This window comes from Nostoc sp., from assembly GCF_036916975.1.
GTDB lineage: Bacteria > Cyanobacteriota > Cyanobacteriia > Cyanobacteriales > Nostocaceae > Nostoc.
The window spans coordinates 1-57671 of sequence record NZ_JBALFF010000029.1 but is presented as its reverse complement, the minus strand read 5'-3'; the positions used below and the strand labels follow the sequence as shown (position 1 = coordinate 57671).

Here is a 57671-nt window from a genome sequence, read left to right as displayed (position 1 = left end):
CCTAAGGGGATAACGCATTGCCAAATAGATTGCAATAAAATATATTCGGATTAAACCTTTTATATCTTTTAGAGTAGAACTTAGGTCTTCTGACCACAATATAGAAAATATAACTATTGCTAATAGAAAGAACTGTAAGGGACTTTTGCTAATTACATAAATAAAGCCTTTCCAGTATAAAATTAAAAAATAAAATAATATTAAATATGAAACTATATTGAACAAACTATCTACCTTATCGCCTCCAAGAGTAGACATAGAAACTTCTTGTGCAGGGTGTATTGTTAAAGCTCCTACAGCAATCAGTAATAGCAAAATAGTTAATATTTTTTCTGTTAATTTTACATTCATTGTTAATATTTAATTTTAGTAATATCCTAAATATATCACTATTTTTTTATCGTTGAGTAATTCAATCTTTTCTTTACTTCCTCTTTAAAAATATCCAATGCGGTTGCTTTATAGACTTTTTTTTGTGTAAAGTTATCTGCCTCTATATTCCTCACAATAAACGGTGGATGTTTTAAGGCAAATTCCATCGCTTGCATCGACATATTAATGAACGAAAATTCTTGGTTGGAAGTGAAATGAGTCGCATCGACACCAACACCAACATTAGAGATTAAATTGACGTTGGGAATAATGCTTAAGCTACCTTGTATCCAGCAAGCAAATGTCCATTGATAATCCCAGGTTATACCTGTCGGATTATTATAAACAGACTTAAATATTCGTTGCCAATAACTTATTGCTTTTTGGTCTACAAGAATGTCATGTAAAAGGTTTTCTGCTTGTACCTCTTTCCAGAGTTTGATCGTCAAATCATAATGTTGCCAAGCACGTCTCCAACTTGCCCAACCCCAGCAGTGGTTGTAGCGAGAAAAATAGTAACTGTAATTTGTGCGTTTTCGTCCAAATTGAAGATTTTGAGCAGAGATTGTGGCAACTCTGGTATCATTTCTATATTTTTCTAGCAGTTCTTCACTAAATCGGAAAAATGTTGGGTGAGGGATACAATCATCTTCTAAAATAATTGTCTCTTCAACATTATTAAATACCCAATCTAAGCCACTAGATACTCGTTTTGCACAACCTAAGTTGATATCGGAATAATTTTTGATAACTTCGCAGTTCCAATCAACTCTTTCAATAATTGCCCGAGTTGCTTCACACTTTTCTGCTTCATCTTGGCGGTCAGTGCGCGGCCCATCTGCAATTACAAAAAGTTTTGTTGGCTTGGCTTGGCGAATAGCTTCAAAAACTTTCTCTGTTGTCTGTGGACGCTTGAAAATAATAAAAGTTACTGGGGTTTCCATCTTTAATTAACTTGGCTAATGAACTTAATATGTAAAGGTTAGGTAAAAACGATCAATATTTATAAAATGGAAGAAGCGATCGCACCTGAATCTGAAATATTTTTTGTGTTCTTGAATCAAATGCATTGCACACAAAAGTAGCAGCAGCTTGAGAGATTATTGTTGAGATTGCAGCCCCAAGTCCTGCATATTTAGGAATAAGGAATAAATTGAGAACAATATTTAATATAGCCCCAAATAAAGTTTTACCTAAAGAAACATGGTTCAAACCTTCAGCAATAAACCAAGGTGTTGTTGCAAGACCCATAAATACAAATAAAGAAGTCCAAATATGAACTGCTAGTATTGTTCCTGCTTCTGCATATCCACTTCCGAACATCACCGTAATTATCTTGTCAGATAGGAATGTCATTGGCAGAGCAATTCCAAAAGATATACATGTCATTAGACTGAGTAATTGTCTTATTCGCTGATAATAAAGACTTTCTGATTTTTCCTTAGCTGCATAAATTGCAGGAGCAACAGAAGAAACAATAGCCCCCGGAATAAAATACCAAATTTCAGAAACTCGGACAGCAGCAGAATAAATCCCAACCTCAGTATTTCCAATCATTTGGCCTAACATTACCTGATCTATTTTCATAAAAATCATGATAGCGAACCCCGAAAAAATTAAAGGTAAACTCTCTTTCATAAGAGTTTTAGCAGCAGAAAAACTCCAACGCCATAACCACAACGAAGACCCTTTGACTTGGTAAACAATCAGCAAGCCAATTGCACTCATCACAAATTCTGCTAATGTTACCCAAGCAAAAGCTAACAATGGTGCTTTTGTTAAAATTAGTGCGATTTTGATAATACTATTTAGCAGAAACGCTATATTTTTAGCGATCACAGTGTATTTTGACTGCACTTGTGATTGAAACCATAGTTCAATAGTATCAGCCGCCCTAAAAATTCCTGCCATTGCTAAAATTGCAACTAGCCATATCTTCAGTGTTTCATGCTCACCTAAGAAAAACATAGTGCCAACTGTCAATAAGACAGAAGCAATTCCACCCAGCAACTTTAGCCAAAAAGTGGTTCCTAAAATTTCTTCTTTGTTTGATGATTGACGGACAATATGACGAACTACTACGTCGTCTAGTCCTAGAGTGAAAATTGGGCTAAATAAGCTAACAAAAGCTAAAGCATAGTTAAACAGACCATACTGTTGTACTCCTAAGTAACGTGCTATCCATACTCCTATGACCAAGCTTGCACCCATACGGAGAATACGGTCAGCAAACAACCAACCTGTATTGGCAATAATTGCACGCAGCCCAGAACGAGATTTAAATTTTGATAAGTTTTGAAATTTTAATTTACTTAACATTATTTTTATAAATTAATCATGTAACATTATCTATTAATACAAACATCAAGCGTTTTTTGTTTATTAAATTCCAAAACTTCATAGATTTATTTAGGGTTAAAATTCTTTATTATCTACCATGTTTTTAGTTTTTCAGCCATCATATTTTTCAGAAAATAGCTAAATAATAAAATGATGCCCTTTGTTTTCCAAAAAAAAGTATGTTCAAATAAAATAATTATTTTTAAATATAAAATAAAATCTTTATATTTTGGAAATGGTATGGTTTTTAACTCATTGAGAGACGTAAAAGCTAATAATAACGGGAAACTAAAATTATTTTTTTGCATAATGTAATTAAATAGGGAATTGCGTTTCCAGAATCTCTTGTATTCATAGCTGTTGTCTATGTTTAAAAATTTTTTGTTATGATACTGATTATTTGAATGTATTCTATACATCACTAAAGGTTTAGACATATAAAACTTTTTAGCCCCTACCAAAGAAGCTCCCCATACTAGGCAGTCATCAGCCCTTACACGCCAATCTTCTATATTGGGAATAGGTAAAAATTTTCTAATTATTTCTCTACGCATTGATAATGTTGAAGTTATAGAGCCAATCCATTCACCACTATATAAAGTTCTGATTACTGAATAACCCAAATCTAAATCAACTGTATCAGCTTGAAATGTTTCTTCTACTACTCCAATCTTTTTATACGCACAAAATATAAAATCACATTCACTATGACTCTTATAAAAATTTAGGGCGGTTTCTAAATATTGGGATTCATAAATATCATCTGCGTCTAAAAAAAATATAATGTCTCCAGTTGCAGCTAAGAACCCTTGGTTAAAGGATGATAACTGTCCTTGATTTTTTTGTTTTAGGATAAATTTAACATTATCTAAATGAGTAAAATTGGCGATAACTTCAGCAGAATTATCTGTGGATGCGTCATCAACAATAATAATTTCATCAAATTTAACTGTTTGATTTAAAGCACTATAAATTGCTTCTGATACAAATTCAGCATAATTGTAATTATTAATTAAACAAGATGTTTTAAGGTTATTTTTATCCATATCAAAAAGATAAGGTAGATAGTTTTGACAATGTAGTAGTCTGTCAAGTCAACAATGCTTAAGTAAACCAAGTTTTAGAATCTCTCTCCCTGTGTCGTGCTACAACGGGGGGAACTCCCCTCCGAGTGACGCTCCTACGGCGGGAAAACCGCTTACAGCATTTCACAACAACGCACTGGCTTCTCTGTGCCTGGAGCGGTAGCCTGCGGCAAGCGGCTTTGCGTCTACGTTATTTAATCCAAGCATTGTTAGCTTGACACAGTACTATAATTACCAATACGCTGGATATTTTGAGGGATTTGTAGGAATATCTTCAGGGCTACACCTCACCCAATATTCATTATAAAGAGACTGAAAAAATGGAATTTTATCCCAACGGTTGCCTTTAATTCCAAAAAGAATTTGAGTTGCTCCTCCAAGATGCACAGCCTGTTTACCCAGAGATTTAACGTAAGCAGCTAATGGAAGTCCATAAGCACCGCATCCTATAATAGCTATGTCAAAATCTTCATCTTTAATCTTGTTACACATCCACTCATAAGCATCGAACCAAGTATTAAACTGGGTTTGAGTTCCAGCCAGAGACTGAACTGCTTTTAAGGTAATTAATTCAAATTCAGGTAGAATGTTTTGGTTTTGAAAAAGTAACTTTCTATGGTTGTTATATTGTGATGAAATAGTTTCTGCAAAAGGATGAATGACTAAAACCTTTTTTCCTTCAAGATTTTTGCTCCAAGGCTCATTGTGATAATAAGGTTCAAGTGTATTTAATTCAACCAAAGAAGCTTTTTGGCAAGAATTTCTGATAATTTCCGGCTCTCCAATTTGGAACCATACTCCTAAAACATCTATAGATTTTGACGATTGTAAAAAAAATTGACTAAATTGATCTAGATATTTTTCATCTACTGGAAAAAACCCAGAATCATTAGACATTGACTCAAATATAAATCCCTTGTAAGCTCCTTTTAGATATTCATGTACACAATAAGCTTCTGTGCTACCAAAGCGACTAATCATAAAAGGTTTACTATCTTTAATAAGATTGGTTACTAATTCATTACTTTGTTGAGAAGATAAAATTTGCTGATATATGTCATAGTTTTGTACCTGATTTTTAAATATTATTGCATTTGTGTAAAGAGAGCCTTTCCATTTAGCTAATGGAGTCTTTGTTTTTACGAATTGCTTGTGATTTTTGCTTAACACCATTAATTTAGTCCTGCCGTTAAAAAACTTGCTTTAAATGCTTGTAGTAAGGGTTGTTTTCGCAATTTATAGGGTACCTTAACGCTCTTTGGAAAATTTTGTTAAGCTACTAGATACTAAATCTTGTTCAATTTGTCGTTTTTTGTTGTAATAAAAATAATTATTAGTTTCATTTTTAGTATTCACGCCATTGATGACTATCCCTAACACCTTCTGACCAGACTGAGTTAAAAACTCTTTAGCTGAATTCGCACTGTTAAGGTCAACCACTCCAGGACGAACGACTAATAAGATCCCATCAGTGAGAGTACTTAAAACAGCAGCATCTGCTATTCCTGACAAAGGAGGTGTATCAAAAATAACAAAATCGTAATCTCTTCCAAAGTTACTAATTAATGTTGCCATGCGTTGAGAATCTAGCATTGCTACTGGATTAGGAGGCAAAATTCCAGAAGTAAGAACCTCAAGATTAGGCATCACTTCTTGCACTGTTGTATCTAAAGATGCTTCTCCAATAATTACATTACTTAATCCAATTGCATTTTTTAGCCCCCAGATATGATGCTGTATGGGATTACGCATATCTGCATCCACCAACAAGACCCGCCGTCCTGCCTGAGCCATAGTCACAGCTAAATTTGCAGATACGTCAGACTTCCCTTCTTTAGCAACGGAACTTGTGATTACAATGCTTTTTAGCGGTTTATCAGAACGGAGAAACTTCAAGTTCACTTGTAGTACTTGGTATGCGTTCCCAAGAGGGAAGTAAGGAATATCTCTGCCAATGACTTTGGGAATAGCTCTATCGAGTCCTGCTATAGAAGAATGATCTTTACCATTTCTACTTTGTGTCGGTATCACTCCTAAAACACTGTATTTCAGGACTTCTTTGGCTTCTTTGACGGTCTTTACCGAGCGGTCTATTAAGTCTAAACCAAAGGCAACAATGATACCTAAGAAAATACCAACTCCTGCTCCACCAACAATAAAGAGGATTTTGCGTGGACCTTCCGCTTTATCGGGGGTTAAAGCATAGGAAATGACACGAGCATTAGGAATCTTTTGGTTCTGTGCAATATCAATTTCTTGACGTTTCTTTAAAAGTGTTTCGTAAGTCGTTTGAGCTGCTTGCAACTTCCGTTCTAACTCTCGTTGACTCTGTTCTAGCTTTGGCAAATTATTTGCTCGTTTGATATAGGCATCTTGCTGTTGCAAAAGTGTGGCAATTTGTCTTTCTAGACCGACGCGTTCTGCTTGAGCACGAGTAATATCTGCTATTAGGCTTTGCCGTAGTTGTCCAACCTGTAAACTTCCCTCTGTTATCTGCTCTGTACCAGCGACTTGTCCCGTCCGCTCTTTTAGTAAGCTCTTAAGAGCTACGATTTTTTCTTGTAAGTTAGTAATTGTAGGGTGTTCAGATGAAAAACGGGTACGCTCTAGTGCCAGTTGGCTTTCTGTTTCTTGGAGTTGGGCAAGCACTTTCTGAACTCCAGGTGCTTGACTCAATTCAGATGCGATTACACCTTGCTGTGAATCTATCTTAGCTTCACTGCGTAACTGTTCTAAACGACCTTTGACATCCTCTAATTGAGCTAAAGCTTGAGAAATTTGGTTTCCTAATTTGGAAATCGTATCAACTGCTGCACTTGCTTCTTGTTGCAAGACAACAACTTTATTGTTTTCTTTAAATAGCCGCAGTTTTGATTCGGCTCTTCTGACGATTTCCTCAGCTTTGGGTACTTCCGTTACAAGAATCTCTTTGGCTGTAAGCGCTTCATTCTGATTAGCTTTAATATTTAGCTCGATATAACTGTCGATAACTTTATTGACGATTTTGGCAGCCAGTTCAGGATTGCTGCCTTTATAAGAAATTTGTACAACATCAGTGCCTTTGATTCCTTCTATTTTTAGTTGTTTTGCCAAGTCGGGAATCAAGAGCAGTTTGCCTTTGCTATCTTTGAGGTTGAGGGAATTAATTGTTTTCTCCATCACTGGATTTGATCCAATAACTCTCACCTGAGTTTCCAGAGGATTATCGTTCACATTCAAAGCTTCCAAGCGTCCTATGTCTTCCGATAACCCTGTGAGTGAGGAAGAACGATTTGTTTTAATCATCAAACTTCCTTCTGCCCTGTATGAGGGTTTTAGTGAAAATGCATATAAGCATCCAAGGGTAACAGCTATGCCACAAATTCCGACAAGAGGTAGCCAACGCCGTTGAATAACTTCTAAGTATTTCTGAATATTTACTTCTTCAATGTGTGGTAAAGGTTCTCTGGTCATAATATATACAAATTTTATAAAGAAGTTGATTTACTTACAGGAGATATTTCTCAGTTTTTACCGACACTAGCACTGTAGTCTAATTTATTATGGTAATATCTGCGTTGATTGTCTGCTAATTGATAAACAAGTGTAGACGTTAATGATTTAGTTAATTAATAGTCAACTTTTTTGAACGGCAAAACCTTTCTCTATCTCCTAGTTTGCTGAATATATTCGACTAAAATGCACCAGTTTTATCCTCCAGATGTATATTAGGGCGAACACACGGCATTTTTTAAACTCTTGCTGGATAAGGATATTGAGCAAAAAATTGCCTAAATAATGAAATATCAAAACCCTTGCTATTAAACGATTATTATACTTTAGATACGTTGCCTTTGACATGTATCAATATAGTCTTATCAGTGATATTTTACCTGATATTGCTTGATATTATCCTGATAAAAAACAGGAAAACTAAAAGGTTTTTCCTACTTGGGTGACTTCTGATTTGTTTTGGTTAACTTAGCATTGTGTTACTAGTAATGGAAGTCTTAATTAATCATCTATTAATCAACATCATATTATGTAAGAACACTGAATTGGAGAACTTTACAAAATATTTATACAATTGCTACTATATTCGCTACCTTTTTGCTGATTCTGAAAAGACAAAAGAAATTAATTGGTTAAGTAAGGATAAGGAATAAAACAACTGTGCCAGCCTACCAGCAACGAACCAGTTACTTGTAACATATCGGTTGTATTATGCGTGTAACTGGATGGTAACACTTATAAGAGATAAACGCCTAGTAACTAAGTTTGCACAATGAAACCGAACTATGTCAAGAAAGATAAACTAGGTAAAATTGTTTTCATTCCTGGTTTATACCAAGAAGAAAGTTTGAGGTTGACCGACTAAATTAATACGGCTAAAAAAATATGATTTAGCACAATTGCAGCAGAAAGAAGAGAACAGACAAGTTTCAAATTCCGACATCGTTAGACTATAGATACATCAACTCCATCCTTTTAGGCAGAAGTCTACATCCGACTAAATAAAGTTCACTATATTTTTAATGAAGTTTAGCTAAACTTTTTGCTAACTGTGTTAGCCTGAAGTATTAAAACTAGTCCGTTATTTTTTTGCTTCTGTATCTAGTTAATTTTTATTATTAAACTTACATTAAATGTAAAGACATTGAATTATGAAATTATCTTCTATCGCCTTAGTCGTTGTGATTAGTGGACTTGCTCTCCCCCAGAGTGCCTATGCTAACCAAGAAAATGTTCCCATCACAACAGGCAATTACAATCAGGCTGGAGTTTTATTGACGGAACCAGCCACGATTAATACTACATGGAATAATTTTACCGGACAGACCAATAATCCCAAACAAACTTCTGAACCAATTTCGCGCGAGCAGGAGGGAGGATGCCAAAAGATTAACCCGCTTGAGTTCATCAATAACCCAGACGCTTTCTTTAAGCAATGTCAAAAGCCAACAAATAGCCAAACTTCTCAAAGTACTGAGCCAATTGAGTATCTTAAGGTTCCTAAACTCGATTCTGGTATTAGTGTGACAGTTACTAAGTTTTGATATAGAACTTTTCTAGCAAGAGATAACTAATTATTGATAGGTCATTTATATAGATAATTTACGCTGCTCAGAAAAGCAGGTAAGACACTTAATTTCGGGTTATTTGCCAATGAAGATGAATGCTTTTCTTAACCAATATCTACTAAAGTGATGGTTGAATAGTTAGGTTAAAACTTCAACATATAGCGATTCTCGGCCTTTGTGGGGTATAAGAACCCCACCCCTAAACGTAAGTCTTTTCGTTTCAATAGGATAATTACTTGCGATCGCGGCGTGGGTGTTGCTGTCTTGCCAAGTATTATCCTTGATGTTAATGTGACCAATATTACTACTTTTGGTCAAAAAAATGTCGCCAAGAGTAATTGCATTGATAATACTGCACCTAATGCAGATGTCTGCGTGCAGAATGACACAAGGGCAATTATCATGGATACTTGCCTCTTTGCCCTCCTAAATCCCTAGTTAGGGACTTCCAGAGAATAAATTACCCAATTTATTCAGATGATATTTTTATTTTCCCCCAGCTAATAGCTCCCTGCTCCCCTGCCTACACAACGATTGATTATTTTTTTCATGGTTACTATTCTACGTAATCGGCTTGATATGATTGGATTATTTAGTAAAAAACTAGAGGTGAAAAATAGGCATTTTATGTTTAATAAGTTGGGATCTCATTAAAATAAAATTGAAATATAACCAGAATAGCACAAATTAAAATAAATCATTTTTTTATGTTTTAATAATCTTAAATTATGACTGATGTAGAAAATTATTATTTTTAAGTTGTTTATTGAAAAAAATACTTTGTAGGGTAATTTTTATTATTCTCAAGTTTATTGCAAAAATAAATTAATAATAATCAGGTTTACAGATATGCAAATATCAATAATAAATCAGTGTAATAGGTTCAAAAAACATAGTGATGATCGTTGAGGCAATTGATTTGTCACTACTGATGATGTTATTATTAGGGGGTGGGTTGATTTTGGGTTTATTATCTCCAATAATTGACTTGTAATGTATCATAGACCAGAATTCTTCAGTATTGCCAATTGATTGATTAGCAGTGTGAAATGGCTATGGGTCTGAATATCTAGACTTGATCCCAATAAATTGATGAGGTTACAGAGGAGCAAATAACCATGAGCAACTTAACATCTCCACCTACCGAAGTTCAAAAAACGAAGAAAAAAAGTTTAGCCGCAGATAAAAAACCTCGAGCTACAGATGATATTGTGCGTAGTTATCTGCAAGAAATCGGGCGTGTAGATTTGTTGACTCGTGAACAAGAGGTTATTTTTGCCGAACAAGTGCAGCAGATGATGAATTTACTAGCTGCTAAAGAAGAATTGGCTGTGAAATTAAAACACGAACCGACGCTGCAAGAATGGGCAGATCAAGTGGAGTTAAGTGTTGAGGTGGTAGAGCAACAGCTAAATTTAGGACATCTAGCCAAGCAGAAAATGATTCAGGCTAATCTCCGGTTAGTGGTAGCTGTGGCGAAAAAATACCAGCACCGTAACCTGGAATTTATGGATTTGATTCAAGAAGGTACTTTAGGTTTAGAACGAGGGGTGGATAAATTTGATCCTGCTCTTGGTTATAAGTTTTCTACCTACGCTTACTGGTGGATTCGTCAAGGAATCACAAGAGCGATCGCTCAACAAGGACGGACGATTCGTTTACCGATCCACGTTTTTGAGAAACTGAACAAAATTAAACGGGTGCAGCGAGAATTATCTCAACAGTTAGGTCGCGTTCCTACTACTGCTGAAATTGCTAATGCGTTATCTTTGACACCTAGCCAAGTTCGAGAGTGCTTGTTCTTGGCCCGTCAACCCTTCTCTTTAGAGGCGCGAGTTGGTGAACAACAAGATACAGAATTGCAGGACATACTAGAGGATGATGGGCCTTCTCCAGAAGACTATGCTGTTGAAGAATCTTTGCACCAAGACTTACAAGACTTGTTGGCAAAGCTTTCTCCCCAGCAGCGAGAAATATTAACCTTGCGCTTTGGTCTGACTGATGGATATGAACTTTCTTTAGCACAGATTGGCGATCGCATGGGTATTAGTCGAGAACGGGTACGTCAGATAGAGCAAAAAGCTCTCAGCCTTCTACGACGGCAAAAAGAACAAGTACGTAGTTATCTAGCTAGCTGAGATTATTTTTTCAGAATAATGTAGAGCATTTCAACTCAGAAATTCACCATTATGACTGGATAAAAGTCAGTCATTTTGGCGGAAAATAAACCTAAGTAATCGTTTCAAAGTTTTGATATGAGTACATCAAAGACAGTGCAACAATTGCAAGCACAGTGGGTGACTTCTGAAAACTTTCGGCGTTATGGACAGGTGATTTTTGCGAGTCTTGATGGCAAAGCTTTCGATGTGGAAGATGCCCAGTTAAACCTGCAAAACGGGATTCCCCGATTTTATATTATGCGGTTGGAGAAGAGAGGGCGAAAGTTTCACAAAATTACTCGCCATCTGCAATGTACTCAATGTCTGGGTTGTTTGTCAGGGAAGGATTGGTTAATTGCAGTTTGTCCTCCTAATAATGATGTGAATCAACCAGCGTTAGAAGAAATTGCTGCTTTCCGCATTCCAGGAAATTGTTTTATCAAGCTACATGAGGGTACTTGGCACGCTGGCCCCTATTTTGATCATGAAGCTGTGGATTTTTATAATTTGGAATTAGCTGATACAAATGTGGTGGATCATTTCACCCATGATTTTCTCAAGAGTCATCAATTAGAGGTTGAGATGGTTTAGGCTGCATCGCTCAATCCCAAAGAAGGAACCAAAATTCGTCCGTTGTAACCCGCTTGCTTGTATTGTTCAAGGACCTTAGTTGCAATACGTTTGCTCTGTCCCGATCTAACCAAAGCTACACTTGCCCCTCCAAAGCCAGCACCCGTTAGTCTTGCACCAAACACCCCTTCAGTTTTCTGCAAAATCTCTACCAACGTATCTAAGGCTGGTACTGAAACTTCGTAATCATCTCGCAAGCTGGCGTGGGAAGCGTTCATTAATTCACCAAAGCGCTCAGATGTTACTCCCTGCAATACTTCTAAGACGCGGTTATTTTCTGTAACTACATGACGGGCGCGACGGCGTAGAGGTTCGGGTAATGTTTCTGTTAGATTAACATCAGTAATATCTCGTAATGCTTTCACTTTGAGCGATCGCGCCGCCTCCTCACACTCAGCCCGACGCTGGTTATAACCGCTACCTGCAAGTGTGCGCGGTACACCGCTATCAATAACCAAAATCTCCGCTTTTTCAGGCAAAGGCATCACCCGGCGTTCTAAAGTGCGAGTATCTAAAAACAAGATATGTTCAGTATCAGCCAAGCTAGAAGCCATTTGATCCATGATGCCGCATTGCACGCCAGCATATTGAATTTCTGCTTGCTGGGCGAATTGGGCAATTTCAACATCATCAATGGGAAGGTTCAGAAGTTGGCGTAATGCCCGGAGGGTTGCCACTTCCAAAGCTGCGCTGCTAGATAAACCCGAACCCATAGGAACCGATGATTTGACATATACGCAAAGTAATGGTATTGTATACCCTGCTTTTTGCAAAAGCTCAATACAGCCAAAAATATAACTGGCAAATCCAGAGGGCTGATGATTGATATCTGAAATACTCACTTGCTCGTTGAGATTTTCCGAGTAAAAGTGATGCTGGCGTTGGCGTAGCCCGCCGTAGGCATCGCTACTAAAACCTAGCTGTACCGTCGTACTTTGAGGAATCGCAGTTGGAAGAACGAAGCCATCGTTATAGTCGGTATGTTCGCCTAATAAATTTACTCTTCCTGGCGCACTGGCTTCACTTTCAGGTGGTTTACCGAATACTTGTTGAAAATCCATAATTTTTAATTATATAAAGGTACAGGGCGCAATCTTCCTTCTACCTCAACATTAGGAAAATTTGGATCAAAAGTCAGATTTTCCAACTTTCCATCTTTGAGAATCACAAAAGTATCTTCAATTTTTGCCCCAGTTAAACTAGGATTCCAAGCGACAGCAACACCTTCTGTCAAAGTATCACTAGTAGTTGGATTTGCTACGATTTCTCGCGCTAAATATCCAGTGGTTCCTCCCTGGTGATGTTCACGGATGGCATTGGAAAATCCATGCTGTTGATAAGCCTGAGCTAGCGCGTGATAAACTGTGTCCAGAGTAGTTCCAGGTTGGCACAAATTTAAAACTACTGCTTCTATTTCGCGCACATGGGAATGCAATTGGGCTTTTTCGTTTGAAAGCGCACCAAAACAAACAAATCGAGTCAGATTTGCATACAAACCGTAACCTCTAGCGCAAAACACCAGCATCGCTTGCCGTCCAATTTGTTCTGCTGTGGCTGTAGCATGACGATATAGCGGTAAACGCCTATCACCCGCTACCAGTGTCAGCGCCGGATGCAAGCCTTTCGCCCATAATGCCTCTGCACCCGCACCCGCTAACTGATATTCTGTCCAAGTTGGTTTGGCAATTTTGAGTACCTCTGTCATTGCAACACTAGCTTTTTGCCCAACTTGGCGATATCGCTCTAATTCACTTGACATCATTACCCGTTTATGCTGTTTGAGTGATGGGGGTAAGGGTTGTTCTAAATTGGAGATGGGGCGATCGCTAATTACTTTTTTGCCACTAGTTGCATCACGAACAAAAGACTCACGGGCAGCACCATCAGCCCAAGGGTTGACATGCACCTTAAAATTAGCAGGCAGTTCTTCATCTTTAAGACGCTGCGCTTCAATTTCATCCGTCAATACCCAAGCATCTTCAGTAGTTACGAATACTTCTGCTACGCCAGTTTCAGCAGTAAGCAGCACGGTGTTAGAAGCGCCAGCTGTCGCCCAGGCAAACCAGTCTGTACCGCGCAAACGCACGCCTTGCACTTCGGTTTCACGCAAGGTTTGCCTGATTAGCTCTAGTTTTTTGGAGACTTCTTCGTTCATAGGAAAAACACGGATAGATACAGATGATTATCAAACTTATCTACGTCGGTCTGCGTCTGTCTGAGGTTGGTATTCCAAATGGTACAATTAATCTATGTCTAATTTTCTAACCAGTTCTCTAATTGTAAGTTAGGAATATTAGTAAAATCTTTGATGTTATTAGTCACGAGAATATCATTGCGAGAACGAACAACAGCAGCAATTAACGCATCTAATTCTCCAGTTGATTTACTAATTTTTTTGAGTTCGCTTTGAATCTTGCCAAATTCAATCGCTGCTTCTAAGTCAAATGGTTCTATGGGTAATAGATCAGTAAACTGCTACAAACTTTCCAGGTTATTAGACATATTTTGAGAATAAAACGCCTTTATCTTTGGTTACAAATTTTGATAGATAGATATCCTCTGACCTTAGCTATCTCCCCCTCTATAGCGTCAGATGAGAGGGGGATGTCTGTATATCGAAAGCACTTGATACTGGTTGTTAGCAGGTTGCTACACTTATTTTATTTTTGAAAAAATGATAACAGGGTGAGAAATGCAAGTATCTACGTCATCCCTCGCCTCGTCTCATCATTGCTTCCTGACACCGATCAAAGCATTTGTATACCCCCACTCACGGGTAAATATGCCCCGGTAATAAATTTTGCTTCTTCCGATGCTAACAGCAGAATGCCTCCGGCAATATCCTCTGGCAGTCCATTTCGCTTTAATGGCACCCTTTGAGCCGAAGCGTCTTTATATTCTTGAGGTAATCCGGCTGTGGCATTGGTCAGGGTTAATCCAGGCGCTACAACATTGGCACGAATGCCGTGGGGGCCAAGTTCCAGTGCTAGACTTTTGATGAAGGCATCTAATCCAGATTTGGCGGTGCTGAGGGCGATAAATCCCTCACCTGGATAGCGAGATAACCCAGTGCTGACGGCAATGATGCAGCCTCGCTTGTGTTCGATCATGGAGGGAACAACTGCTTTGCAGGGGAAGAAAGCGGCTTTCAGTTCTGCGACCAATTTTGCTTCAAAGTCTTCCCACTGGTGATCCACAAAAGGAGCCATTGAAAAATTCGTGACGGCATTGATCACCAACGTATCAATGGCACCCAGATTATCTGAAATCTGTTGCACCATTGCATTGACTTGTTGCTAATCGCGGACATCGCCTTTGACTGCCACTGCCCGACCGCCATCGGATGTAATCGATTCAACTATGTCCTGTGCTGCTGCTTCATTAGAATAGTAATTTACGCCAACCGCAGCGCCGTGTTGTCCTAGTAGCTTGGCAGTTGCCGCACCGATGCCGCTACTTGCGCCCGTAATTAGAACGACGCGATCGCGTAGCAACTTAATAGTATTTGAGGCTTGTTTAGGTAGAGTTGCAGTCATATTTTTTTCCTGTGATAGTGTTGGAAATTCAATAACTTTAAATGATGGATAAGGGGTGGTTACAACCGTCGCAAAACACGAAGGCTTCTATGGGTTTACGAATGTGAGGAGAAAGGTTTGAATTTATAAAGATTTTTCTTTATAAATTAACTATATAAGGGCTATCGCAATAGGTCTTGCACATTCTTACTTTTTTAGACACATTCTTACTGACTTTTGAGAAATGCTTTAGGAGTGACTCCAACTAATCGTTTGAAGTGACGACTGAGATGGCTTTGATGAGCGAAGCCAAGGCTATAAGCAATTTCTGCAATTGTCAGTTTATTTTGCACAAGCAACTGTTTAGCCTGCTCTACTCGGCACTGAATCACATATTGATGCGGAGCAAGACCGGTTGAATGCTTAAGTGAACTAGAGAAATGACTCGGACTCATGGGAACCACTGCGGCTAACTTTGCCAACGTCAAATCTTGTTCTAAAAAGTCATGAATGTAATCTACAACTTGCTGTAATTTGCTCTTTGGCAAGCCGTTGGTAACTTCCAGGGTATATTTTTTAATAGAATAATGCCGCAATAAGTGAGCTATCAATGCAGCTAGGATCGCATCTATATACAGACGATCTTCGGCTTGATTAGATTCCAATTCTGTTTTTAGGGCTAAACCAAGGTTGTAAATCAGTGAATCAGTATGACTAAAGGTAGGTAACAGTTCCACATCAGTGCCATTTGTTCCTTCGGCAGTGTCCTGTTTTAATCGATTTGGTTCAAGCATCAGCACCATGAACTGATGCTCTGCATCCCAGCACGCCCAGTTCCGAGCATTTGCTGGTATAATTGTAATCGTTCCACAGGTAATTTGAGTCAGTTCGGTCAGGTTTTCAATCGTCATCATCATGGGCAATTTCAGGGCGCGATCGTGAATGATAATTCGATGCTGCCGACAGGAATTTTCAACAATTTTATATGCGGGTTGACGATGATACTGAAATTGAATTCCGTCCCACCCCTCTGGATTGCTGGAGAGCAGGGGTGCTTCAGGACATAGCTTGAGAAGATTATTTTTACTCGGAAAGTCGATTAGCAGAGGATCTATAGTCATCATCGCTTGCTGAACTCCTTTTTTGCTGTAAGCACCATGAGACTGTATCCTCAATCTACAAGATTGGATGGTGAATCCCGCTCAGTGTGGTGCTGCTTAATTTAGAGTAACATTTTCTAAAGAATTACCTTTAGAAATAAGGTAAGCGATCGCAGTTGACTTTGTAAAGAAAAATATTTATTTTGTAATTATGGAAAAGAAAGCACAAACGCAAGAAACTGCCGTTCGGACTCGACGGGCGATTGTTCAGCTATTGAAGCAAGAGGGTTGCTTGGATGCAGAAACCCTTGCCTCTCGTTTAGAAATCACAGCAATGGCAGTGCGTCAGCATCTTTATGCCTTGTACGAGGAACAGTTAGTAACCTATCAAGAAGAACCACGTCCAATGGGACGACCTGCCAAATTGTGGCAGCTAACACCTGCTGCCGATCGCTTTTTCCCGGCTCGCTATGCCGAATTAGCCGTGGGTCTGATTAACTCGGTGAAAGAGGCATTTGGTGAGGCCGGACTGGATCGGTTGATAGAGATGAGAACTAGCCAACAGATTCAAGCATATCAAGCGATCATGCCTCCTCAAGCTTCACTAAAGCGACGGTTAGAAGCATTAGCAACACAACGGACAGAGGAAGGTTATATGGCGGAGGTTATCCCCCAAGCTGATGGCACCCTTTTACTAGCTGAGAAGCATTGTCCCATCTGTGCAGTAGCAACTGCTTGTATTGGAATGTGTCGAATGGAGTTAGAAATTTTTCAAGCGGCTTTAGGTGAAGACGTAAGCATTGAACGTATTGAACATATTTTGAATGGCGATCGCCGTTGTGTTTATCGAGTCAGTGTTTAGCTTATTAGGCACAGAGAACACAGAGGAATAAGAGTTTGAGAGGCATTTTGCGTAAGTCCTGTGTATTACAAAAAAGTTAAAAACCGTCCCCAATTATAAGGAACGGTTAAGACAGTTTATTAATTTCAGGACTTACGCACAAGGAACGGAAAAGCGAACCACAGAGGATGCATCCACGGACGAATAAGAGTTTGAGAGGTTTTTTGCGTAAGTCCTAAATTTAAGAGATGGACAAACATGAATAAATAGGTAAGTAGGTAGGCAAGATAAAACCAAACTATGTAACGAAAAGTAAAATTTCTGTATTTGGCTCGTAGTTGCGCTTTAGCGCTAAAGCGCAACTACGAGCCAGTAATGATTGATTATTTGCGCCCACTTACTGTTACAGTTTTAAACCCTGTTACGCCGAAATCGGTTCTTCAATATTCACCACCACAGCTTGTAGTTCCTTCGCTTTCTCCTCCGGTAAAGCATCATTGGCAAACATCCCTGCTGCGAGTTCAGTTCCCGCTAGATACTTCAGCCTTTCGCTTGTCCGATATGGTGGAAAAAACTCGGCGTGTAAATGCGCTTCTGGATGCGCTAAACCGTCAGTTGGTGCTTGGAACCAAGCCATCAAGTAAGGAAATGGACGATTCCACAAGCCGTCATACTTGAGAGTGACAGTTTTTAACGCCTTAGCAAGTCCCCGACGTTGCTGTGGGGTAAGATCCATAAAAGTGCCAACTGGTTCTTTAGGAGCAATCCAGACTTCATAGGGATAACGAGCGCATACCGGGACAAATGCGATCGCATCCTCATCTTGATAAATAATCCGTTGATTGTCTGCAATCTCTTTCTGAATCAAGTCTTGCAGTAAACCCCGCCGATGTTTTTCATAATACTCCTGCTGCATTGCCAGCATCCGCGCTGGAACAGGCGGTATAAAAGGATAGGCGTAAATTTGCCCGTGGGGATGGTGCAATGTTACACCCACCTCTATACCCTTGTTTTCAAATGGCAGCACGTACTGAATTTGGGAGTTTGCTCCTAATACGCGGGTGCGATCGCCCCACACTTCTAAGAGCAAATCAAGGTGTTCCAATTCTAGAGAACTAAGGAAAGCTTGGGCATTTTGAGTAAAAACCACCACTTCACACGCCCCATTCGCAGGCAATGTTTCCACAATACACTCCGGCGGGTCATGTGCCGCTTGAGCCATTGAAGGAAAGCGATTATCAAACACCGCTACATCATACTTACCTTGGGGAAGTTCTGTAGGAAACTCCGGTTTCGTTGTGGGTGCAAGGGGGTTATATTCTGGGGGCGGCATGAAAGTCCGCCCTTGACGGTGAGAAGCATAAGCAACCCATTCGCCGCGTAAAGGATGCCAGCGCAGGTGGGGATTTGCCCGCACTGGTTCATTACTAGGGCTAGTGGCGATGATATTCTCAGCAATCGGGTATCGACTATATAAGGTCAGTGGGCGACCATCCGGCTTTAACAGCTTGTGGGAGTACATAATCCTTGTCCTGAAAGGGTCGCAGCGCGGATCGCCTCAACGGGAAATTTAGGCGTGCGATCGGCGTATAATAAACCGTTAGCTTCTTGGAAAGTATCTGTAAATTGGGTGTAGCAAAATCCGCTAAATAGCTCAATATCATTAATGGTTTCGAGCAGAGAAGCGTATTTAATTTCTAGCTCGGAAATATTCGAGCAACGCTCATATCCCCAAGCTTTATCTGAATCGGGGTTATCAACAGGAGCGTAGGCAATGCCACCAAACTCAGTCAGCATTACTGGCTGTCCCTGATGCGGAAAGTTATCCAGTGTCAGAATGCGCCCTCCAGGACGCTTCCGGTCAAACAAATCTGATAGCTTCACTTCTGGCCCATAGCGATGAGCTAATCTTTGTGGGTGGGTGTCATAGTCATGAATAGCCAGAATATCTGTATCTGTACTTTCCCAACCATCGTTGGCAATCACTGGGCGGCTCGGATCGAGAGTTTTAGTTAAGTGAAACATTGCCAAAACGTAATTTCGGTGAGCCGCAGTTTCAACCAGATTCGGAACTCCCCAGGATTCATTAAAGGTTACCCAAGCTACGATACAGGGGTGGCTGATATCCCGCTTAATCACCTCAGCCCACTCTCGCGTCGTGCGTTCCACTGCTTTAGGTGTGAAACGATATGCGCTGGGCATCTCTTCCCATACTAACAACCCCAGCACATCTGCCCAATATAAAAATCGCGGGTCTTCAATTTTCTGGTGCTTACGGACTCCGTTAAAACCCATTGCTTTGGCGAGTTCGACATCGCGCCGCAATGCCCCATCGTCCGGTGCTGTCATTAGCGAATCGGGCCAGTAGCCTTGATCGAGAACTAAGCGCAAATAATAAGGACGACCATTGAGCATAAAGCGATCGCGCTGTATCCCCACAGTTCGCATTGCTGTATAAGATTTTGCTTCATCCAAAAGTTCATTGTTATGCCAAAGTTCAATGTGGGCATCCATTAGGGTAGGCTTTTCTGGACTCCACAGTAATTCGTTACGGTAGTCGTCGATACCTGGATCGGAAAGGGAGATGCGACGGCCAATTTCTCCGTTAAACACTTGATAGGTATCGTTTGCTAGCACGGTATTGCCAATGCTCAGTTTTATCTTAATTTGGATACCATCAGGCGCATCACCTGCGATCGCAGCATAACAACCAACTTCCCAGCGCTCGAAATCGGGACTCCACCGGATCTGATCGATGTAAGTTCTACCCACCCGCTCAATCCACACTGTTTGCCAAATACCACTGGTGCGAGGATACCAAATACTGTGCGGTTCCAATTGCCAATCCTGCTTTCCTCTAGGCTTGGCTAGGTCACAAGGATCATCTTGGGCCCAAACTGTTACTTTCGTTATGCCAGTGTCATTCAAAACTGCGGTAATATCCAGCGTGAAAGGAGTATGTCCCCCTTCATGCTCTACCATGTATTGACCATTAACCCATACACGGGCGCGATAATCCACAGCCCCAAAGTGCAGTAATAATCTGCCGTCACCTTCTGGCGTTTCAAATTCTCGCTCATACCAGCAGTTTGGATGAAAACCTGTATCACCAATACCACTTTTGGTAGATTCGGGAGCGAAGGGAACTTGTATATGATGACTCCACGCCTGGATATGGTCTGGTTGAACACATCGCCCTTCATCGTCAAAAGCGAACTTCCACACACCGTTTAAATTTAGCCAGTGCGATCGCTGTAACTGTGGACGTGGATACCCAGCTTCTGGGAAACCAGAAGTCCTTTGATTATGAGTATTAGTGGGTAATTCAACTTTACGATTTTGTATATCCAACAACTTCATTAAAACCTCTTAGATGTAACTACAATAGAACAAATTTTTTTGTGCCTTCGGTTTAGACTAAACTAGCCTCTTTTGAAAGATTCCAGGAGTTTTTTCTTTTCATTTCTCTGTAAGCAATATAACTTTATACCTGTACTTGCGTAACGATATTTCCCGCTTACTTAGTAAACATAAAAACATCATTCGCCCTAGTCTTGGGGCGATAAAATTAGGTATAGACTGTTGACTCGTGACATTATGGCACACATAGAGTGAATATTTGCCAAGTTGGGAGGAAAAAAATATCGCATATACTGTGAGGACAAAACGCCCACCCCACAAGAGTTATGTTAAATTCGGTTTTGCAAATTAACCCATTGCCCCATAATGGTGGAAGTTTTTTTACTAATTCTGGGGGTTTAAACATCAACTCAAGTGGCGGGGTGTATCTTGCAAAATCCACATTGAAGGAAACTTCCGCTCCGGTTTGGCGCTAAATCTCCGTTACAAAACTTAATTAGCTAATTTTCAGCAGTTGTGGTATAATCTGCGGCGAAAACTCCCATATTGGCGGCAAAGGCAACAATTTTTGCCTTCAGTAGTTTTATCACCTCTTACTAGACTTATAATATCACAATTTGGGCAATGAACTGGCTTAAGAAGCATTGCTGTATTTCTGATTTTGCACCTGATCTCACAACCGAAAAACCCTAGAAACTAATCAACATAAAGCCTTATCTACAAAGAGATTTGGGTAACCTAAATCTACAAAAACTGATAAGTCAATTCCAGAAATGGTGCGCTATTATCGACGAACAATTGCAAAAACTGCTATTGAGAGTCCGATTTAAATTCGACTTTAACATGATGAATTGACGAGGATAAAAAAATGGTTCAAAGTATAGACGCAGTAAATAAATATACGGATATTGACTTAAACCGATTTGCCGAAGACCTGAATCGAGACGGAATTTGTGTGATTCGCGGTCTTTTTGATAAAGAATTGATTAGCGAATGGGCAAAAGCTTTTGATAATTTATTCCGAGAACGCCAAAATCAACCAGGTGGACTGGCTCCCCGTGAAATTGCTCGTTACTATCTAACGTTACCTTGGGTTTCCCCCTTTGCCAACGTGGAAGTTTTCGCCAATCCGGTGATTATGGGTATCCTTGAGCGAGTATTTTTTCAGGAATATGTGATGGTTCAGTCAGGAGTTGATCTGCCAGTACAAGGTTCCGATTATCAGGAAATCCACCGGGACTATCGCCCTTTGTTCTCCGATCAAATAGTAACGCCACTCTACGCCCTTGCAGTTAACTTCCCACTTGTGGAAGTAACGGCAGAAAACGGGCCGTTCCAGATGGCGCGTGGTACGCATCTTTTGCCGCGTGAAGAGGGACTAAAGAAAATTGCCACTGGTGAAATTCCGATGGAATCTTTTTATATGCAGCTAGGGGATGCAATGATTCGGACACCTTTGGCGCTGCATCGGGGTTCACCAAATCGGACTAACCAGCCAAGACCAATGGTAGTTATGGGCTATGCTATGCATTGGTTACACACGCCGAAGGTAGATTTAACTCTCCAACGAGACTATTATGAGAGCCTACCAGAGAATTTAAGGCAGATGATTCGTTGTCAGGTGGTGGAAGAGTTGCCAAAAGAAAAAGTTGAAACTTACGTGAATTTCAAGTATTAAGTAAGTGGGCGCAAATAATCATCACTGGTTCGTAGTTGCGCTTTAGCGCTAAAGCGCAACTACGAGCCAAATACAGAGATTTTACTTTTCGTTACATAGTTTGATTTTATCTTGCCTACCTACTTAATAGGGTAAAAATAACGCGAACCAGCATAAAGATAGTTGTTTTTGCGATCGCACTTCCTGAAAAATTGAGTTAACACGCTATAGCGAGCGCCGAGATGTTAACTTATACCAATCCAGTCTACAAAGGCTATTTTGCCGATCCTTTTGTTTGGGAATTTGAGGGTGTATACTATGCGATCGGCACTGGTGCAGCCGAAGCAGAAGGAATGGTAGACGAAATAGCGGATTCTACTAACAAACTGCGTGTATTTCCTCTATTACGCTCCAATGATTTCATCAATTGGGATTTTGTTGCTAACGCCCTGTTGCGTCCAGACCCCTCCCTTGGCGATAATTTTTGGGCGCCGGAAGTTGCTTATTGCAACGGCAAGTTCTACCTCTACTACTCTGTAGGACACGAGGACAAGAATCATCAGTTGCGTGTTGCCACCAGCGATACTCCCGTAGGCCCCTATAAAGATGTTGGTGAGCCACTTGTAGACCCTAATTCTTGCTCCTTCGCCATCGACCCCCACCCATTCTGCGATGATGATGGACAGTGGTATCTATTTTACGCTCGTGATTTTTTAGACACAGAGTGCGGCGTGCGGGCTGGCACTGCCCTCTTTGTAGATCGGCTCCAAGAGATGACGAAACTCTGCGGTATTGGAAAAGTCGTCTTACGGGCGCGTTCCGATTGGCAACGATTTTTAGCCAATCGATTGATGTATGGTGAACATTTTGATTGGCATACCTTAGAAGGCCCCTGTGTCCGTAAACATGAAGGTCGATATTATTGCTTTTATAGTGGTGGGCGCTGGGAAACTGAAGACTACGGTGTAGATTATGGAGTTGCGGATCATGTGATGGGGCCTTACTCTGATTTCGGTAACGAAACGGGGCCACGGGTGCTGCGATCGCCCCTGGCGTTGGCGGAGCCATCGCTTCTCGATCGTGTCAAAGGCCCTGGACACAACTCAATCGTTGTCGGCCCCGATGGCCAGACTGAGTACATTGTCTACCATGCCTGGGCTGCAAACATGGATGCGCGGCGAATGTGCTTGGATAAACTCATTTGGACGGCAGATGGCCCACGTTGCCAAGGCCCCACTTTGACACCCCAGGCGATCGCTTGCAAATCAATTTGATTTCCAAGGATTAATACCAATTCACGAAAACCTTGATACATATATATCTATCGTAGGGGCATGGCAAAGACAAGCCCTTACTAGGGTATTTGTATCATTACTAAAGTGAAATGATATAAGGCAATACGCTTGGGTTAAGGCTCAAACTCTTTGTTAAAGTCAATTTTTTTACGAACAACAGAGACGCAGAGCAAACAGAGAGAAGAGATCCAATCAAACGATATAAACCATGTTATTGAGCAATTGCTCAAAAGTTCCACTCCAAAGCCGGAAAGTTGGACAATTTTAGTTAGTTCAGGTGAGCAGCAAAAAGTCTAAAGTTCTGGTAAGCTGTCGGACATTTAACTTGCAATAACAGCATTACCCTTATTCTTGATTTTTCTGCCCCACTTAATAATTAGTTCACCATCGTTTAATAATCTGTCTAGTAATTCTTGTAAATCGGGTACTGATTTAAATACTTTCTCTGACGGCTTGTTGTAAATTTTATTGTTGACCCGGTGTGAGAAAACCTCGCTTCTGGCATGGCAGTAAATACAATATTATATTAATAATTTTTGGACTGGATATCATCAGATATGTCTGAGCAGTAACTATAAAATATCTCTAGTAGATACTTAAGAAAACTAGATTTTTTATACTAAAAATGTACTTTGTTTTTATCTTTACTTACAAAAGTAACGTCGAACTAAGCCTTGTGGCGTATATCTAATTATATATTTAGCTAAATTTGACATATATTTAAGTACTATTAACGTTATAATTTTAATACTTAAGAATAATGCAAAAAATTTTCAATTACTATATTTAGATAGATGAATATGTAATTAAAAAAAGCAAATAATAAGATTAATTCTTACGAGAAAGAGAACTTGTTAGTCCAACATTCTGCAAGTTGAGTTAATAATCTATGTCAAGCAAGAAAGTGCAAATACAAAAAAACGGTGTGAGTCATATTGTGTCACCAACACAAAATGAAACAAAATCATTGGAGACAGCTAAATCGCAATCGTTAACTCCATCATCGCTCAATTTATCTTCATTTAATAAAAACTCTCGGTCAACAAAAGCTTTTACCGATACACCTGATATAGTTTGTTTATCTCATTTACGGTGGAATTTTGTTTATCAAAGACCACAACATCTTTTAAGTCGTTGCGCTCAAAAAAAGAGAGTGTTCTTTATCGAAGAACCAATTTTTAGCCGTGAACCATTGGGGCGATTGGACGTTAGTGAAGACAAAAGTGGAGTGATAGTTGTTGTTCCATATTTACCAGAAGGTCTAACTGAAGAAGCAATAAACGCAGAGATAAAAGTACTGCTTGATGGGTTATTTGCAGAACATAATATCTCTAAGTACATTTGTTGGTACTATACACCAATGGCGATCGCATGGGCAAGCCACTTAGAACCGGAAGCTGTTATCTACGATTGTATGGATGAATTGTCTGCCTTTAAAGGAGCATCACCTACTTTAAAGAACTACGAAGCAGAGCTATTTAGTCGGGCAAACCTAGTATTTACAGGCGGACAAAGCCTTTACGAAAGTAAAGTAAATCACCATCCAAACGTTTATGCCTTTCCCAGTAGTGTAGATGTAGCCCACTTTGGACAAGGAAGAACCCTTAAAGAAGAACCAGCAGATCAAGCAAATATTCATCATCCGCGCCTTGGCTTCTTTGGTGTAATTGATGAGCGGATGGATATTGAATTACTAGCTGGAATTGCCGAGGCTCGTCCTGATTGGCACTTAGTTGTAATTGGGCCAGTTGTGAAAATTGACCCAGCAATTTTGCCACAGCATGAAAATATTCATTATCTTGGTAGTAAAGACTATAAAGACTTACCTGCATATCTAGGGGGTTGGGATTTGGCAATGTTGCCGTTTGCGCGAAACGAGTCAACACGTTTTATTAGTCCGACTAAAACACCAGAGTATTTAGCCGCAGGTAAACCTGTAGTCTCTACCTCGATTCGAGATGTAGTGCGTCCTTATGGAGACTTGAAGCTAGTACGAATTGCAGACACTGCTGAAGAGTTCGTGGCCGAGGCAGAACAAGCATTACAAGAAGATACCTTAGCATCAGGATGGTTGAGTCGGGTAGATGCGTTCTTAGAGCAGATTTCTTGGGATCGGACTTGGGGATCGATGATGCAGTTGATAGATTCTGCGATCGCAACCACACCAGATACCACAACTAATGGTAAAAATGGGAAATCTCCCATCTCAGCAGATATCCCAGAAGCACCAAGCATCATTACCAGAGACTTTATATTTGATTATTTAGTTGTTGGTGCAGGCTTCTCTGGTAGCGTTATTGCTGATCGTTTGGCGAGACATTCCGGTAAAAAAGTATTGGTTGTAGACAAGCGCAACCACATCGGCGGCAATGCTTACGACCATTACGACGACCACGGGATTCTCGTACATAAATACGGTCCCCATATCTTTCATACCAGTTCCCGCGAAGTATTTGACTATCTCTCACAGTTCACTCCCTGGCGTTCTTACGAGCATCACGTTCTAGCCAGCGTCGATGGACAACTTGTTCCCATCCCCATTAACCTTGACACCATCAACAAACTCTATGGCATGAACCTCAATTCATTCCAGGCGGAAGAGTTTTTTCAGTCAGTTGCAGAACCGAGAGAACACATCCGTACCTCTGAAGATGTAGTGATTAGTAAAGTTGGTCAGGAACTTTATGAAAAGTTCTTCAAAAACTACACTCGCAAACAATGGGGACTCGATCCTTCAGAACTTGACAAAACAGTAATTGCCCGAATTCCCACTCGTACCAACCGCGACAGCCGATATTTCACAGATAGTTACCAAGCAATGCCCCTGCACGGCTTTACCCGGATGTTTGAGAATATGTTAAATCATCCAAACATTAAGGTAATGCTCAACACCGATTACCGCGAAATCGAGAAGGCTATACCTTGCCGCGAGATGGTTTACACTGGGCCAGTTGATGAGTTTTTTGATTGCCGCTACGGTAAACTACCCTATCGCTCACTAGATTTCAAACACGAAACGCATCACACCCCTGTGTTTCAGTCTGCGCCAGTAATTAACTATCCCAACGAACAATTGTATACCCGGATTACCGAATTTAAGTACCTAACCGGACAAGAACACTCCAAAACTAGTATTGTTTACGAGTTTCCCAAGGCAGAGGGCGACCCCTATTATCCCGTACCACGTCCTGAAAATCAGGAAATTTACAAACAATACAAAGCCCTAGCTGAGTCAACATCAGGTGTACATTTTGTGGGACGGCTAGCTACATACAAGTATCTCAACATGGATCATTGTGTGGCACAAGCTTTAGCAACATACAAACAAATAGCGGTTAAGGCTTGAGTTTCTTGATGTTGATCGTGGGTAGGCACTGCCCAGGCTGCTTTTTAAAGTAGAGATGCAATCCATCGCGTCTCTACAGAAGTCTGCTTGGCAATTTTATCTGACTGGCAGATGATTTAGTGGTTATACCATTTCTTTGTGAGCCTGCGCCAAACCCTCTTAACTTTTTCTTTCTTTCTTTGTGTTCTTTGCGGACTTTGCGGTTCGTTTTTCTTTCTTGTACTTAAATACGGTTTAGCGCATCTTCATACAGAATTGGTATTACTAAGAAACTGTTGGGTCTGAGTATTCCAATTGATTTTGAATTCTGTATTTTTCTTCATGCTTTTGTAGTCAACGATCCGCAAATGGTAAATTTTATATCTGCATCACCAAAAAGCGGAAATATTAAAGTAGGATTTACGCAAAACTACAGGCCGTAGGGGCAATTCATAAACATTAGTATCAACTTAACCTAAAATTAATGTCCCGCAAGTAACTTTAGTTCCAGGCGGGTGAAAAAGGTAAAAGTTTTGCTATTTCTACCAATAATTCATGAATTGCCCTAAGAAGAAAAAAGGTTTCGGCTATTGTTTGCGTAAGTCGTGATAAAGGTAATAGAAGCTTTGGTTGTGTAAATTATGACTTTTGTCTTTAACTCAAATAAAGACGCGATAAATAGCGTCTTGAGAGAGAATAATTCACAACTCCCCTTGGAAGTGTGGGCTGGTGTCGAGTGTACAGTTAATCGCGTGGGTGATGAGTATTTAGACCAGTTGGAACGCAACGGTCATGCAACGCGCTTAAATGATTTAGATTTGTTTGCAGAACTAGGGATAAAAGCTATCCGCTACCCTGTATTGTGGGAGAAGATAGCACCTAATGGGCTAGAAAATGCCGATTGGTCTTGGACGGATGAAAGACTGGGACGCTTGCGCGAACTCGGCATCTGTCCAATTGTGGGATTAGTGCATCATGGTAGTGGCCCACGAGATACAAGTTTGGTAGACCCAAAATTTCCAGAGAAACTAGCTGTATTCGCCCGGGCGGTTGCCGATCGCTATCCTTGGGTGAGATATTACACACCTGTAAACGAGCCACTGACAACAGCGCGATTTAGTGGAATGTATGGTCACTGGTATCCTCACGGGCGGGATGAATTAACTTTCGCGCGGGCTTTGTTGGGAGAGTGTCGCGCAGTAGTTTTGGCAATGAAGGCAATCCGGGAAGTCAACCCTAGCGCTCAACTAGTGCAAACCGAGGATTTAGGTAAGATTTACAGTACACCGAAACTAGAATATCAAGCAGAATTTGAGAACGATCGCCGTTGGTTGAGCCTTGATTTATTATGCGGTCGAATTAACCCAACTCATTCAATGTGGGGTTACTTACAAAATTGTGGTATTAGTGAGGCTGAACTTGAGACATTTTTGCAAAATACCTGTCCTCCTGACATCATAGGGATTAACCATTATTTAACCAGCGAACGCTTTTTGGATGAGCATATAGAAAATTATCCAGCTTTGACGCATGGCGGTAATGGACGAGATAAATATGCAGATGTAGAGGCGGTGCGAGTTTGTGCTGAGGGTTTGGCAGGGCCACGTACATTGTTATTAGAGATATGGGAACGTTATCATCTGCCCCTTGCTGTCACCGAAGCTCATATTAGCTGCACTCGTGAGGAGCAACTACGCTGGCTTTATGAGGTGTGGAATGCAGCGCAAGAATTACAAGCCGAGGGTGTAGATATCCGCGCTGTAACTGTCTGGGCGCTCCTTGGCAGCTACGATTGGAATAGTTTGGTCACAAAAGCTGACGGCTACTACGAGCCAGGGGTATTTGATTTGCGTTCGCGTAGCGTCTCCTCGAAAGAATTGCCACATCCTCGACCAACAGCGATCGCTAAAATGGTGCAGGATCTAGCAAATGGGCATCAACCAAATCATCCGCTACTTGAAACCCCTGGCTGGTGGCATCGACAACAGCGCCTATTATACCCAGGAGTCAGTTGTCGGATGAAAAATTCCCAAATCTCGAAAACTGACGAGTCAACCAATAATCCAAAATCCAAAATCCAAAATCCAAAATTGATCCGTCCCTTGGCGATCGTTGGTGCCAGAGGAACTCTCGGAAAGGCTTTTGCTCGGTTGTGCGAATTGCGCGGAATTTCATATCACCTGCTGACGCGCCAAGAGATGGATATTACCGATCCTGCCTCTGTGGATGCGATGTTTACCCACTTGAAGCCGTGGGCGGTTGTGAACGCTGCCGGATACGTGCGGGTAGACGATGCCGAACGTGAACCCCATGTTTGCCTGCAAGTGAACGCCGAAGGCCCAGCGATTCTAGCTGCTGCTTGTGCTGAACATAACGTACCACTATTGACTTTCTCTTCAGATTTGGTGTTTGACGGTGCTGTATCTAATCCTTATGTCGAAACTGATACTGTTGGCCCTCTGAATGTATATGGGTGCAGCAAAGTTTTGGCAGAAAAGCTGGTATTGCAGGCTTATCCGGCAGCGCTGGTGATTCGCACTAGTGCATTTTTTGGGCCGTGGGATGAGTATAATTTTGTGACGATCGCTCTGCGTCAGCTTAGTGCTGGTAATAATTTCGTTGCCGCAGAGGATGGAATTGTTTCACCTACTTATGTACCAGATTTAGTTCATGCTAGCCTAGACTTATTAATTGACGGCGAGTGTGGGCTGTGGCATTTGGCGAATAAGAGTGCGATCGCCTGGGCTGATTTAGCACGGTTAGCGGCGAAACAAGCTGGAGTCAGTGTCAGCAATCTGATTTCTGTGCCTACAGAACAACTAGGTTTCACTGCTCCCCGTCCAACTTACAGTGTTCTTGGTAGCAGCCGAGGTGAATTTATGCCATCCCTTGAGAATGCAATTTCTCGCTACTTGGAAGAAAGAATTTAGGGGAGCATCCCAATTTTGGCTTAAATCTTTTCCCCCAGCCCCTCTCCCAATATATGGGAGAGGGGAGACATAATTCTAGTTCCCCAAATCCTATATGATATCATGTCCGGCTAATTAGTTACAGTTAAGTAGCTAGACAAGATAAAACCAAACTATGTAACGAAAAGTAAAATCTCTGTATTTAGCTCGTAGTTGCGCTTTAGCGCTAAAGCGCAACTACGAACCAGTGATGATGATTTGCGCCCACTTACTTAATTGTACGTAAATTAACACGAAACTTTTTAGTGCTGAAAGTATTAACTTTGGTCTACAAGAGCCAATTGCCTTTCTTACCCACTACTGTGTGAAATTAAGTCTCCAGATAGTGGGAAGCTGACTACAAAAGAACTTAAGCTTGGCGTATAAGTTTGGGGAAATAGTGATGAATAAGGAAACAGTTCCTAGTCAAGCTGAAAAGTCTAGTCCAGAAGGCGATCCATCGCAACTAGATCCAGAGGTACTCGACAAAATCAAACACCCTGCGAGAATAGACGATGTTATTCGGGAGCAATCACCAGAAGAACGTAAAAGTAACCCAGCTTTAGTACCAGAAATGATCGATGATCCAACTGATGATTGATTGGGTTTGCGAAAAAGTAATCGAAATGCTCTGATTCCCGGCTTTTCTAAGAAGTCGGGAATCTTGTTATTAGTCTGTTGTTACCCAAGATATATATTTCTAGCGTGTTAATGTTTAATAGCACAGCCGAAGTATCAACTTTTACTTGATGAATGACTGGATAAAATTCTTTGACAGTAATTTTTATGTAAGTAAGTGGGTCAAATTAAATATAAAACCTCACCCTCTATCCGGCTTCCCTCTCCTTAAGAAGGAGAGGGATTGAGGGTGAGGTTTGATCTTATGTTTAATTACGCCTACCTACTTAGTAATTTAATATTCAATTATTTGTTACCTAAACTTTGATGTATAGTATTAAGCAAATAAAATCTATCTAAAGATATCAATTATTTATACAAAAAGATAGTTGATGGCAAGATAAATATTATGGGAAAAGACATATAATCGTCTAGTTTGGCTAACAAAAAGGAGACAAGATTTGTCAGGCAGCTATTTGGATTACTGTAGACTTTCAAAAGCAGGACTTACGCACAGGTAACGGAAAATCGAACCACAGAGGACGCATCCACGGAGGAATAAGAGTTTGAGAGGTTTTTTGGGTAAGTTTTAAAAAGGTGAAGCAGAGAATTAACGTAATTACTGCTCAGATTGACGAAGTGTTAATTAAGTACCATACTCTAGATAAAATCTCTAAATTGAAAGGCGAGAACAACTAATTTTGGGTAAAAATTGTTACTCGAAATATATTATAAAGCCACAGCTTGCAACTGGCTGATACAACTGCTACTAGCCCGTCTCTTGGGTTATTCCAGATAAAAGTACTGTAACGATAATGACGCACTCTCCAAAATCAGAAAATAAACACAAACCATTTAATCGTCGTTTATGGCTCCTCCTCTTAGGACGTACCAGTTTGGCTTTTGGTGTCGTTTTGCTGGTTGGAATTGCAGTCGGTGCTTGGTGGGCTAGAAGCTATATATATAAAGATTTAGCGCCATTAGTGCAGCAAAATCTCGAACAATTGCTTGGGCGTCCAGTAAAAGTAGGAAAAGTTGAAAGTTTTTCGCTAACTAGTCTAAGATTTAGCTCTCTATCGATACCAGCAACTTCCACCGATCGAGATCAGGTAGTAGCAAAAGCCTTAGATGTGCAGTTCTCGCCCTTGCAACTCCTGCTTGCGCGAAAATTAGAATTAAATGTCACGTTAGTTCAACCCAATGTTTACATCCAACAGGATCAAGATGGTCGCTGGGTTAGATCCCAAGTCAAGGCTGCGGAAGGAAAAGGTGCTATTCAAACTGAGTTAGAGACACTTCAAATTCAAGATGGGAATGTAGAATTATCGCCAGCTTCTGGGCCAACTAGACCGAAAGGATCAGTAATATTAAATCAATTTGGTGGTATTGCCCGATTTTTTGATCAAAATCAACGAATTGATTATGACATCAATGGTCAACTCGCTAGGGGAGGCGCAGTTAAAATCTCTGGTGAGACACAAACAAAAGCTCAAGAAACTAACCTCAAACTGCAAACACAAAATTTACAAGCATCTGATATAAGTCGATTAATTCAGTTACCAATTGCCTTGCAAGCAGGGCGAATAGAAGCTGATTTAGGAGTTAAAATTCCACCGAAACTGTCAGAAATAGCCGTTACAGGAACAGCTACAGCTAATCAAATCGTTGCTAAAATTCCCAAGATTCCTCAGCAAGTTTCTAATTTTAATGGCAGATTTCTATTTCAAGGTCAGACAGTTTCTTTAGAAAATTTGAATACGAACTTTGGCAAAGTTCCTATTGTGGCTAATGGAACAATTAATACCCAAACAGGTTTTAATATCTCTGCTCAAATAAAACCTGTTAGCGCGAAAAATATCTTAGACACGCTAAATGTAAATTCGTCAGTCCCGGCTAGTGGTGAAGTTCAAGCAAATATTAAGGTAGGCGGCGCACTACAGCAACCAGTCGTTAGCGGGACGTTAAACAATACAAAACCGATTCAAGTTGACCGCGTTCTCTTCACAGCCGTCAATACAGATTTCCGCTTGAATGTATCTCAAACTGCATCTCAAATTGCTGTCTCCAATCTGAAAATAGTCCCCGCAGCAGGTGGTGAAATCACAGGAGGCGGTCAAGCTAATATCGGAAGCAAAGATAACGTAATATTTAATGCTCAAGTTGATGGTGTATCAGGGGATATACTAGCGCAAAACTACGGCGTTGCTCTACCGATCGCAGTCGGCAATATTTCAGCAAATGCAAAAATTTCTGGTTCACTTGGCAAACAACCATTAAAACTTGATGTATCCAGTGTTCAAGTAACGCCGCCAACTGGAGGAAAAATTACAGCCAGTGGTCAAGTTCAACTAGCACCTCAAGGTGAAGTAGCTTTAGGTATTCAAGCTCAAGGTTTACCAGGAAATGCGATCGCTCAAGGTTATGGCATCTCAACTCCGATTAATATTGGTGGTATATCTGCAAACGCCAAAGTTTCTGGTTCTCTAGGTAGCCCCTTAAACGTAAATGTTGCTAGCGTTCAAGCAAATCCAGAGGTGGGAGGGCAAGTTACAGCTAGTGGTCAACTTCAGCTTGCACCCCAAGGTAGGGTAGCGTTGAATGTCCTAGCACAAAATTTACCAGGAGATGCGATCGCAAAAGCATACAACTCCTCACCCTCCATCACCATTGGAAATGTATCAGCAAATGCTAATATTTCTGGTACACTGAACAATCTGCAAACAGTCGCGCGGGTGCAAGCGCCGAAAGCCACCTATCCCACTAGCGGACGAGTTGTTGTTATCAAACAAGGGCAGAATATCGTCTTTCCAGATGCGGTTTTGAACGTCGCAGGTGGGACAATCAGGGCCGCGGGTAAAGTTGTACAACAACGCTGGCAAGCTTCTGTGAATGCCCAACAGCTGCAATTGAGCCGTTTTGCACAGATACCACCCCAGTTCCAGGGAGTTTTAAGCAATGCGGCGTTGAATTTGTCAGGAAGCACTGCTTCTTTCCAACCGTCAACCATTCAAGCTACAGGGCAAGCAAGGCTGAATGTAGCAGGAGGGGCGGTTAATCTCAGCAATATTAACCTTGATGCTGGTCGCTGGCAAGGAGTTGTCAACGCTTCTCAAATTCAACTCAATCGGTTCTCACCGCAACTACGAGGACGGCTTAATAGCAATATTCAGTTAGCAGGTACAACACAATCTTTTCAGCTTGCAGATATTCGCGCTGGTGGACAAATCCGGCTATCCCTTGGAGTAGCACTGCTGGCAAAACCGCTTACGGCTCAATTTCAGTGGAACGGACAGCAGATTATAGTTGAAAACGCAAGTACCCCAGGATTGAGTGCTAATGGTGCGATCGCTATTCAGTCTCCACCAACTGGCACACCCCAAATTGGCGGATTTAATTTAAATGTACTGGCGCAGAATTTCAACTTAAAAAATACAGGCTTTCAAGTTCCTGGAGACGTAGCAATAGCGGGGCTAGTTGATTTTAATGGGCAAGTTACAGGTACTCCAGATGTACCGCAAGCTAACGGCAATATCCGGCTGCGGAATTTCAATGTGAGTAACTTGGCCTTTGACCGACTTTTAACTGGAAACGTGAATTTTCAGGGCGGACAAGGGGGAAGTCTGCGATTAGCCGGGAAGCAAGATAGAATTGCCCTTAACTTGGGTGCAGATTATCGTCCAACTTCATTTTTAGTTAAGCGGGGTGGCGCAGTTAGCACAGGTAGAACTGAGGGAGATAACTTACTCATCAACGCCCAACAGTTTCCTATAGCTTTGGTTGGGGGCTTTTTACCGAACAATCAATTGAAACCTTTGGCGGGGCAACTATCGGGGAATTTAGTTGTCAATCTGAATAATTATGCCATTGCCGGAGACGTTGCGATCGTCGGGCCTCGTGTTGCCAGAGTCGCAGCAGATGAATTTCGCGGCAGCATCAATTATGCTGATGGTACTGCTAGCTTGACTAATGGTCAATTGCGGATTGCAGATAGCAACATCGCCCTGAGTGGAAATGTAAAAACAGGGAATGACCCGCAATTTCAATTTCAAGCTAATTTTGACCAAGCGAAAGTTGAGAGACTATTACAAGCGTTTAATATCTTTGATTTTAAAGACGTTAATACCGGCTTACAGCCTCCAAAGTTGGCTGGAGCAGAGGTACTTGATACCAACCCTGTCAGTTTGCCCAATGCAGATTTGAAAACACAGTTAGCATATTTCTCTAATATTGAAACATCGATAACAAAACAACAGCAACGAGAAACCAAAAAAGCCGCATCTTTACCTACCCTTGCAGAATTAACGGGTGTTTTGAGTGGAGCAATTACAGCTAATGGCTCGTTAAAATCTGGGTTAAATGCTGGCTTTAATTTCCAAGGTGCTAATTGGAAATGGGGTGAATACTCCATTAATCAAGTCGTAGCTCAAGGCAATTTTGCTGATGGTGTCGTCACACTTTCGCCGTTCAGTGTTGGGATAAATCAAGGACTCGTGGCTTTTACCGGACAGTTAGGAACTGAGCAACTATCTGGAAAATTGAATGTAACAAGTCTACCCCTATCGCTTTTACAACCTTTTATAGAAAAATACCCGATAAATATCACTGGTAATGTAAATGCTGATGCCACCTTGGGAGGTAGTTTACAAGATCCCAAAGCGCAAGGAAAAGTGGCACTGGCTAATGCGACTCTCAACAACCAACCTGTGCAAACAGGACAGGTGAACTTTGACTACAACAATGCTCGCTTAAATTTTGACAGTACTTTGTTAGTGACAGGAACCCAACCAGTTGCAATTACAGGTAGCGTACCTACTGCTTTGCCTTTTCTGAAAGTGCAACCAGATAGCGATCAAATTAGCATCAACGCCAGCGTGAACAATGAAGGCTTGGCATTGTTAAACCTGTTTACCAACAATCAAGTCGCTTGGGTAGATGGTCAAGGACAAGTAGATTTAAACGTTAAGGGTACTTTAAAGGAACCAATTATTAACGGAAATGCCACACTCAACAATGCAACTTTTCGCGCTCAAGCCTTATCCGAACCCCTAACAAATGTCACAGGGACAGCGCAATTTAATCGTAATACAGTCAATGTCCAAGGTATCCAAGGCATTTACAATAAAGGGCAAATAACTGCATCAGGTATCCTGCCAATTTTTGATCCTCAGCAGGCTCCAGCGAATCCCCTAACAGTATCAATAGCAGACAAACTCAATTTTAAGCTTCCGGGGCTGTATCAAGGCGGTGTCGGCGGAGATATTGTAATTCGCGGAACAGCCCTAAAACCTGTGATTGGTGGAGATATTCAGCTGAGTGATGGTCAGGTAATCATTGGAAGTACTACTACTAAGAAAAAATCACCAGCTACAACTCAAGCTAACACTAACGCCATAAATACAACAGAAGAGTTTAAAGTTAATCTCACACCTACAGCAGATACTAACGCTAGCCCAGTGACTACAGCAGATACTAACGTTAGTGCAGTTACTCCAGCCAATTTACCAATACAGTTTGCAGATTTAAAGTTAAATTTAGACAAAAATATTCGTGTTACTACTCAGTCACCACTCGACTTTATACCAGGAGGAGCCGCCTTGAGTCAGCCGCTATTGAGCTTTGACGCCAAAGGTGACTTGACGATTAATGGTACATTAGCCAAGCCGCTTCCTGAAGGAGTGATTCGTTTGACAGGAGGACGACTCAGCTTATTTTCGACTGAGTTTACCTTGGCGCGAGGCTACGAACAAACTGCGCGGTTTACTCCAAGTCTTGGACTTGACCCTACTTTAGATGTCCGACTTACCGCAATTGTACCGGAAGCATCAGCAAAGAACAGTCAAATTTTGGAATCACCATTGTCTGCTGAAGTCAGCGATGTTTCTGCTAGCAACTTCGGGACTTTACGTACCGTAACCGTTCAAGCCAGGGTCAACGGCCCAGCTAGTCAATTGGGCAACAATCTAGAGTTGACAAGTGAACCTAGCCGTAGTAGAGGAGAAATAGTTGCTCTGCTGGGTGGCTCGATTCTGAATTCTTTCGGTCAAACCAATGCAGGACAAGGACTGACTAATTTCGCTAGTTCTACCATTTTAGGTAGTTTGCAGGGAACTATTACTGCGATCGGACAGGCTGTTGGTTTCAGCCAATTTCGGATATTTCCCACCCCCACTACTAATAATGAAAAAACGACAGCTTCAGTTCTGAATTTATCAGCAGAAGGTGTATTTGACATCAATAGAAATTTCTCTGCTTCTTTATCACGCCCTTTATCTACAGATGAGTCTTTCCGTTATAACGTGCTTTATCGACTCAATGATGAAATTTTGATGCGAGGCTCAACTAATTTAGGGGATGAAAATCAATTCCAAGTTGAGTATGAAAATAGATTTTAGATAAATACATAATATCCAGATAAGTAGGTAGACGTAATTAAATATAAGAAAAAATCTCACCCTCAATCCCTTTCCTTAGTAAGGAGAGGGAAGCCGGAGGCAGGGTGAGGTTTTATATTTAATTTGACCCACTTATTTAACATCATTATTTGATATACCGCACTTCAAAATGTCATTTTTAATGCTTAACTAAAAGTTACAAAAAAAGTATTTTTTTAAATATTAACACTGAGATAATTTCGGCTTTTGGCGACGCAGAATAGCCCGTCGTAGACATTTAGTATTTATATTTAATATTTTTTGAATTGAGGTGATAGGTTTTGCTAATACCAGCGATGCTTCAGGAAATCTTTTTTTCGTGGCAAAGTCTGCGCGATCATCTTGTACAATAACTTGAAAACCTGCTATTTTGGCAATCTGCCTTAGGGAAATGGCAATATGTCCCGCGCCAATAATCAAAAGTGTTGGTGGTGGTAGTAAAGGTTCAGGGTTTTTCTAGGCTTGCTATACTCTAAAGTAATAGGCATAGTTCGTTGAGATTATCATGTTAACAATTCAATGGCTAAAGATGTTTTTCATTATGCAGTTAGGAAAGGTTTAGAAAAGGAAGGTTGGCTGATTACAGATGACCCATTGAGGATTAAGGCAGGTGGGGCTGATATGGAAATTGACTTGGGAGCAGAAAAAATCATCGCGGCAGAACGGGGTGAGGAAAAAATCGCTGTTGAAATTAAAAGTTTTATCGGCACATCAAATATTTCTGAATTTCATACTGCGGTAGGGCAGTTTATTAACTATCGAGTAGCCTTGGAAGAACGGCAACCTGAACGAATTTTATATTTAGCAGTTCCAATAGGTGTATATCGCAAGTTTTTTATGCTGACCTTTGTCCAAACCATAATTAAACGTTTTCAAATTACATTAATCATTTACGATCCAGTCGGCGAGGTAATTTTAGAATGGAAAAACTAGAACGCTATCGAACTTATATCAAAAAATTATTGAGTGATTATGCAAGTATTAGTTCATCAGATAGTGAAGCTGAAACTGAGCTAGTTTTTGATGTTGAGCGCGATCGCTATCAAGTTGTTCATACAGGATGGAAGAATCGGCAGCCAATGTACGGTTGTGTTTTGCATCTGGATATTAAAGGTGATAATAAAATTTGGATACACCATGATGGTACGGAGATTGGTATTGCCGATGAATTAGTAAAGTTGGGAGTGCCAAAGTCAGATATTGTTTTGGCATTTCATGAACCTTTGGTGAGGCAATATACTGGATTTGCAGTAGGTTAATTGCAAATTTGGATATGTTTACAATTTAAAATAAAACCAAATACAGCCTTAACCAAGATCATTCCTTCAAGTCCGAAGTTTAACACCTCCGATTTTTCAGTCACTAAATTCATTTAGTGCCACCAAAATTAGAGGTAGAACTAGCCCTACCCTATCACTGATGGTTTGGATGTTCATGATTTGTAGTTACAGATGATACTGCTGTTACTGCGCTTTGTTCTTTGGCTTGCATTTCCAGTAATTGAGGAATCGTCACAAATCGATAGCCCTGGGTCTTCAAACCTGCGATCATTTCTGGTAAAGCCTTGACAGATTTGGAACGATTACCGCCCCCATCGTGCAACAATACAATTGCACCTGGTTTTGCCTCTTTCAGCACATTTTTTACCAGCATTGGCACTTGAGGCGAACGACGTTCAGCGTCTCCCGACTCTTCTGACCACATCATCACAGCGTACTTCTCTTTTTTGGCGTATTGGGCTAGTCCATTATTCAGAAAGCCGCCGGGGGGACGAAATAGAGTCGTTTTCTCTCCTGTCGTCTTGTAGATGATGTCTGCTGTGCGATCAATTTCACTAGATGCAGTGGCTCCATCCATTTGAAAATACCAATGATGCCATGTATGATTGCCAATTACATGACCATCAGCAGCCACTAGCTTGGCAACTTGAGGAAAATATTTCACCATTTCCCCAACCATGAAGAATGTCGCCTTGATATTATTTTTCTTCAAAATTTCTAAAATCTGCGCCGTATTTTTGGGGCTAGGACCATCATCAAAAGTCAGGGCGATGACTTTCTCATTTGCTTTTAGTTTCGCTTGATAAATGATTGTTCCCTGAAAAGGCTTTGGCACTTCATTCATCTGAACTGTGGCTGGGATGATAGACTGAGCAGATGCACCCATTGCCCTATCTAAACTCGTTTTAGCAGTCTGGCCTTTTGGCTTTTGAATTCCCAACAGTTGGTTTCTAGTTGTGCCTACAAGCAGACTGATACCTACACTACTTACACCAACAGCCAATATAATAGTTACTACCTTTAGAAACAGCGAGAATTTCCGATTAGACACATTAAATCTCCTAAAATATTAGTCATTGGTCATTAGTCATTAGTCAAGATTTACTCTCCCCATACCTCCCCTGTTCCCCGGTTACTTAGACTGCGCTCAGTAACCGGGGGAACAGGGGGAGGTAAAGTCGTAGTGAAGTCCAGAAATTGGATAATTTATTTGGAGTTCCCTAAAATAATACCCAGTGGATTTAACTGACCAATGAAGGCAGCAATAATGGCAGTATAACCGTAACCAAGAGAAATGCTAGTCTGTAGTTGACCAATTAAGCCCAAAATGCAGACACCAGCTAAACCTGCTAATGTATCACTAATTAACATTAGGAACTTCCAATAAATAAATTACTCAAATGAAACGAACCACTCCAGACACAGAGGAATGAGGAAGAGAGAGTTTTTTGGGTATTTTTTTATTTGGAAGTCCCTTAGGAACTTCCAATAAATAAATTACCCAATCTTGTGGGGTGGGCAAAGCGTCCCCGGCTTGGCTGATAAATTTTACTGTAAAATGTGTCACATGAAGCGAAAATTCCAACAATATTTTTGGCGTTGCGCCCTAATTGTGTTTTTAGCATTAACTGGATGTGGATCGAGTGTGCAGTCAGCACAAGCATTGCTGCGTCAACACCATGATTCTCCTGGTGTCTTACGCTACCACTCGCAAGTATCTATCAAAGATGAAAAAGGATATGCTTGGCAAGTGCTACTATTCAAACAGAATTACAACAGTCCGCTAAAAGACTTACGGTTGGGCTTGGTTGCTTTTTTGGGTGTTGTTGAAATTGCTCACCCCCAAGCATTATTGATTGAAACAGCAGCAGGAAGATTGCTCAATGCATCGGATGCATACGCACTAACTGCCCTCGTCCCTAATGTGGGCGAATATAACTTAACTGATATCTTACCGAAACTGCCGACAACTGATGCACTCAAACTCTATGTGCCACTATCTAGTGGACAGCAATTGCTTCTCAACATACCTAATACTGTAGTCACTGAGTGGCAATGGCTAGTTACAGAAATTGATTGACTTTATCCAGCAACAGTAAAGTTTAATCTAAAAGCATTCAACATAAAAATAACCTAATGGTGATGTGGGGTATAATGACTGCCTTCAAGCTAGAATCAGTCTTCATCCGCTGATAGCCTCCCACATCACATGCAGCACTTGTAATATTATTCTTGAGACTCCTCAGAAGTAGGTTCCGATTCGGTTTCAAGTTCTTCTGTTTGGACTTTGACTGGAGGTTTAACGGGTTTGGGGCCGCGTGCTAGGGCAGGATTCCCCTGCTGCCTGTTTTCTTCCCCATAGGATGCTTTTTTACCCTTCTCAGATGAGCGATTACGGCTCGGTTTTGAGCTTTTGGGGTTGGATTCAATAGGAGGTATAGAATCCGTATTTTCGGAATTGTTGTCAGTGCTTGCTTGGGACTGACGTTCCGATTTCTTGATTGGGCGTTCTACCATTGTTGATTTTTGTAAATTTACCTGTATATTACATCGGTTTGGTGAGTATACGTGCTTTTTTAGGCAAAACCTACGCAGTATTGGGTGCGTTGTAAATAATGTAACGCACCCTAAAACTAATCAACAAAATCAGGTCGTGCCTTTCCTGTTGATTTCAACTTTTGCTCTAAAACTGCCCAATTTTCTTGCTCAATTAAGTTAGTCAACTCATCGAGATTGTGACGATACTGTTGCAGCGATCGCAGCAATGCTTGACGATTATACCGTGCCATCATCACACCCAACTCTGGATTCCCACCACCGACGCGGCTGGTATCCCGAAAACCTGAACTAGCTAACTTTTGGGCTAATTCCAAAACATCGGGGTCAGTTTCACTCAAACAAGCAGCAATCAACGAGGAACTGACCATTACAGGTAAATGAGAAATCCAACTCACAGCGCAGTCATGTTGCTCTGGTTGACAATAGTAGATTTTAGCACCGAGCGATCGCACAATTTCCTCCACAACCGTAATTGCACTAGTTGGCGTAGTAGCTATCGGTGTTAGTACATAAGGTTTATCAACAAATAAATCTCGCTGTGCAGCTTCTATGCCACTATCTGCCCTTCCCGCCATTGGATGACCACCGATAAAATTATCCCAAAGGGGAGAAATCGCCTTGACTATCTGGGCTTTCGCCGAACCCACATCAGTTACAACGCAAGAAGCAGACAAATGAGCGATCATTTCCTTAAATTGGGGCACAATAAGCGCTAGAGGTGTACAAATAAACACAACCTCTGTGGCTGCCAATAGGCTCAGATCAACGGATGCTTGATTAACACTGCCGAGAGCAACTGCCTTTTGACAAGTGGATTCACGGCGACTGACTCCTAAGATATGATGTCCAAGCGATCGCAAATCAAAACCCAAAGATCCGCCTATCAGTCCCAGTCCTAAAATCCCAATATTCATTTTTGATTTTGACATTCCGTTTTTTATGATACCAACATATTAAAGTTGGCATCCAAGGGGTAGCATCGATGACTGTAGATGAATTACTGGAACAATACGCGGCAGGAGTCTTAAACTTTAATGGTGTTGACCTCTCGGAAGCTAACCTGAGTGGGGCTAAACTCAGTGGCATCAATCTTAGCGATGCTAATTTGAGTATAGTCAACCTGAGCGGCGCGAATCTGAGTGAAGCTAATTTGAGCAATGCCTTGCTGAATGTAGCAAGACTGAGTGGCGCAAATTTATCTAGCGCCATCTTAAATAACGCCAGTCTCAACGTCGCTAATTTAATTCGAGCGGATTTGTCCCGCGCTCAACTTAAAAGAACCTCATTGATCCGCGCCGAATTAATTCGTGCTGATCTCAGTCGCGCCGATCTGTCGGAGGCTGATCTCACCAGTGCGGATTTGCGGGAGGCGACACTGCGCCAAGCGAATCTCCGTCACGCTAACTTGAGTGAGGCCGTATTGAAAGGGGCTTCCTTGACGGGAGTCAACTTAGAAATGGCTAACTTACATGCCAGCGATCTGAGTCGTTCTGACATTAGTGGCGCAAATTTGCGAGATGCTGAACTCAGACAAGCGAATCTCAGCCTTGCTAACTTGAGCGGAACAGATTTGAGCGGGGCGAACCTCCGGTGGGCAGATTTGAGCGGTGCAAATCTCCGGTGGGCAAATTTGAGCGGCGCAAAATTGAGCGGGGCTACTTTAATTGGCGCAGATTTAAGCAATGCCAATTTAACGAATACAATTTTCATCCACGCCGATTTAACTCAGGCAAAATTAATCAGGGCAGAATGGATTGGTGCTGACTTAACAGGAGCAACATTGACTGGGGCAAAGCTTTATGCTACCTCCAGGTTTGGTTTAAAAACCGAAGGCATGATTTGTGAATGGGTTGATCTTAGCCCGGCAGGCGATCGCTCCATTATCCAGAAGTTCCATTCCGAAGAATCACGAGATTTTTTTAACGAAACACCACCAACAATCCGAATTATTGTTGATGCAGCCATAGAACACGAAGCAAATTTTGCTCTTGCTGGCGCTTATTATCAAATTGCTCAGGAATACCGGGGGCTGAAACAACCCCCAAACATAGAAAGTGGCCCCCGTCGAACTGTTTTTACATTTCATCTAGATAGCGACGAAGCATTATTTTCCACTGCTTACATTGCGATTCTTCCCTTTATAGATGCGGTATCTACCCAAAAGAATATTTCCATGATAGTGGAAATGATTAACAATGAAGTTATTGACAACCAAAATTTAAAATTGCTAAAATCACCCGAAATCGTGAAAAAATTAAATATTCTTCTAGAGCAAGCCATGAGTCAGGCTACAACAATTAAACAGATGAAAAAAAATATCGAAATAGCTGCAAAGTTAAATTTTTGTAAAGCACCAACCCAAATAATTTTAACGAATTCCAGCGCCCACACTTTGATTGCCCATGACAATCCCCAGTTTGGAAAAAGATTTATTAATCGCTCTACTCTCAATACTTCAGCTTATGATGATATATCCAGTGAAGCAACAAAATATATATTGCCTTCATTAAATATAGTTATAGATTTTGTCAAAGGATTTCACTATATTGGTCATTAGTCATTAGTCATTAGTCATTAGAATAATCTAAAAAATCAAATTTGGAGGTAAGAATGCGCGATACGTTTAATAAAATGATCGGTCGAACTCGCTATGTAGTCTTTCGGCTATTTCTGCACTTAGGGGGAGGCGAAGTAGCACCAATTTTGGGAGTATTAAATAGTGCTGGACGAGATGCGATCGATGCCGATGGTGATTTAGAAGTTTTGGGAGAAGGATTGGTAGAAATTAGCCAAACCCTACTGCAATATGATGAATATTGGCTTTCTGCTGCCAACGAAGGTGACGTATTTTTTGATGAAGGCGAGGCAGGAGATTACGTGAATGAATTATTTACTGACTCTGCCCAAAGATATCTCAGTGAACCAAGTTACAATTCTGACTCTAAATCGAATGAACCTTTATCTATACCTGTAACCCACAACGTCATTGTGATGATTACAGTAGCTTATGAAGGAGAAGTACCACAGTTAGAAACTGATCTTTCTAACGTTCAAGCACTTAAGGAGGGCTTGAAAGCATTGATAAATTTGCATTATAAACATAGATTCAAAGCAATCCAAGTGCATTTCTCGCCAGCACAGTTAGGCGATGAACTCACTAGCGACCAACTGTTGCAATTTTACCCAGAATTGATTCCTTTATAATGTGTTGGGTAGTCCGTACTTACTACTCACATCGATAAATCGTTAAGCTCAGAGATAGGACAATAATTCAATGATCATGACAATAGTACGTAAATTTACAGCCGTTTTTTTAGCTCTGAGTTTGTGTATGACAACTGTTGCTTGTGGTGGGGGAAATCAAGCTAATCCTCCAGCTAAAAACATTAGTCAAAGCTCTAGTAACACGAAGCTAAGTGACGGAGAGTATCAAATCCAACAAGCCACTTATGACGATTCGACTGGTGAGTATAGCCTGTTTTTACTTAATAATAATCCCCCAACCTTTGCAACCGAAAATTTGCAAATGGCACGGTTAAGTGATGATGAAATCAAGCAGGGTAAAAAAACCTATCTGAAGGTAGAAAAAGGCCAACCGATTTTATATCTGACGGAAGATTTTAAAATTGAATACGTCCACAACGTTACTGAGAATAAAACCAATCCTCAAACAGGACAACAAGAGACGGTTGTAGTCCGTCGAGAAAATAACTTCTGGGCACCATTTGCTGGGTCTGTGGCTGGAAGCTTGGCTGGTCAGGCAATTGGTAGTATGTTGTTTAGACCCCAGTATTATGTACCCCCTGTCTATCAATCAGGCCGAGGATTAAGTGGTTTTGGTGGATATGGCGGAAGCTATGGTCAAGCAGTTGAAAGCTACCAAAGTCGCTATAATGTGCCACCCGCAGCCGTGACAAATCGCACTGCATTCCGCAGTACAGGAACAATTAGAAGGTCATATCCGGGAAATTCAACTATACGTAATACACCACGTAGCACTATAGGTAATAACCGTCCTTCTGGTTCTGGTTTTGGTGGTAGTACGTTGCGACCCTCTGGGAGAGTCACTTCACCCAGACGCAATTCTGGTAGTAGTTTTGGTAGTGGGCGTAGTTCAGTACCCCGGCGCTCAAGTGGTTTCGGGAGCAGACGCCGTTAAACCAATTCGTAATTCGTAATTCGTAATAGAGCCTCCGGCACGCTGCGCGGTTTTCATAGCCCTTTGGGCTGTAGGTAAATTTTGTTTTGTAATGAAGAGTGCTGTTGTGGGGACGGTTTCCCACTCGCATTCGGGGGATTTAGCGCCCTTATTGCGGTCTTGGGGTTTCCCCCGCCGCAGGATGCGCGGAGCGCACTACAGGAGCAACTTTGCATTCGCAGTCCCCAATCGCATTACTTACCGGTTTTAGAACCTCTTTACTTAAACCCATGGAACTAGTTAAAAAATTCCAAATTCAATAAATAGACTGCCTCAAAAGTAAAGGTAGTGTGTTACATAAAGAAGTCGGAGGGTTGAGTTGTAAACCTCCGGCTTCTCTTTATATATATGCAACTTTTGATTTCATGCCAATAGCCGTATACCAAGAAAGAAACCGAGAACAGGTAAGTTGACGAATGTTGATAAGCAGTTTAATCGTGATTTAGCGCGTCGCCGAGTTGCTGTGGAACACGTCAGGGTAAGAGATAGTTGCCGTCGGCAACCACCTCTTACCCCCTTAAATATTCATGAAAAACTTTGCACTCTGTAATGAATTTCAGGTACATGATAATAATTAATATTGATGATTTTACAGTCAAAATATTTTAGAAACTTTGAGTAAAAATTAGGTAGTTCCACAACAAATGTCGATAAACTATTTACCTAAATTGGGAAATTTTTCATGTCTAGAATTGGTAAGGCGCTGAATTTGTCTTTCAATTTCATCCATAGCTTTTTTAGTAAGTTTAACTCCACTTTCGTAAGTTTGAGTTACTAATTTCCTCTTGACAAATGTGCAATTATCTTAACCTCTCACTGATGATTTGCGAGTAATAATTTGCCGGGGTAAGATTTGTTTTTTGAGAATATTGCAGGGATATTCATCCGAGCGATCGCTAACATTGCTCCTGGCATATTCTTATCACAGCCACCAATGGCTAGCACACGATCCATACTTTGTCCGGTACAGGCGGTTTCAATGGAATCGGCTATAACTTCCCGCGACACTAGGGAATATTTCATCCCTTCAGTTCCCATCGAAATCCCGTCGCTGATGGTAATTGTGCCAAACATTTGTGGCATCGCTCCGGCGGTTTTTATCGCAGCTTCTGCTATGAGCGCCAGTTGATTTATCCCCATATTGCAGGGCGTGATGGTGCTGTAAGCGTTGGCAATACCCACAATGGCTTTATTGAAATCTTCATCTTTAAAACCAACTGCCCGCAACATAGCTCGATTTGGCGATCGCTGCACTCCTTGCGTCACTACTTGGCTTCTCAAATTTTCCAACATAGTTACATCATCCTCTGACTTGCATGTATGAGTATCATAAATAGCAATTTTTGACATGTCCAATATATATTTATGGATATTTGAGACTTATAAAATATCAAAACTATGGAACTGCGACACCTGCGCTACTTCATTGCTGTAGCTGAGGAACTGCACAATTATTACCTTGAAATAAGGTTTTGGCACGGTGATGCCTAACCGCCCAATTCAAACTATAGAGGGATTTAATCATGATGCAAGATGATGGAATACTTAACGTTATATTAATACTGGCTATATTTCTGGCAATTAGTTGGAAATAAATACTAAGAGAGCGGAAATTATGCAAGTGTGTCTGGTTACAGGTGGTAATTCGGGTGTAGGTTTAATGACGGCTATAGGTTTAGCCAAATTAGGGAATCATGTATTTATTGCCTGTCGTTCGGCAAATAAAGCCGCAAAAGCTATAGACTACATCCGCCAAACCACCGGAAATGAAAATGTGAAATTTTTACCTCTCGATCTAGCTTCTTTAGATTCAGTTCGTGAGTGTGTAAAACTATTTAATGGCTACAATTTACCATTACATATATTAGTCAACAATGCGGGTATATTCAACAACAGAGGTACAAGCAAAGAAGGTTTTGAACTGATTTGGGGAACGAACTATTTAGGTCATTTTTTGCTGACTTATTTATTACTAGAGAATTTGCAAAAATCTGCTCCTAGCCGCATTATTATGTTAGCATCAGATTTGGCATTGTCTCCAAGTGGTATTGACTGGAATTTATTAGTTAAAAGAACACCTTTAAATTTCCTAAAATTATATGCCGTTTCAAAACTCTCTTTATTGCTTTTAACAAGAGAACTTTCTCAGCGATTAAATAATTCTCAAGTCACTGTTAACGCCATACATCCAGGCTTTGTACAATCAAATATTACTATATGGCATCGTCTCAGTAAATATTTAGGTTTAGGTATTTCTTCGGAAGCCGGAGCATATAGTACCCTTGTTTGTGCTACTTCCCCAGATTATCAAAATATTAGTGGAAAATTTTTAGATAGTAACGCTCAAGAAATTATATTACCTGATGTAGCACAAAATCAAGAATTATCACAGCAATTATGGGAATATAGTTTATTATGGGCTGGTTGCAACCAACAGCAGAAAAAAAAGAAAATTAATTATGATGGTACTGATGAAATATGGGGGCCAAATTCTCTAAGTTTAAGCAGTAATGAAATAGCTGAGATTACCAAATATATTTTTGATAATATTATTCTAAAAATTCCAATGAAAATATTATTAAAACAGGTAGTTAAATCATTTATTAGATTTGATATTGGGTCATTATTCATTATATTGCTTCAAGTGTTTACCAGATGTTTTTACATGGAAAGGCATTTAGATTCACCTGTAATTTTGCAATTATGTGAAGATAAAAACTTATTAAAGAGGCTTAATGCTCATTTAGGGAATAATTTAGTATTATGGCGGTCAGAACTATGGGTAAATTATCCCGCCCAGCAATTAATTCCTTTTTGGCATCAAGACTCTTATTCTAAACTCCTGGAAGGAGATGGTAAAACTATCAATGCTTATATAGCTTTGACAGAAGTTAATGAATATAATGGATTTGAGTATATACCTAATATTTACTTAAAAAATTGCCAAATAAAAGGAACCGATCCTTTCAGTGGAAATAACTTTTTTCAAATCACTGATGAAGTTGCAAAAAAAGCTATTCCTGTAGTGTTACGTCCTGGTGAGTTTGTACTATTTACTAATACACTATTACATCGCTCAGTACGTAATAATAGTGGTAAAGTCAGACTTTCTTTAACGCTAAGGTTGACTCAGCCAGGAGTAAAAGTTTTACCACGTTATACTTCTAATTACCAGAAGCCTGTAATTTTGCAATCACAAAATAGCGTTGATCCTAAGAGAATGTCAACTTAAGCTCGAACAAGCAACTAGAGGAAATTCCTGCACGGGGCAGCAGTCTCGGCGCGAGTGGATGGGAAATTTTTTAGTTTTCAAAATTCTGTAGATGTGATCGCTCTTCTGCCCTCCCACAATCGCAAAAAGCCAGCCTTTCACCTCCAAGGTCATCTTTTTTACTATCGGCGAAAAATAACGGGTCTTTGATAAATCTAAATCCTCTTTCTGTAGATTGCTGTTCTTTATATATTCTCAATATTTCTCTGGGTTCTAATTCGGTTGTCTCTAAAATATTCGTTGCTAAAATAAATCGACCACAAGAGTTTTGATTTTGGCTGATTAGCTCCTGATTTTCTATGACTTTACCTCCTAATTTATAAACTCCTGTCTGTCTTTTATTTAATCTCTCGGTAATTTCTAAATCTGATATTTTATGATATTTTAGTTTGGCTACTAACTCTTGAATTTTTAATTCAGCTAAAGATTCTTGTTCAAATTATTTTTTTGTTAACTTAACAAGCTGGTTACTAATTTATAGGAACTATTCTTGGATTTTTTGGGTTAGTTTCTTTAAGTCTGCTTTTTTTCTCTCTGCACTTTCTACTAATAACCATCTTTGCTCTATTCCTCCATAAGATACTTTTGATTCTTGATAGCTATATCCTTTGATGTCACTTGGTTTCAGTTCTTTATTTCTGAAGGCTTTAACTAAATCTTTGGCTTTTTTAATGGATAGCGGTACTCGACTTATCCATTTCATATTCGACATTAATTTTAAATTACTTTCACTATATAATGCACTATCAGCAACCATTATACTTTCAAAATCTATTTGTTTTTCATACTCAACCAGGATTTGAGCGAATACTGCTTTATCTGATTCATTTCCTGATGATCCTCTAAAAAATAAGGGTATATCTCCATCACTACTTACTATTAAATCTAATATACATTGTTTTAAGTCTGGTCTATGGTCACGAGAATATCCCTGTGTGATTATAATAGGGTTTACTCGGCTTATTCCTGATTCTTTTTCTAGATTATTTGGAGAATTATTATACTTTCCATGTAAATGCAATGATGTTGAATCTAAATGGGAATATTTAGTTGATACTCCATATTTTTTTACTACTTCTAAGGCAATTGTTAGGAATAACTTTGTTAATCCATATTTGTACAGCTTATCCATTACTCTGCCTATTTTATCATCATTTAAATCCTCTGCTTTAATCCTTGAACCCAATAAATGCTCTATTGCTTTATCTTCAAAAAATTGAGAAAATAAATATAATGGCCTCGACACAAAACCTAGTCCGTTAAGAATGATTGCTCCCAACTACACATTGAACGTAAACCAGACTTGGGTATATTTCGCAAGCAATCTTCTATCCGCGAATGCGGTTCTATGCGGTGTGGTTTGTCGTTGTAATGCAACAAGTACTGGCGTAACCACAAGTTAGCTTCAACGTCGCTTTCCGGTTCATGAAAGTGATACAGAGTCTCATGGGCTTCTTTAACCGTCCGAAACGGTCTTTCTACTTTGCCTTTGGAACGAGCTGTCACCCTACGACCATCCTTGCCATTGGGCATATGCGTGATTAGCTTAATTCTCAGGCAACCCATCGAGGCGGTGGCGTAAATTGATGAGTGCCTCTGTCGGGATTTGCTTATGTACCATGTTAGGTATTTATCTCTGCAATGTAGTTGTAGAGCGTTGGTTTGGAAATTCCCATCAACTTACATATTTCAATAATGGTGTGTTGTTTTTTGGTATAAAGCTTTACTGCTAATTGACGTTTAGCTGGATGTCTTGGGCTTTTGGTCTTCCTCCCCTGTGACCGCGCTTACGCGCTGCTACAAGTCCAGCAGTTGTGCGTTCACGGATTAGGTTGCATTCAAATTCCGCCAAGACGCCGAACAAATGGAAAATTAGTCTGCCACTGTTATTTGTTGTGGAGATGGATTCTTGTAAACTTTGCAACCCAATTCCCCTCTCATCTAACGTAGACATAATCTCGATTAGGTCTTTGAGCGACCTTCCCAGACGGTCTAACCGCCACACGACCAAAACATCATCAGTCCGTGCTACCTCCAAAGAAGAGGAAAGTCCAGGTCTTTGGGCTTTTGCGCCACTTATACGATCTGAGTAAATTTTCTCACAACCAGCAAGCTGCAAAGCATCCTTTTGCAGGTTCAGATTTTGGTCATCTGTTGAAATTCGGGCATAGCCTATCAACATACTTTGAACCCTCAACAAGTACATATACTTGTTACATAAAGCGCGTATGTTGCCTTTGATATAATTACCGAGTTTCGTTACTAAACTTGATTCGGTTTCTGGTTCGCAATCTGGGTGGTAATAACAGTAAAAAAAACGACCGTTTATTTTACTTTATAGTTGCAGATAAACAAGCGGCTGAAATTTAAATACTTTTGTTTGTAAATTAGGGCGTTTTTTGAGAAAACTGTCAAACTACAGTTTGACTGGACTTTCGATTAGTTGCAATTAATCCTGGTTCTTTATGTTGCGCCCTTGCCCTGATGTTAGTCGTTTTTATAGGCTCTGTTTCATCATAGGAACTCCCTGTTAGCGCCAGTGTCAACCCGCAACGGTCGTCTGATTGCGCCCTGTTCCCAGCTTCACCCTCCAGAAACCGAGTCTGGTCAGTGTGGGCAGATAAGGAGTCAATTCTGAGTCTGAATGGCAAGACTTGCACTTGCATCTGACCGAGGTCTAATTACTAAAAGGGTCAAAATCATTAACCTACTTCTTTGACTTCGATTTGTCTAGCGATCGCCTGTTGTGCCAATTCCTCTAAAGACAATTGCTGATTGTGTCGCTGGCTGATTTCCCAGAGGTGCGATCGCTGACTTTCCGAAAGTAGCGGCCAAATTTCATTAAGCTCGGATTGGGTCAGTTGTAAAAAAGTGTGAATAGATAAAGCAAAGTGATAGAAAGTGATAAGTACTGAGAGATATTGTTAGATATTGATAAATCCTATGTATAAATTATTTCTATCGGTAGCCTCTCTCCACACTTCACTCCCTCCATTGCGATAGTGCTTTTGTACTTGCAATCGCGGCTAGTTTTGCGGGTCAATCCTAGTTAGCTGCACCAAGATAGCCCCAAGTTGGTTTAATGCGGCGTTAGTGGTTCGCTGATTCTCTAAAAAGTCTCGCTTAAGTTCCTCATGGCTATCGCGTAACTCTAAAAGAACATCGTCCAAAATTGCGCTACGACCTAGTACACGGGTAACGTTATCGGTTAACTCGGCGATCGCCTGTGTGTTGGTGGCTTGTTGTTCGGCTACTGTAGCCAAGATTGACTCTATACGGTCTAGTCGGCTTGGTTGTTGTGGTGTGTCTGTCATAAGCCACTCCCCCCATTGCGATCGCGCAGTATCCGCAATATCTCACCGACATCTGATTTAAGTTGAGTCAGATCAGTAGTGTGGCTATTGAGTAGCTGGGTCTGGCTATTGAGTAGCTGGGTGTGGCTGTTCAGAATTTGAGTATGTTCTATTTGGGTGTTTAGGATTTGTGCGATCGCTACTTGGCTTGTCCCGATTGTCCCGGTTAGCAACTTGAGTGAGTTGACCTCGGATGTCAGGCTGTCTAAGCGTGAGTAAATGTCTTGGATTTGTGCTTCTGTCATGCTGATTTATTTTGTTTTCCTTCTTTTGCAGCGATTGCATCCTCAATAAAAATTTTTACTAAATTGCTAACTGTCCGGCGTTCTTCATCTGCCCACAATTTAAGTTTTTCTAGTGTCTGGTCATCCATATAAATAGTTACTCGTGGCTTTTGGCTAGGCATTGCTTCCTGTATACTCATCTCCCCAATTATCTCTCTTGTTGATAATTTTGTCGTGGGATTGACAGGTAGCGTACTTATGGATATAGTACCACTAAGAGCAATCGATCAACAACAAATCACTAATTAGCGTCCTACGAGTACCCCAGAGACTTACACAGTGAGGGGTTTAGCGTTTAGGTGCTACATCCTGATGTGTACTTATTGTGATTGCTAGCTAGTTAATATCTGATTAGCCATGACTAAAAATTAGCTGTATCTCTGACTGCGTAAGAACTTTGGCGCGTCCGTGCCGATTTATTTTCATCGCGCTTCTGTAGACCCTGTGATCCACAGCCTACAACGATTTGGCTCCCGATTAGCCAGAATTGCTTGACTTAGATTAGCGATGCTTGCACAGCGATCGCCGCGTAGCGCCTATTCAAGCGATTTCTACAACTTCATATCAGAAGTCCTAAAAATTAGATGCCCTAACAGTAAAACTTACAGACATGAAGACAATGGGCGTTATGAGTATCGAAAAAATTGTAGAACAAGCTTTCCAAGATCGTTATCTAACACAAGCAATGAAAGAAGAATGGCAATTGGGAGCGATCGCGGTAACAGGAGACGCGGCGGAATTTCTAAAAGTCACGCCAATTTTTTGATATTAACTGGAGTTGTCAGGCGATCGCCAACGGCGGGCGGGTACGCCATTGCTAACCATAGATTTGCTCAAGCCAATTACTCAAGTTATTGCTGAAAATCCAATGGATGAAATTTAGCGGGTGCGATCGCCAACGGCGGGCGGGTACGCCATCGCTAACCATAGATTTGCTTAAGCCAATTACTCAAGTTATTGCTGAAAATCCAATGAATCAAATTTCAGGAAAAAACTGGATGCGATCGTTTTCTCTCTTGATTTCGGAGAAGGGGAGCAACGCGATTTTCTGAAGTCAGACAAAAAACGAGCGATCGCTAAAACATATAGCTAAGTAAAAAGTTATATTATTGACGTAGAATGCCTTAAGTAAGCACAACAATTAATCTTAATGAGGTATTTCAAAAAGATTACTAGTAGGTAATTTAGTAGTAAATTTGGTAATAATCTAGTTCAAATGTTGAGTATTAATTAATGCCAAAAATCGAGAATGAGAGAACTTATGTTGTTATCTGAAATTAAGCGTAAATCTTTACCAGAAATAGCTAAGGCAGTTGGTTTACACGATGCACAACCACTGCAAAACTTCCTGACGAATTCACCTTGGTCAGTAGAAGATTCACGAGACAGGCGTTTAGAACTGACTCTCTTAATATTAGGGGGACGTTCATTTAAGTTAGTAATTGATGAAACTGGAGATAAAAAGAAAGGGAAGCATACAGATTATGTTGCGAGACAATATATTGGGAACTTGGGGAAAGTTGATAATGGAATTGTCTCAGTTAATGCTTATGGAGTATTAGGAGACTTGACTTTCCCTTTAATATTTTTAATAGACCTCTTGCAAAAAGTTTTGTGGTATATTAGAGGGTTAAACAAATTGTCAGAAAGTTAACAAGCATTTTGAATATCATAGTTATAAACGCCAGCAATTAAGTGACAACGCAATGCAAAACGTTTTCTGCGATTGCGGTATCGCTGGCTGAAAATCCGAAAAATTTTTAATCTACGGTTGACGTGTTCCACAGCAACTCGGCGACGCGCTAAATCACGATTAAACTGCTTATCAACAAGGGATTCGGGGTTAGGTAGGGGATGAGGGCTATCAAGGTTTTTGCACCTGACGGGATACTCCCGTATTTAGAGACTACCCAGATACAGCTGCTTACCACCCTACTGTTGAGTGGTAATTTGGTAGGGGAATAAAAAATCATGGAAAAGTCACATGCTTTTAGTTAAGTGGAAATCTTGTTTAACAGCAATAACCTTGACCGCAATCAGTCTTACTGCCTCCAAGTCGGCATTAGCAGCATCTCTATACTCAGTTACTGACTTAGGCAGTCTGACAGGAGAAACCTACAGTTACGCTACAGATATTAATAACTCAGGTGAAGTGGCAATTAATTCTTTGAAGGGTTCTTTTTTTTACAGCAACGGTTCGCTTAAAAAAATTAGTCCCCTACCTGGCGATAATCAACTTGCAGTAACTGGTATCAATAACTTGGGGCAAGTAGTTGGTAATTCGGTTGGTAATAACATTAGTAATAATCCTTTCCTATACAGCAATGGCATCACCCAACCCCTCGCTATCCAAAACGCTATTCCTTATGCTATTAACGATCGCACCCAAGTAGTAGGGGGAGCAAGCGGACTTGGGCCTTTTTTATACAGCAATGGTATAGCAACCAGCATAGGAACTGCTGGTAGTGTTGCCTACGGTTTAAATAACTTGGGACAAGTAGTAGGTATTCTCAATTCAAGCAAAGCTTTTCTGTACGAAAATGGCCAAACTACTAATTTGGGAACTTTGCCAGGTGACAACTATAGCGTCGCAAATGATATTAATGACTTAGGACAAGTAGTTGGTAGTTCTGGAATCACTGGAGTAGATGATGGTAGTGCTTTTCTTTACAGTTCCAGCACCGGACTCCAAGACCTCGGTAGGTTAAGTCCTACAGATTTGTTCAGTGTTAGTCTGGGGATCAATAATTTGGGTCAAGTAGTCGGGTTTTCTGGGAGTAAGAATGACTTTTATGCAGCAGATGGCAATGGTTTGCGGGCTTTTCTTTATAGTGATAACACTCTGTACGACTTAAATAACCTGATTGCTCCTGGTTCAGACCCTGGCTTTACCTTGACAGCAGCATCTGCCATTAATAATAAGGGACAAATTGTCGGCCGTGGTGCAGTTAATGGTGAATTACACGCCTTCCTGTTGACGCCAGTCTCATCTGTCTCTGTAGCGGAACCAACTTCAGGCTTTGCTATTTTGTCGTTGGGTGCTGTTGTAACTTTATTTGCAGCACTCAAACGCAAACCTGACTCTAGCAGTGCAGCCATACAACAAATAAGCTAATGCTATAACTTCAGGTAAATCTGGCTTAGGGACTGACAACAAATAAATTATCCAATCTTGTGGGGTGGGCTTTTTAGCCCACCTTTGGTTAGTTTTTTTTCTTGGAGTTGTCACAAATGTTTTTTGATGGCTTCCAATAGCACTGAACGAATAAGCTAGGCTCAAAGTCTTGTACAAGAATTGCGATCGCTTACCAAAATGACTTGCATTGAGTACTATCATTTGCGAGATGCTAAAAATAGCACCTCGCAAACCGTACCGCTTGGATAGCAAAGCGCTAATAAAGATTAAACAACCACAAAATTGTTTTCGTTTAGTGACAATCCAGTAGATAATTGTGCAAATTGTACCTGAGTAAACCCAGATTTACTACCATCTTGGTCAAAGAACAATCCACCTGTAGCACTGTTGTAGATAAATCGCTCTTGGTTAGTGGTTGCAGAGCTTCCGATGGTAAACTGATTTGCCTTAAGTGAACCTGATGATAACCCCCCACCAAAACCATCAGCCGATACCTGAATCAATTCATTAGTCGTGTTGAAGCCATTAATACTATCAATGCCTTCGTTGTAACCATTGAAACCAAAAGTACCAGCAGCAATACCAGGTCCTAAATCGAAGCTGAGGCTATCATTACCTTCGCCACCGTAAAGGATGCTATTACTTGAATAGCTAGCAGTTAAGGTATCGTTACCTGCACCGCCGATAATCGTATCATTGCCACCATTGCCGCCGTTCAAGGTATCGTTACCATTGTTCCCTACAATCAAGTCATCGTAAAATGTACCTGTAATATTTAATTGTTCGATATTCTTGTAACTAACTAGATTCGTGCTGCTCGTAATTGAGCCAATGTTACTAGTGGCATTGAATGTTGTTGTGATTCCTTTGGTATCATCCCTGTAACTGTAATTGAGGGACAACAAATCGTCACCCAAACCCCCATCTATTGTATCATTGCCACCACCTGTGGAGAGCGTATCGTTGCCATTGCTGCCCACAATCAAGTCATCGTATTGTGTACCTGTAATATTTAATTGTTCGATATTCTTGTAACTAACTCCATCCGTGCCGCTCGTAATTGAGCCAATGTTAGTAGTGGCATTGAAACTCGTTGTGATTCCTTTGGTAGCATCCCTGTAATCGCTGGACAACAAATCGTCACCCTTACCGCCATCTATCGTATCATTGCCACCACTACCATAGAAGCCGCCTGTGGAGAGCGTATCATTGCCATTGCTCCCCACAATGTTGTCATCGTAGGCTGTACCTGTGATATTTAATTGTTCAATATTCTTGTAACTAACCCGATTCGTGCCGTCCGTAATTGAGCCAATGTTAGTAGTGGCATTGAAACTCGTTGTGATTCCTTGAGTTGGATTGTAGCGATCGTCGACGGACAAGAAATCGTCACCCTTACCCCCATCTATCGTATCGTTGCCACCAGTGCCTGTGGAGAGCGTATCGTTGCCATTGCTGCCCACAATCAAGTCATCGTATCGTGTACCTGAGATATTTAATCGTTCGATATTCTTGTAACTAACTCCACTCGTACCGGACGTAATTGATCCAATGTTAGTAGTAGCATCGAATGTTGAAGTGATTCCTCCGTTAGCAGAGTTGTAATCGCCAGACAATAAATCATCACCAATACCTCCATCTACTGTTTGAGTCACTAAAGAAGAGGGGTCAGTATATTCATAGTTGTTGCCTACATTGAAAGAGTCATTGCCATCGCCCCCAGAGAGCAGATTATTGCCTTCTGCATTGTTAACATACAAGTTATCATCACCAGTACCACCGTTGAGAGTGTTATTGCCTATTGTATAACTAGCATCCAATCCATCATTACCAGCGCCACCGTTAAGGGTGTTATTGCCAGAGCCATAATATCTGTCAAATAATCCACTGTAATCGAATAACCCAGAAACGGTGAGTCCATCGTTACCAGCGCTACCAGAGAGCAGATTATTACCTGTTGAATAACCAGCATTCAATTGATCATCACCAGCATCACCAATGAGTGTGTTATTGCCTGTTGAATAATTAGCATTCAAGTTATCATTACCAGCGCCACCGTTGAGGGTGTTATTGCCTATGATTGGATTGCCAAATGAAATTGAGCCTCGGTACGCGCTATAGTCACCAGAGGCAAGTAGAAAATCATTTCCATCACCACCAGAGAGTAGGTTATTGCCTTGTGAATTGTTAACATTCAAATTATCATCCCCAGTACCACCAATCAGCGTGTTATTCCCCACGCCACCAATGAGAGTATCATTACCCTTGGTTCCAATGATATTTGTCATAACTTTTACCTACCTAAATCGATTTTTTCAGTAACTTCAGTTTTCAACTTTGAGTTTAGTGCTGTTTTCGGGGATAACAATCCGCCGAAATTTGACGTTTTCGGCATACTTTATACCTCAAGAGTGAAGAACAGTAATATTCATCAAAGATTCACCTTATGAAAAGCCTTTTCGATCGCACTTATCTAACTATCAAAGGACAACAACAGTTTTAAGCGGTATACAAATTCATGAGCGCGTGCATTTTGTCAAACAAATAGTTTTAGGCTTTTTTCACTCATCTTTAATCAACCATGAAAGCTGAAAAAAGCTCGAAAAATCAAGATTGGATGTCTAAAATTTAGACTTCATAGTTTGTTTTTTGTCAATGGGTAATTTCTACTACTGTGAAAATAGGGAACAGTTCACTCTTGATAGGCAAAAATATTTTTATACTCTCCTTGTGAGCTATTGCCCGTGACTGTCTAGCCTGAATCCCCAGAAGGTTAACGATGACGAATTGAAATCGCGGGTATAAAATTGATTCGTCTTCAGTGGTACAGGATACACCCAGGATGTCTAATTTC

At 40.7% G+C, this 57671-nt stretch carries 47 protein-coding genes and 7 pseudogenes (1 of these 54 running past the window's edge); 23 read left to right on the top strand and 31 right to left on the bottom strand.

The annotated features are described in order from the left end of the window. From V7K73_RS05080 to V7K73_RS05055, 6 genes are all read right to left on the bottom strand, one after another. Positions 1-351, bottom strand: the 5' portion of a protein-coding gene (locus V7K73_RS05080) for an O-antigen ligase family protein (protein WP_334877705.1). The gene continues 870 nt to the left of window position 1, outside the view; 351 of the gene's 1221 nt are visible here — the first part of the coding sequence; its start codon is at positions 349-351; its stop codon lies off the left edge, out of view. 38 nt (positions 352-389) lie between these two features. After that, on the bottom strand, positions 390-1316 hold the full coding sequence (locus V7K73_RS05075; RefSeq protein WP_334877703.1) for a glycosyltransferase family 2 protein: 927 nt from the start codon (positions 1314-1316) through the stop codon (positions 390-392). A 52-nt stretch (positions 1317-1368) separates the two neighbouring features. Then, complete coding sequence (locus V7K73_RS05070; protein WP_334877702.1) at positions 1369-2691, bottom strand: flippase; 1323 nt, start codon at positions 2689-2691, stop codon at positions 1369-1371. 113 nt (positions 2692-2804) lie between these two features. Continuing rightward, on the bottom strand, positions 2805-3758 hold the full coding sequence (locus V7K73_RS05065; RefSeq protein WP_334877700.1) for a glycosyltransferase family 2 protein: 954 nt from the start codon (positions 3756-3758) through the stop codon (positions 2805-2807). 270 nt (positions 3759-4028) lie between these two features. Next, positions 4029-4970, bottom strand: a complete 942-nt coding sequence (locus V7K73_RS05060; RefSeq protein WP_334877698.1) for a hypothetical protein — start codon at positions 4968-4970, stop codon at positions 4029-4031. A 75-nt stretch (positions 4971-5045) separates the two neighbouring features. Then, positions 5046-7250, bottom strand: coding sequence for a GumC family protein (locus V7K73_RS05055; RefSeq protein WP_334877696.1), 2205 nt, complete (start codon positions 7248-7250; stop codon positions 5046-5048). Between the two features lie 1190 nt (positions 7251-8440). Between V7K73_RS05055 and V7K73_RS05050 the strand changes: the two genes are divergently transcribed. The 4 genes from V7K73_RS05050 to V7K73_RS05035 all read left to right on the top strand — a co-directional run bounded on the left by V7K73_RS05050 (position 8441) and on the right by V7K73_RS05035 (position 11607). Beyond that, positions 8441-8833 carry a hypothetical protein gene (locus tag V7K73_RS05050; RefSeq protein WP_334877694.1) on the top strand — a complete coding sequence of 131 codons (393 nt, stop codon included), beginning with the start codon at positions 8441-8443 and terminating at the stop codon, positions 8831-8833. 201 nt (positions 8834-9034) lie between these two features. Beyond that, on the top strand, positions 9035-9295 hold the full coding sequence (locus V7K73_RS05045; protein WP_334877693.1) for a DUF3172 domain-containing protein: 261 nt from the start codon (positions 9035-9037) through the stop codon (positions 9293-9295). Between the two features lie 680 nt (positions 9296-9975). Beyond that, complete coding sequence (locus V7K73_RS05040; RefSeq protein WP_334877691.1) at positions 9976-10995, top strand: RpoD/SigA family RNA polymerase sigma factor; 1020 nt, start codon at positions 9976-9978, stop codon at positions 10993-10995. A 117-nt stretch (positions 10996-11112) separates the two neighbouring features. Next, the gene (locus V7K73_RS05035) at positions 11113-11607 is read left to right on the top strand and encodes an ureidoglycolate lyase (RefSeq protein WP_334877689.1); all 495 of its coding nucleotides are present in this window, start codon (positions 11113-11115) and stop codon (positions 11605-11607) included. Here V7K73_RS05035 and galK read toward each other — a convergent pair. The 5 genes and pseudogenes from galK to V7K73_RS05010 form a co-directional block, all read right to left on the bottom strand. After that, positions 11604-12707, bottom strand: a complete 1104-nt coding sequence (gene galK, locus V7K73_RS05030; RefSeq protein ID WP_334877688.1) for a galactokinase — start codon at positions 12705-12707, stop codon at positions 11604-11606. The two genes, V7K73_RS05035 and galK, sit on opposite strands and share 4 nt — an antisense overlap. A gap of 5 nt (positions 12708-12712) precedes the next feature. Beyond that, entirely contained in the window at positions 12713-13801 is a 1089-nt protein-coding gene (locus V7K73_RS05025) for a M24 family metallopeptidase (protein ID WP_334877686.1), read from the bottom strand. A 98-nt stretch (positions 13802-13899) separates the two neighbouring features. Continuing rightward, positions 13900-14148: pseudogene (locus V7K73_RS05020) on the bottom strand (type II toxin-antitoxin system VapC family toxin); the annotation flags it as partial. Between the two features lie 245 nt (positions 14149-14393). Then, a pseudogene (locus V7K73_RS05015) lies at positions 14394-15182 on the bottom strand (SDR family NAD(P)-dependent oxidoreductase). A 206-nt stretch (positions 15183-15388) separates the two neighbouring features. Continuing rightward, on the bottom strand, positions 15389-16336 hold the full coding sequence (locus V7K73_RS05010) for a helix-turn-helix domain-containing protein (RefSeq protein ID WP_334877684.1): 948 nt from the start codon (positions 16334-16336) through the stop codon (positions 15389-15391). A 136-nt stretch (positions 16337-16472) separates the two neighbouring features. Here V7K73_RS05010 and V7K73_RS05005 point away from each other — a divergent pair, with 136 nt between their 5' ends. After that, positions 16473-17123: a helix-turn-helix transcriptional regulator gene (locus V7K73_RS05005; protein WP_334877682.1), complete on the top strand. Its 651-nt coding sequence runs from the start codon at positions 16473-16475 to the stop codon at positions 17121-17123. Positions 17124-17523: 400 nt separating this feature from the next. On the opposite strand, the gene galT is transcribed toward V7K73_RS05005, so the two are convergent. Continuing rightward, positions 17524-18624 carry a galactose-1-phosphate uridylyltransferase gene (gene galT, locus V7K73_RS05000; RefSeq protein WP_334877680.1) on the bottom strand — a complete coding sequence of 367 codons (1101 nt, stop codon included), beginning with the start codon at positions 18622-18624 and terminating at the stop codon, positions 17524-17526. Then, positions 18603-20462: a glycoside hydrolase family 2 protein gene (locus V7K73_RS04995; protein ID WP_334877678.1), complete on the bottom strand. Its 1860-nt coding sequence runs from the start codon at positions 20460-20462 to the stop codon at positions 18603-18605. Before V7K73_RS04995 ends, galT begins: the two co-directional genes overlap by 22 nt. A gap of 868 nt (positions 20463-21330) precedes the next feature. Between V7K73_RS04995 and V7K73_RS04990 the strand changes: the two genes are divergently transcribed. From V7K73_RS04990 to V7K73_RS04965, 6 genes are all read left to right on the top strand, one after another. Continuing rightward, positions 21331-22140 carry a phytanoyl-CoA dioxygenase family protein gene (locus V7K73_RS04990; protein WP_334877676.1) on the top strand — a complete coding sequence of 270 codons (810 nt, stop codon included), beginning with the start codon at positions 21331-21333 and terminating at the stop codon, positions 22138-22140. A gap of 221 nt (positions 22141-22361) precedes the next feature. Beyond that, positions 22362-23393: a glycoside hydrolase family 43 protein gene (locus tag V7K73_RS04985; RefSeq protein ID WP_334877674.1), complete on the top strand. Its 1032-nt coding sequence runs from the start codon at positions 22362-22364 to the stop codon at positions 23391-23393. A 910-nt stretch (positions 23394-24303) separates the two neighbouring features. Continuing rightward, positions 24304-26760 carry a UDP-galactopyranose mutase gene (glf, locus tag V7K73_RS04980; RefSeq protein WP_334877672.1) on the top strand — a complete coding sequence of 819 codons (2457 nt, stop codon included), beginning with the start codon at positions 24304-24306 and terminating at the stop codon, positions 26758-26760. Positions 26761-27380: 620 nt separating this feature from the next. Continuing rightward, positions 27381-29669 carry a family 1 glycosylhydrolase gene (locus V7K73_RS04975; protein ID WP_334877670.1) on the top strand — a complete coding sequence of 763 codons (2289 nt, stop codon included), beginning with the start codon at positions 27381-27383 and terminating at the stop codon, positions 29667-29669. A gap of 421 nt (positions 29670-30090) precedes the next feature. Beyond that, positions 30091-30288 carry a hypothetical protein gene (locus tag V7K73_RS04970; RefSeq protein ID WP_118166258.1) on the top strand — a complete coding sequence of 66 codons (198 nt, stop codon included), beginning with the start codon at positions 30091-30093 and terminating at the stop codon, positions 30286-30288. 832 nt (positions 30289-31120) lie between these two features. After that, positions 31121-36697, top strand: coding sequence for a translocation/assembly module TamB domain-containing protein (locus tag V7K73_RS04965; RefSeq protein WP_334877669.1), 5577 nt, complete (start codon positions 31121-31123; stop codon positions 36695-36697). Between the two features lie 222 nt (positions 36698-36919). On the opposite strand, the gene V7K73_RS04960 is transcribed toward V7K73_RS04965, so the two are convergent. Beyond that, positions 36920-37156, bottom strand: a complete 237-nt coding sequence (locus V7K73_RS04960) for an XdhC family protein (protein WP_334877667.1) — start codon at positions 37154-37156, stop codon at positions 36920-36922. A gap of 99 nt (positions 37157-37255) precedes the next feature. Between V7K73_RS04960 and V7K73_RS04955 the strand changes: the two genes are divergently transcribed. Together V7K73_RS04955 and V7K73_RS04950 are read left to right on the top strand one after the other, a co-directional pair. Beyond that, positions 37256-37669 carry a XisH family protein gene (locus V7K73_RS04955; protein WP_334877665.1) on the top strand — a complete coding sequence of 138 codons (414 nt, stop codon included), beginning with the start codon at positions 37256-37258 and terminating at the stop codon, positions 37667-37669. Beyond that, positions 37657-37995, top strand: coding sequence for a XisI protein (locus tag V7K73_RS04950; protein WP_334877663.1), 339 nt, complete (start codon positions 37657-37659; stop codon positions 37993-37995). Before V7K73_RS04955 ends, V7K73_RS04950 begins: the two co-directional genes overlap by 13 nt. A gap of 154 nt (positions 37996-38149) precedes the next feature. Here the strand turns inward: V7K73_RS04950 and V7K73_RS04945 are convergent, their stop codons facing one another. Further along, complete coding sequence (locus V7K73_RS04945) at positions 38150-39067, bottom strand: polysaccharide deacetylase family protein (RefSeq protein ID WP_334877661.1); 918 nt, start codon at positions 39065-39067, stop codon at positions 38150-38152. Between the two features lie 155 nt (positions 39068-39222). Then, a complete protein-coding gene (locus V7K73_RS04940; RefSeq protein ID WP_334877659.1) occupies positions 39223-39387 on the bottom strand; it encodes a hypothetical protein in 165 nt (54 codons plus the stop codon). A 196-nt stretch (positions 39388-39583) separates the two neighbouring features. Here V7K73_RS04940 and V7K73_RS04935 point away from each other — a divergent pair, with 196 nt between their 5' ends. Then, a complete protein-coding gene (locus V7K73_RS04935) occupies positions 39584-40096 on the top strand; it encodes a DUF3122 domain-containing protein (protein ID WP_334877657.1) in 513 nt (170 codons plus the stop codon). Positions 40097-40242: 146 nt separating this feature from the next. Here V7K73_RS04935 and V7K73_RS04930 read toward each other — a convergent pair whose 3' ends face one another. Both V7K73_RS04930 and V7K73_RS04925 read right to left on the bottom strand, forming a co-directional pair. Continuing rightward, a complete protein-coding gene (locus tag V7K73_RS04930; RefSeq protein ID WP_334877655.1) occupies positions 40243-40533 on the bottom strand; it encodes a hypothetical protein in 291 nt (96 codons plus the stop codon). 116 nt (positions 40534-40649) lie between these two features. Then, a complete protein-coding gene (locus V7K73_RS04925; RefSeq protein ID WP_334877776.1) occupies positions 40650-41489 on the bottom strand; it encodes a prephenate/arogenate dehydrogenase in 840 nt (279 codons plus the stop codon). 68 nt (positions 41490-41557) lie between these two features. On the opposite strand from V7K73_RS04925, the gene V7K73_RS04920 reads away from it, so the two are divergent. The 4 genes from V7K73_RS04920 to V7K73_RS04905 all read left to right on the top strand — a co-directional run bounded on the left by V7K73_RS04920 (position 41558) and on the right by V7K73_RS04905 (position 45323). Then, complete coding sequence (locus tag V7K73_RS04920; protein ID WP_334877653.1) at positions 41558-43132, top strand: pentapeptide repeat-containing protein; 1575 nt, start codon at positions 41558-41560, stop codon at positions 43130-43132. Between the two features lie 53 nt (positions 43133-43185). Continuing rightward, positions 43186-43779, top strand: a complete 594-nt coding sequence (locus V7K73_RS04915) for a DUF1517 domain-containing protein (RefSeq protein ID WP_334877651.1) — start codon at positions 43186-43188, stop codon at positions 43777-43779. 70 nt (positions 43780-43849) lie between these two features. Further along, the gene (locus tag V7K73_RS04910; protein ID WP_334877649.1) at positions 43850-44734 is read left to right on the top strand and encodes a hypothetical protein; all 885 of its coding nucleotides are present in this window, start codon (positions 43850-43852) and stop codon (positions 44732-44734) included. Between the two features lie 448 nt (positions 44735-45182). Beyond that, the gene (locus V7K73_RS04905) at positions 45183-45323 is read left to right on the top strand and encodes a hypothetical protein (RefSeq protein WP_334877647.1); all 141 of its coding nucleotides are present in this window, start codon (positions 45183-45185) and stop codon (positions 45321-45323) included. 105 nt (positions 45324-45428) lie between these two features. Here the strand turns inward: V7K73_RS04905 and V7K73_RS04900 are convergent. After that, positions 45429-45554 (bottom strand): annotated as a pseudogene (locus V7K73_RS04900) (ISAzo13-like element ISMae28 family transposase); the annotation flags it as partial. A gap of 83 nt (positions 45555-45637) precedes the next feature. Beyond that, positions 45638-46066, bottom strand: a pseudogene (locus V7K73_RS04895) (dihydroxy-acid dehydratase domain-containing protein); the annotation flags it as partial. 322 nt (positions 46067-46388) lie between these two features. Between V7K73_RS04895 and V7K73_RS04890 the strand changes: the two are divergent. Beyond that, the gene (locus V7K73_RS04890; RefSeq protein WP_334877645.1) at positions 46389-48005 is read left to right on the top strand and encodes an SDR family NAD(P)-dependent oxidoreductase; all 1617 of its coding nucleotides are present in this window, start codon (positions 46389-46391) and stop codon (positions 48003-48005) included. 160 nt (positions 48006-48165) lie between these two features. Here the strand turns inward: V7K73_RS04890 and V7K73_RS04885 are convergent. The 8 genes and pseudogenes from V7K73_RS04885 to V7K73_RS04850 form a co-directional block, all read right to left on the bottom strand. Continuing rightward, positions 48166-49317, bottom strand: a pseudogene (locus V7K73_RS04885) (IS1634 family transposase); the annotation flags it as partial. Continuing rightward, positions 49314-49610, bottom strand: a pseudogene (locus V7K73_RS04880) (IS481 family transposase); the annotation flags it as partial. The pseudogenes V7K73_RS04885 and V7K73_RS04880, both read right to left, overlap by 4 nt. A gap of 56 nt (positions 49611-49666) precedes the next feature. Further along, positions 49667-49738, bottom strand: a complete 72-nt coding sequence (locus tag V7K73_RS04875; RefSeq protein ID WP_442936735.1) for a hypothetical protein — start codon at positions 49736-49738, stop codon at positions 49667-49669. 35 nt (positions 49739-49773) lie between these two features. Further along, positions 49774-50226 (bottom strand): recombinase family protein, encoded by a 453-nt coding sequence (locus V7K73_RS04870; protein WP_334877641.1) that lies wholly within the window; start codon positions 50224-50226, stop codon positions 49774-49776. Positions 50227-50455: 229 nt separating this feature from the next. Further along, entirely contained in the window at positions 50456-50710 is a 255-nt protein-coding gene (locus tag V7K73_RS04865) for a hypothetical protein (RefSeq protein ID WP_334877640.1), read from the bottom strand. A 360-nt stretch (positions 50711-51070) separates the two neighbouring features. Beyond that, positions 51071-51358, bottom strand: a complete 288-nt coding sequence (locus tag V7K73_RS04860) for a hypothetical protein (RefSeq protein ID WP_334877638.1) — start codon at positions 51356-51358, stop codon at positions 51071-51073. Next, positions 51355-51642, bottom strand: a complete 288-nt coding sequence (locus tag V7K73_RS04855) for a hypothetical protein (protein WP_334877636.1) — start codon at positions 51640-51642, stop codon at positions 51355-51357. The genes V7K73_RS04860 and V7K73_RS04855 overlap by 4 nt, the downstream gene beginning before the upstream one ends. After that, entirely contained in the window at positions 51639-51821 is a 183-nt protein-coding gene (locus tag V7K73_RS04850; RefSeq protein ID WP_334877634.1) for a ribbon-helix-helix domain-containing protein, read from the bottom strand. The genes V7K73_RS04855 and V7K73_RS04850 overlap by 4 nt, the downstream gene beginning before the upstream one ends. Before the next feature lie 488 nt (positions 51822-52309). On the opposite strand from V7K73_RS04850, the gene V7K73_RS04845 reads away from it, so the two are divergent. The 3 genes and pseudogenes from V7K73_RS04845 to V7K73_RS04835 all read left to right on the top strand — a co-directional run. Next, the gene (locus tag V7K73_RS04845; RefSeq protein WP_334877633.1) at positions 52310-52447 is read left to right on the top strand and encodes a hypothetical protein; all 138 of its coding nucleotides are present in this window, start codon (positions 52310-52312) and stop codon (positions 52445-52447) included. Between the two features lie 106 nt (positions 52448-52553). Continuing rightward, on the top strand, positions 52554-52733 hold the full coding sequence (locus V7K73_RS04840; protein WP_334877632.1) for a hypothetical protein: 180 nt from the start codon (positions 52554-52556) through the stop codon (positions 52731-52733). 215 nt (positions 52734-52948) lie between these two features. Next, positions 52949-53269: pseudogene (locus V7K73_RS04835) on the top strand (transposase); the annotation flags it as partial. Between the two features lie 62 nt (positions 53270-53331). On the opposite strand, the gene V7K73_RS04830 reads toward V7K73_RS04835, so the two are convergent. After that, entirely contained in the window at positions 53332-53580 is a 249-nt protein-coding gene (locus V7K73_RS04830) for a transposase family protein (protein WP_334877772.1), read from the bottom strand. Between the two features lie 85 nt (positions 53581-53665). Here V7K73_RS04830 and V7K73_RS04825 point away from each other — a divergent pair, with 85 nt between their 5' ends. After that, positions 53666-54796, top strand: coding sequence for a DUF3466 family protein (locus V7K73_RS04825; protein WP_334877630.1), 1131 nt, complete (start codon positions 53666-53668; stop codon positions 54794-54796). A 287-nt stretch (positions 54797-55083) separates the two neighbouring features. Here the strand turns inward: V7K73_RS04825 and V7K73_RS04820 are convergent, their stop codons facing one another. Together V7K73_RS04820 and V7K73_RS04815 are read right to left on the bottom strand one after the other, a co-directional pair. After that, positions 55084-57105 (bottom strand): beta strand repeat-containing protein, encoded by a 2022-nt coding sequence (locus V7K73_RS04820; protein ID WP_334877628.1) that lies wholly within the window; start codon positions 57103-57105, stop codon positions 55084-55086. Between the two features lie 364 nt (positions 57106-57469). Further along, positions 57470-57671 (bottom strand): hypothetical protein (locus V7K73_RS04815; protein WP_334877626.1); only part of this gene is annotated, 202 nt, incomplete at its 5' end.

Excerpts from the sequence above, each read along its gene's own strand:
- V7K73_RS04935 (WP_334877657.1), top strand. The coding sequence starts at position 39,584 with ATGAAGCGAAAATTCCAACAATATTTTTGGCGTTGCGCCCTAATTGTG.
- V7K73_RS04855 (WP_334877636.1), bottom strand. The coding sequence starts at position 51,642 with ATGACAGAAGCACAAATCCAAGACATTTACTCACGCTTAGACAGCCTG.
- V7K73_RS04915 (WP_334877651.1), top strand. The coding sequence starts at position 43,186 with ATGCGCGATACGTTTAATAAAATGATCGGTCGAACTCGCTATGTAGTC.
- V7K73_RS04920 (WP_334877653.1), top strand. The coding sequence starts at position 41,558 with ATGACTGTAGATGAATTACTGGAACAATACGCGGCAGGAGTCTTAAAC.
- V7K73_RS04940 (WP_334877659.1), bottom strand. The coding sequence starts at position 39,387 with ATGTTAATTAGTGATACATTAGCAGGTTTAGCTGGTGTCTGCATTTTG.
- galT (WP_334877680.1), bottom strand. The coding sequence starts at position 18,624 with ATGTACTCCCACAAGCTGTTAAAGCCGGATGGTCGCCCACTGACCTTA.
- glf (WP_334877672.1), top strand. The coding sequence starts at position 24,304 with ATGTCAAGCAAGAAAGTGCAAATACAAAAAAACGGTGTGAGTCATATT.
- V7K73_RS04910 (WP_334877649.1), top strand. The coding sequence starts at position 43,850 with ATGATCATGACAATAGTACGTAAATTTACAGCCGTTTTTTTAGCTCTG.
- V7K73_RS04925 (WP_334877776.1), bottom strand. The coding sequence starts at position 41,489 with ATGAATATTGGGATTTTAGGACTGGGACTGATAGGCGGATCTTTGGGT.
- V7K73_RS04950 (WP_334877663.1), top strand. The coding sequence starts at position 37,657 with ATGGAAAAACTAGAACGCTATCGAACTTATATCAAAAAATTATTGAGT.
- V7K73_RS04985 (WP_334877674.1), top strand. The coding sequence starts at position 22,362 with ATGTTAACTTATACCAATCCAGTCTACAAAGGCTATTTTGCCGATCCT.
- V7K73_RS05055 (WP_334877696.1), bottom strand. The coding sequence starts at position 7,250 with ATGACCAGAGAACCTTTACCACACATTGAAGAAGTAAATATTCAGAAA.
- V7K73_RS05005 (WP_334877682.1), top strand. The coding sequence starts at position 16,473 with ATGGAAAAGAAAGCACAAACGCAAGAAACTGCCGTTCGGACTCGACGG.
- V7K73_RS04845 (WP_334877633.1), top strand. The coding sequence starts at position 52,310 with ATGAGTATCGAAAAAATTGTAGAACAAGCTTTCCAAGATCGTTATCTA.
- V7K73_RS04890 (WP_334877645.1), top strand. The coding sequence starts at position 46,389 with ATGCAAGTGTGTCTGGTTACAGGTGGTAATTCGGGTGTAGGTTTAATG.
- V7K73_RS05035 (WP_334877689.1), top strand. The coding sequence starts at position 11,113 with ATGAGTACATCAAAGACAGTGCAACAATTGCAAGCACAGTGGGTGACT.
- V7K73_RS04820 (WP_334877628.1), bottom strand. The coding sequence starts at position 57,105 with ATGACAAATATCATTGGAACCAAGGGTAATGATACTCTCATTGGTGGC.
- V7K73_RS04870 (WP_334877641.1), bottom strand. The coding sequence starts at position 50,226 with ATGTTGATAGGCTATGCCCGAATTTCAACAGATGACCAAAATCTGAAC.
- V7K73_RS04865 (WP_334877640.1), bottom strand. The coding sequence starts at position 50,710 with ATGCAAGTGCAAGTCTTGCCATTCAGACTCAGAATTGACTCCTTATCT.
- V7K73_RS04930 (WP_334877655.1), bottom strand. The coding sequence starts at position 40,533 with ATGGTAGAACGCCCAATCAAGAAATCGGAACGTCAGTCCCAAGCAAGC.
- V7K73_RS05060 (WP_334877698.1), bottom strand. The coding sequence starts at position 4,970 with ATGGTGTTAAGCAAAAATCACAAGCAATTCGTAAAAACAAAGACTCCA.
- V7K73_RS05075 (WP_334877703.1), bottom strand. The coding sequence starts at position 1,316 with ATGGAAACCCCAGTAACTTTTATTATTTTCAAGCGTCCACAGACAACA.
- V7K73_RS05070 (WP_334877702.1), bottom strand. The coding sequence starts at position 2,691 with ATGTTAAGTAAATTAAAATTTCAAAACTTATCAAAATTTAAATCTCGT.
- V7K73_RS04825 (WP_334877630.1), top strand. The coding sequence starts at position 53,666 with ATGCTTTTAGTTAAGTGGAAATCTTGTTTAACAGCAATAACCTTGACC.
- V7K73_RS04850 (WP_334877634.1), bottom strand. The coding sequence starts at position 51,821 with ATGAGTATACAGGAAGCAATGCCTAGCCAAAAGCCACGAGTAACTATT.
- V7K73_RS04990 (WP_334877676.1), top strand. The coding sequence starts at position 21,331 with ATGGTTCAAAGTATAGACGCAGTAAATAAATATACGGATATTGACTTA.
- V7K73_RS05040 (WP_334877691.1), top strand. The coding sequence starts at position 9,976 with ATGAGCAACTTAACATCTCCACCTACCGAAGTTCAAAAAACGAAGAAA.
- V7K73_RS04995 (WP_334877678.1), bottom strand. The coding sequence starts at position 20,462 with ATGAAGTTGTTGGATATACAAAATCGTAAAGTTGAATTACCCACTAAT.
- V7K73_RS04975 (WP_334877670.1), top strand. The coding sequence starts at position 27,381 with ATGACTTTTGTCTTTAACTCAAATAAAGACGCGATAAATAGCGTCTTG.
- V7K73_RS05065 (WP_334877700.1), bottom strand. The coding sequence starts at position 3,758 with ATGGATAAAAATAACCTTAAAACATCTTGTTTAATTAATAATTACAAT.
- V7K73_RS04970 (WP_118166258.1), top strand. The coding sequence starts at position 30,091 with ATGAATAAGGAAACAGTTCCTAGTCAAGCTGAAAAGTCTAGTCCAGAA.
- V7K73_RS04965 (WP_334877669.1), top strand. The coding sequence starts at position 31,121 with ATGACGCACTCTCCAAAATCAGAAAATAAACACAAACCATTTAATCGT.
- V7K73_RS05050 (WP_334877694.1), top strand. The coding sequence starts at position 8,441 with ATGAAATTATCTTCTATCGCCTTAGTCGTTGTGATTAGTGGACTTGCT.
- V7K73_RS04860 (WP_334877638.1), bottom strand. The coding sequence starts at position 51,358 with ATGACAGACACACCACAACAACCAAGCCGACTAGACCGTATAGAGTCA.
- V7K73_RS04840 (WP_334877632.1), top strand. The coding sequence starts at position 52,554 with ATGAAATTTAGCGGGTGCGATCGCCAACGGCGGGCGGGTACGCCATCG.
- galK (WP_334877688.1), bottom strand. The coding sequence starts at position 12,707 with ATGGATTTTCAACAAGTATTCGGTAAACCACCTGAAAGTGAAGCCAGT.
- V7K73_RS05025 (WP_334877686.1), bottom strand. The coding sequence starts at position 13,801 with ATGAACGAAGAAGTCTCCAAAAAACTAGAGCTAATCAGGCAAACCTTG.
- V7K73_RS04955 (WP_334877665.1), top strand. The coding sequence starts at position 37,256 with ATGGCTAAAGATGTTTTTCATTATGCAGTTAGGAAAGGTTTAGAAAAG.